The sequence below is a fragment of the Seongchinamella sediminis genome, assembly GCF_003457605.1.
GTDB classification, from domain to species: domain Bacteria; phylum Pseudomonadota; class Gammaproteobacteria; order Pseudomonadales; family Halieaceae; genus Halioglobus; species Halioglobus sediminis.
Genome location: NZ_QRAN01000002.1, coordinates 1 through 57,671, shown reverse-complemented (window position 1 = coordinate 57,671; position 57,671 = coordinate 1). Strand labels below are relative to the sequence as shown.

General features: G+C 64.4%; 48 protein-coding genes (1 of these 48 running past the window's edge). 28 read left to right on the top strand and 20 right to left on the bottom strand.

Translation table 11 applies throughout. From position 1 onward, the window contains the following. Nucleotides 1-342: the 5' portion of a porin family protein gene (locus DWB85_RS01845; RefSeq protein ID WP_162845971.1), read on the bottom strand. It extends 315 nt beyond the left edge of the window; the window shows 342 of its 657 coding nt (coding positions 1-342); its start codon is at nucleotides 340-342; its stop codon lies beyond the left edge, outside the window. 120 nt (nucleotides 343-462) lie between these two features. Between DWB85_RS01845 and DWB85_RS01840 the strand changes: the two genes are divergently transcribed. The 3 genes from DWB85_RS01840 (at nucleotide 463) to DWB85_RS01830 (ending at nucleotide 2,494) form a co-directional block, all read left to right on the top strand. Further along, nucleotides 463-1,593, top strand: a complete 1,131-nt coding sequence (locus DWB85_RS01840; RefSeq protein ID WP_162845970.1) for a D-2-hydroxyacid dehydrogenase — start codon at nucleotides 463-465, stop codon at nucleotides 1,591-1,593. 19 nt (nucleotides 1,594-1,612) lie between these two features. Then, complete coding sequence (locus tag DWB85_RS01835) at nucleotides 1,613-2,038, top strand: nuclear transport factor 2 family protein (RefSeq protein WP_205422642.1); 426 nt, start codon at nucleotides 1,613-1,615, stop codon at nucleotides 2,036-2,038. A gap of 93 nt (nucleotides 2,039-2,131) precedes the next feature. Beyond that, nucleotides 2,132-2,494 carry a rhodanese-like domain-containing protein gene (locus DWB85_RS01830; protein WP_117952496.1) on the top strand — a complete coding sequence of 121 codons (363 nt, stop codon included), beginning with the start codon at nucleotides 2,132-2,134 and terminating at the stop codon, nucleotides 2,492-2,494. Nucleotides 2,495-2,496: 2 nt separating this feature from the next. Here the strand turns inward: DWB85_RS01830 and DWB85_RS01825 are convergent, their stop codons facing one another. Then, a complete protein-coding gene (locus DWB85_RS01825; RefSeq protein ID WP_117952495.1) occupies nucleotides 2,497-4,113 on the bottom strand; it encodes a tRNA-dihydrouridine synthase in 1,617 nt (538 codons plus the stop codon). A 149-nt stretch (nucleotides 4,114-4,262) separates the two neighbouring features. Between DWB85_RS01825 and DWB85_RS01820 the strand changes: the two genes are divergently transcribed. Continuing rightward, nucleotides 4,263-6,422, top strand: coding sequence for a hypothetical protein (locus DWB85_RS01820; protein WP_133300543.1), 2,160 nt, complete (start codon nucleotides 4,263-4,265; stop codon nucleotides 6,420-6,422). A gap of 45 nt (nucleotides 6,423-6,467) precedes the next feature. Here the strand turns inward: DWB85_RS01820 and DWB85_RS01815 are convergent, their stop codons facing one another. Beyond that, nucleotides 6,468-7,937, bottom strand: coding sequence for a protein adenylyltransferase SelO (locus DWB85_RS01815; RefSeq protein ID WP_117952493.1), 1,470 nt, complete (start codon nucleotides 7,935-7,937; stop codon nucleotides 6,468-6,470). 93 nt (nucleotides 7,938-8,030) lie between these two features. Between DWB85_RS01815 and DWB85_RS01810 the strand changes: the two genes are divergently transcribed. The 4 genes from DWB85_RS01810 (at nucleotide 8,031) to DWB85_RS01795 (ending at nucleotide 13,052) form a co-directional block, all read left to right on the top strand. Continuing rightward, nucleotides 8,031-9,902 carry an N-acyl-D-amino-acid deacylase family protein gene (locus tag DWB85_RS01810; RefSeq protein ID WP_117952492.1) on the top strand — a complete coding sequence of 624 codons (1,872 nt, stop codon included), beginning with the start codon at nucleotides 8,031-8,033 and terminating at the stop codon, nucleotides 9,900-9,902. 119 nt (nucleotides 9,903-10,021) lie between these two features. Next, nucleotides 10,022-11,722, top strand: a complete 1,701-nt coding sequence (locus DWB85_RS01805; RefSeq protein ID WP_117952491.1) for a 2-oxoacid:acceptor oxidoreductase subunit alpha — start codon at nucleotides 10,022-10,024, stop codon at nucleotides 11,720-11,722. Beyond that, nucleotides 11,722-12,546 (top strand): thiamine pyrophosphate-dependent enzyme, encoded by an 825-nt coding sequence (locus DWB85_RS01800; RefSeq protein WP_117952490.1) that lies wholly within the window; start codon nucleotides 11,722-11,724, stop codon nucleotides 12,544-12,546. The genes DWB85_RS01805 and DWB85_RS01800 overlap by 1 nt, the downstream gene beginning before the upstream one ends. Beyond that, nucleotides 12,543-13,052 (top strand): ferritin-like domain-containing protein, encoded by a 510-nt coding sequence (locus DWB85_RS01795; RefSeq protein ID WP_117952489.1) that lies wholly within the window; start codon nucleotides 12,543-12,545, stop codon nucleotides 13,050-13,052. The genes DWB85_RS01800 and DWB85_RS01795 overlap by 4 nt, the downstream gene beginning before the upstream one ends. 5 nt (nucleotides 13,053-13,057) lie before the next feature. Here the strand turns inward: DWB85_RS01795 and DWB85_RS01790 are convergent, their stop codons facing one another. From DWB85_RS01790 to DWB85_RS01765, 6 genes are all read right to left on the bottom strand, one after another. After that, nucleotides 13,058-13,462, bottom strand: a complete 405-nt coding sequence (locus DWB85_RS01790; protein ID WP_117952488.1) for a CBS domain-containing protein — start codon at nucleotides 13,460-13,462, stop codon at nucleotides 13,058-13,060. Next, on the bottom strand, nucleotides 13,462-13,812 hold the full coding sequence (locus tag DWB85_RS01785) for a P-II family nitrogen regulator (protein ID WP_117952487.1): 351 nt from the start codon (nucleotides 13,810-13,812) through the stop codon (nucleotides 13,462-13,464). The genes DWB85_RS01790 and DWB85_RS01785 overlap by 1 nt, the downstream gene beginning before the upstream one ends. A gap of 9 nt (nucleotides 13,813-13,821) precedes the next feature. Then, complete coding sequence (locus DWB85_RS01780; RefSeq protein WP_117952486.1) at nucleotides 13,822-14,628, bottom strand: DUF1538 domain-containing protein; 807 nt, start codon at nucleotides 14,626-14,628, stop codon at nucleotides 13,822-13,824. After that, entirely contained in the window at nucleotides 14,628-15,362 is a 735-nt protein-coding gene (locus DWB85_RS01775) for a DUF1538 domain-containing protein (protein ID WP_239017194.1), read from the bottom strand. The genes DWB85_RS01780 and DWB85_RS01775 overlap by 1 nt, the downstream gene beginning before the upstream one ends. Nucleotides 15,363-15,464: 102 nt before the next feature. Next, nucleotides 15,465-17,345, bottom strand: a complete 1,881-nt coding sequence (locus DWB85_RS01770; RefSeq protein ID WP_117952484.1) for an AsmA family protein — start codon at nucleotides 17,343-17,345, stop codon at nucleotides 15,465-15,467. Between the two features lie 76 nt (nucleotides 17,346-17,421). Then, the gene (locus tag DWB85_RS01765; protein WP_117952740.1) at nucleotides 17,422-18,678 is read right to left on the bottom strand and encodes a valine--pyruvate transaminase; all 1,257 of its coding nucleotides are present in this window, start codon (nucleotides 18,676-18,678) and stop codon (nucleotides 17,422-17,424) included. Nucleotides 18,679-18,779: 101 nt separating this feature from the next. On the opposite strand from DWB85_RS01765, the gene DWB85_RS01760 reads away from it, so the two are divergent. The 8 genes from DWB85_RS01760 (at nucleotide 18,780) to DWB85_RS01725 (ending at nucleotide 29,148) form a co-directional block, all read left to right on the top strand. Then, nucleotides 18,780-19,664 (top strand): DUF3667 domain-containing protein, encoded by an 885-nt coding sequence (locus DWB85_RS01760; RefSeq protein WP_117952483.1) that lies wholly within the window; start codon nucleotides 18,780-18,782, stop codon nucleotides 19,662-19,664. A gap of 61 nt (nucleotides 19,665-19,725) precedes the next feature. Then, nucleotides 19,726-20,889 carry a DUF819 family protein gene (locus DWB85_RS01755; protein WP_162845969.1) on the top strand — a complete coding sequence of 388 codons (1,164 nt, stop codon included), beginning with the start codon at nucleotides 19,726-19,728 and terminating at the stop codon, nucleotides 20,887-20,889. A 2-nt stretch (nucleotides 20,890-20,891) separates the two neighbouring features. Further along, complete coding sequence (locus DWB85_RS01750; RefSeq protein ID WP_239017200.1) at nucleotides 20,892-22,274, top strand: SH3 domain-containing protein; 1,383 nt, start codon at nucleotides 20,892-20,894, stop codon at nucleotides 22,272-22,274. Further along, nucleotides 22,271-23,353 carry a dipeptide epimerase gene (locus DWB85_RS01745; RefSeq protein ID WP_117952480.1) on the top strand — a complete coding sequence of 361 codons (1,083 nt, stop codon included), beginning with the start codon at nucleotides 22,271-22,273 and terminating at the stop codon, nucleotides 23,351-23,353. The genes DWB85_RS01750 and DWB85_RS01745 overlap by 4 nt, the downstream gene beginning before the upstream one ends. Before the next feature lie 45 nt (nucleotides 23,354-23,398). Beyond that, nucleotides 23,399-24,442, top strand: coding sequence for a S66 peptidase family protein (locus DWB85_RS01740; protein WP_117952479.1), 1,044 nt, complete (start codon nucleotides 23,399-23,401; stop codon nucleotides 24,440-24,442). Continuing rightward, nucleotides 24,439-25,830 carry a Na+/H+ antiporter NhaC family protein gene (locus DWB85_RS01735; protein WP_117952478.1) on the top strand — a complete coding sequence of 464 codons (1,392 nt, stop codon included), beginning with the start codon at nucleotides 24,439-24,441 and terminating at the stop codon, nucleotides 25,828-25,830. The genes DWB85_RS01740 and DWB85_RS01735 overlap by 4 nt, the downstream gene beginning before the upstream one ends. Before the next feature lie 223 nt (nucleotides 25,831-26,053). Further along, entirely contained in the window at nucleotides 26,054-28,204 is a 2,151-nt protein-coding gene (locus tag DWB85_RS01730) for an adenosylcobalamin-dependent ribonucleoside-diphosphate reductase (protein WP_117952477.1), read from the top strand. Nucleotides 28,205-28,479: 275 nt separating this feature from the next. Further along, nucleotides 28,480-29,148 (top strand): TSCPD domain-containing protein, encoded by a 669-nt coding sequence (locus DWB85_RS01725; RefSeq protein WP_117952476.1) that lies wholly within the window; start codon nucleotides 28,480-28,482, stop codon nucleotides 29,146-29,148. A gap of 40 nt (nucleotides 29,149-29,188) precedes the next feature. On the opposite strand, the gene DWB85_RS01720 is transcribed toward DWB85_RS01725, so the two are convergent. Then, a complete protein-coding gene (locus DWB85_RS01720) occupies nucleotides 29,189-30,775 on the bottom strand; it encodes a phospholipase D family protein (protein ID WP_133300542.1) in 1,587 nt (528 codons plus the stop codon). A gap of 234 nt (nucleotides 30,776-31,009) precedes the next feature. Between DWB85_RS01720 and DWB85_RS01715 the strand changes: the two genes are divergently transcribed. From DWB85_RS01715 to DWB85_RS01705, 3 genes are read left to right on the top strand one after another with little or no spacing between them, the layout of a single operon-like run. Further along, nucleotides 31,010-32,152: an efflux RND transporter periplasmic adaptor subunit gene (locus DWB85_RS01715; RefSeq protein ID WP_239017193.1), complete on the top strand. Its 1,143-nt coding sequence runs from the start codon at nucleotides 31,010-31,012 to the stop codon at nucleotides 32,150-32,152. Between the two features lie 27 nt (nucleotides 32,153-32,179). Beyond that, nucleotides 32,180-35,233, top strand: coding sequence for an efflux RND transporter permease subunit (locus tag DWB85_RS01710; protein WP_117952473.1), 3,054 nt, complete (start codon nucleotides 32,180-32,182; stop codon nucleotides 35,231-35,233). A 10-nt stretch (nucleotides 35,234-35,243) separates the two neighbouring features. Continuing rightward, nucleotides 35,244-36,161: a D-2-hydroxyacid dehydrogenase gene (locus DWB85_RS01705; protein WP_117952472.1), complete on the top strand. Its 918-nt coding sequence runs from the start codon at nucleotides 35,244-35,246 to the stop codon at nucleotides 36,159-36,161. Nucleotides 36,162-36,173: 12 nt separating this feature from the next. Here DWB85_RS01705 and glsA read toward each other — a convergent pair whose 3' ends face one another. The 3 genes from glsA to DWB85_RS01690 form a co-directional block, all read right to left on the bottom strand. Next, on the bottom strand, nucleotides 36,174-37,190 hold the full coding sequence (gene glsA, locus DWB85_RS01700; protein ID WP_117952471.1) for a glutaminase A: 1,017 nt from the start codon (nucleotides 37,188-37,190) through the stop codon (nucleotides 36,174-36,176). A gap of 75 nt (nucleotides 37,191-37,265) precedes the next feature. After that, nucleotides 37,266-39,170, bottom strand: coding sequence for an autotransporter assembly complex protein TamA (locus DWB85_RS01695; protein ID WP_133300541.1), 1,905 nt, complete (start codon nucleotides 39,168-39,170; stop codon nucleotides 37,266-37,268). Then, a complete protein-coding gene (locus tag DWB85_RS01690) occupies nucleotides 39,160-42,717 on the bottom strand; it encodes a translocation/assembly module TamB domain-containing protein (protein ID WP_117952469.1) in 3,558 nt (1,185 codons plus the stop codon). The genes DWB85_RS01695 and DWB85_RS01690 overlap by 11 nt, the downstream gene beginning before the upstream one ends. A 106-nt stretch (nucleotides 42,718-42,823) precedes the next feature. On the opposite strand from DWB85_RS01690, the gene DWB85_RS01685 reads away from it, so the two are divergent. Both DWB85_RS01685 and DWB85_RS01680 read left to right on the top strand, forming a co-directional pair. Next, on the top strand, nucleotides 42,824-43,282 hold the full coding sequence (locus tag DWB85_RS01685) for an RICIN domain-containing protein (RefSeq protein ID WP_117952468.1): 459 nt from the start codon (nucleotides 42,824-42,826) through the stop codon (nucleotides 43,280-43,282). 4 nt (nucleotides 43,283-43,286) lie between these two features. After that, nucleotides 43,287-43,910, top strand: a complete 624-nt coding sequence (locus tag DWB85_RS01680) for a DUF502 domain-containing protein (RefSeq protein WP_117952467.1) — start codon at nucleotides 43,287-43,289, stop codon at nucleotides 43,908-43,910. Here the strand turns inward: DWB85_RS01680 and DWB85_RS01675 are convergent. Both DWB85_RS01675 and DWB85_RS01670 read right to left on the bottom strand, forming a co-directional pair. Further along, nucleotides 43,907-44,329: a nitroreductase/quinone reductase family protein gene (locus DWB85_RS01675; protein WP_117952466.1), complete on the bottom strand. Its 423-nt coding sequence runs from the start codon at nucleotides 44,327-44,329 to the stop codon at nucleotides 43,907-43,909. The two genes, DWB85_RS01680 and DWB85_RS01675, sit on opposite strands and share 4 nt — an antisense overlap. Before the next feature lie 83 nt (nucleotides 44,330-44,412). Further along, the gene (locus DWB85_RS01670; RefSeq protein WP_117952739.1) at nucleotides 44,413-45,006 is read right to left on the bottom strand and encodes a TetR/AcrR family transcriptional regulator; all 594 of its coding nucleotides are present in this window, start codon (nucleotides 45,004-45,006) and stop codon (nucleotides 44,413-44,415) included. Nucleotides 45,007-45,120: 114 nt separating this feature from the next. Here DWB85_RS01670 and DWB85_RS01665 point away from each other — a divergent pair, with 114 nt between their 5' ends. Together DWB85_RS01665 and DWB85_RS01660 are read left to right on the top strand one after the other, a co-directional pair. Further along, nucleotides 45,121-46,260, top strand: a complete 1,140-nt coding sequence (locus DWB85_RS01665) for an aromatic ring-hydroxylating oxygenase subunit alpha (protein ID WP_162845968.1) — start codon at nucleotides 45,121-45,123, stop codon at nucleotides 46,258-46,260. Between the two features lie 107 nt (nucleotides 46,261-46,367). Further along, nucleotides 46,368-47,606 carry a cytochrome P450 gene (locus tag DWB85_RS01660; RefSeq protein ID WP_117952464.1) on the top strand — a complete coding sequence of 413 codons (1,239 nt, stop codon included), beginning with the start codon at nucleotides 46,368-46,370 and terminating at the stop codon, nucleotides 47,604-47,606. Between the two features lie 29 nt (nucleotides 47,607-47,635). Here DWB85_RS01660 and DWB85_RS19930 read toward each other — a convergent pair whose 3' ends face one another. Together DWB85_RS19930 and DWB85_RS01650 are read right to left on the bottom strand one after the other, a co-directional pair. Further along, a complete protein-coding gene (locus DWB85_RS19930; protein ID WP_117952463.1) occupies nucleotides 47,636-47,923 on the bottom strand; it encodes a type II toxin-antitoxin system RelE/ParE family toxin in 288 nt (95 codons plus the stop codon). A 2-nt stretch (nucleotides 47,924-47,925) separates the two neighbouring features. Next, complete coding sequence (locus tag DWB85_RS01650) at nucleotides 47,926-48,165, bottom strand: CopG family ribbon-helix-helix protein (protein WP_117952462.1); 240 nt, start codon at nucleotides 48,163-48,165, stop codon at nucleotides 47,926-47,928. 317 nt (nucleotides 48,166-48,482) lie between these two features. On the opposite strand from DWB85_RS01650, the gene DWB85_RS01645 reads away from it, so the two are divergent. Further along, entirely contained in the window at nucleotides 48,483-49,484 is a 1,002-nt protein-coding gene (locus DWB85_RS01645; RefSeq protein ID WP_117952461.1) for an AraC family transcriptional regulator, read from the top strand. On the opposite strand, the gene DWB85_RS01640 is transcribed toward DWB85_RS01645, so the two are convergent. After that, the gene (locus tag DWB85_RS01640) at nucleotides 49,429-50,001 is read right to left on the bottom strand and encodes a 2,4'-dihydroxyacetophenone dioxygenase family protein (protein WP_205422641.1); all 573 of its coding nucleotides are present in this window, start codon (nucleotides 49,999-50,001) and stop codon (nucleotides 49,429-49,431) included. The genes DWB85_RS01645 and DWB85_RS01640 overlap by 56 nt on opposite strands. A gap of 186 nt (nucleotides 50,002-50,187) precedes the next feature. Here DWB85_RS01640 and DWB85_RS01635 point away from each other — a divergent pair, with 186 nt between their 5' ends. From DWB85_RS01635 to DWB85_RS19380, 4 genes are all read left to right on the top strand, one after another. Further along, on the top strand, nucleotides 50,188-50,304 hold the full coding sequence (locus DWB85_RS01635; protein ID WP_117952460.1) for a dihydrofolate reductase: 117 nt from the start codon (nucleotides 50,188-50,190) through the stop codon (nucleotides 50,302-50,304). Nucleotides 50,305-50,430: 126 nt separating this feature from the next. Continuing rightward, entirely contained in the window at nucleotides 50,431-51,777 is a 1,347-nt protein-coding gene (locus DWB85_RS01630) for a succinylglutamate desuccinylase/aspartoacylase family protein (RefSeq protein ID WP_117952459.1), read from the top strand. Between the two features lie 440 nt (nucleotides 51,778-52,217). After that, the gene (locus tag DWB85_RS01625) at nucleotides 52,218-54,158 is read left to right on the top strand and encodes a metallopeptidase domain-containing protein (protein WP_117952458.1); all 1,941 of its coding nucleotides are present in this window, start codon (nucleotides 52,218-52,220) and stop codon (nucleotides 54,156-54,158) included. A gap of 77 nt (nucleotides 54,159-54,235) precedes the next feature. Further along, nucleotides 54,236-54,694: a hypothetical protein gene (locus DWB85_RS19380; protein ID WP_133300540.1), complete on the top strand. Its 459-nt coding sequence runs from the start codon at nucleotides 54,236-54,238 to the stop codon at nucleotides 54,692-54,694. Between the two features lie 237 nt (nucleotides 54,695-54,931). Here the strand turns inward: DWB85_RS19380 and DWB85_RS19925 are convergent, their stop codons facing one another. Both DWB85_RS19925 and DWB85_RS01615 read right to left on the bottom strand, forming a co-directional pair. Beyond that, nucleotides 54,932-55,738 carry an endonuclease/exonuclease/phosphatase family protein gene (locus DWB85_RS19925; protein WP_117952457.1) on the bottom strand — a complete coding sequence of 269 codons (807 nt, stop codon included), beginning with the start codon at nucleotides 55,736-55,738 and terminating at the stop codon, nucleotides 54,932-54,934. Between the two features lie 327 nt (nucleotides 55,739-56,065). Continuing rightward, nucleotides 56,066-56,608 carry a hypothetical protein gene (locus tag DWB85_RS01615; protein ID WP_117952456.1) on the bottom strand — a complete coding sequence of 181 codons (543 nt, stop codon included), beginning with the start codon at nucleotides 56,606-56,608 and terminating at the stop codon, nucleotides 56,066-56,068. Nucleotides 56,609-57,671 lie beyond the last annotated feature (1,063 nt).

Genomic DNA, 57,671 nt, shown 5'->3' with positions numbered 1-57,671 from the left:
GGTGGCGCCGAACTGGCCGCTGAACACGTCCATTTCATGGTCCACGGACACCAGGCCGGACTCGTCCGTGTTGAACACGGCTTCGTAGTCCGGAGAGAGGTAGAGGAACTCGCCACCCACGCTGAGGTGCTGGCTGAAGTTGTAGGCCACGCCGAAGCCGAACCCGATATCGCTGTCGATGTCGACCTCGGACTGGCGGTCGCCACTGAAGTTTTCCGAGCTGCTGTACAGCAATTGTACCGATGTTTCCCAGCGCCCGTCCCGCCGGGATTGGGCGTCGGCGTGGGCAGCGCCGGCGAGGATCATGCCGCCGACGGCCAGGGTTAATGCCTTTTTATCCATCAGGTCCACCATTGGTAAGCGGGTTCGGAGGCGAGTATAGCAGCGGCCGGCCGCAGCCCCTAGCCCGGCAGCAGCTTCCTATTTACAATGCCAATTCACCCCGAGCCCGGAGGCCTGCCCGTGATCGCCAGAACAACGCTCGCAGTTTTCATGCTGCTGACCGGCCTGCTCGCCCATGCTGGCGGCCCCAGCCCGCAGGCGGCGCGCATCATCGATGAGCTGTCCCTGCGGGCGGCAGACAAGCCCGTGTCGGCCCTGCCGGGCTGGGCCCCGAAGAAGGTGCTGGTCACCCTGCCGCCCATGTTCCTGGCGGTGGCGCCGGACTACCCGCAATTGCTGCAGGCGGCCGCCGGCGATGTGGAACTGGTCATTGATGATTCCGGGGACTTTGTCCCGCGCGCTGAACTGTTGCAGGGGGTAGACGCGCTGATCGGCCTCTGTAGCCCCGCCACCGTGGCCGCCGCCAGCAAGCTGTTCTGGCTGCACAATTACTTCGTCGGTATGGATCGCTGTGCCACCCTGGGCGCGGAGCAGGTAAAGGGCCGCGTGTTCACCAACGGCAAGCGGCTTTCGGGGCCGGCCATCGCCGAACACAGCATCGCCATGGTGATGGCGCTGGCCCGGGGGCTGCCGGCCTACCAGCGGGCCCAGGTCGAATCGCGCTGGGATAACAGCCTGCGGGGCGAGGTGCGCTTTGGCGAGCTGAACGGCAGGACCATGCTGGTGGTCGGCCTGGGGGGGATTGGTACCGAGGTGGCCTGGCGCGCCCACGGCCTGGGCATGAACGTCATCGCCACGCGCAACTCGTCGCGATCCGGGCCAGATTATGTCAGCTACGTGGGTCTTGCCGATGAGCTGCATGAGCTGGCCGGCCGGGCCGACGTGGTGGTGAACGCCCTGCCGCTGACTCCCGCTACCAGCGGGCTGTTTGACCGCCAGTTTTTCGCCGCGGTGAAGCCAGGGGCCCTGTTCATCAGCGTCGGCCGCGGCAAGAGCACGGTCACCGCCGACCTGGTGGCGGCGCTGGAATCCGGCCAGCTTTACGGCGCCGGCCTGGATGTGACCGACCCTGAGCCGCTGCCTGCCGACAGCCCGCTGTGGCAGCTGCCCAACGTGATTATCACCCCCCACTCGTCCGCTGCCGGTGGCGACAGCCTCCGTCGCGGGGCCATTATCGCCGCCGAAAACCTGCGCCGCTACGTGGCCGGAGAGGCGCTACTCAATACCGTCAATATGGAGGCGGGATACTGAAATGTCGGAGGATTCAACCGTGTCAGCAGAAAGAGCCATCGAGAACCTGGTGTACCGCTATGCGGAGTTGATTGACCAGGGCGAACTCGCCGCCGTCGGCAGGCTACTCGGGCGCGCCAGGTATATCGGGCCGGAAGGCCAGGTGCACGCCGAGGGGGCCGAGGCCATCACCGCGATCTACCGCGCCTATACCCGCCTGTACGAGGATGGCACGCCCCGGTCCCACCATGTCACCAGCAACCTGATTATCGAGGTTGACGGCGACAGCGCCCGTTGCCGCTCCTACTTCACCGTGTTCCAGGCCACCGATTCCCTGCCCCTGCAGCCGCTGATGGCGGGGCGCTACGTCGATGAGTTCGCCCGCGACAGCGATGGCTGGTATTTCATCGCCAGGCAGATCATTCCGCGCCTGTCGGGCGACCTGTCCCAGCACCTCAAGGCCTGATACGAAGACAGCCGGTTGATCCAGGGCATGGTATGGCAACTGGCGCAGCGCTAGAATTCCAGTGTGTAAGCTACTTTATCCGGGAGAGTTCGCATGTTGAAAACCGTACCTGAACTGGTCGCCGAGGCCCGCACGGACCTGCGCTGTGTGGACGCCGCCACCGCGACCGCCGAGGTCAACGAAAACCAGGGCACTATCGTCGACGTGCGCGAGCTCATCGAGGTGGAAAACCTGAACGCGCCGCACTCGCTCAATATTCCCCGGGGCATCCTGGAAATGAAAATCACCGAGCTGGTCCCGGATGAGAACCACCCAATCTACCTGCATTGCGCCACCGGCGGCCGGGCAACCCTGGCGGCGGAACAGCTCAAGCGCATGGGCTACCGTAAGGTGACGGTGATTACCTGCCCTATCGACACCGTCATGGAGCAGCAGAAGCTGCTCTCACTCGGCTGACATCAGGCGCCGAGGAAGGGGCCGTCCACGCACAGCCGGCGGCCGTCCGGCGCCGCGCAGGCGCCACAAATACCGACGCCGCACTTGGTGAGGTAATCGATGGCGCTGAAGATCTGCTCGTCGCGGCAGAACTCCCGCTGTACCGCGATTGCCGCGTGCACCATGGGTTCCGGGCCGCAGTTGTAGAATACCAGTGCATCCCGCTCATCGGCGGACATTGCCTGCAGGCGCTGGCGCAGCAGTTCGGTCACCACGCCATGGTAGCCGGCGCTGCCATCGTCGGTGGCCACGTGGACCTCGGCGATTTGCCGGCACTCCTCGAGAAAGTACAGCCGTTCCGCGGTGCGGGCGCCGGCGAATACTTCCGCGTTGCCGAAGTCGCGGGCGGCCTGGTACACCGCGGCCAGGCCGGTACCGCCGGCCACCGCCATGATCCTCGCGCCCTCGGGCGGGTCGATGGGAATGCCGTGGGGGCCGCGCACATAGCACTCGCTGCCCTCGGGCAGTGACATCATGGCGTGGGTGAACTCACCGACGTCGATCACCACCAGCGAGAAGGGGTCGTCAGTCAGCGCCGAGAAGGGCTTTTCGCCGACACCCGGCACCCACAGGAAAACGAACTCCCCGGCCTGGATGTTGATCTTGCGATCGAAGCTGAGAATGGTGATGTCGTCGCAGACTTTCTCGTTCTTCACCAGGGTGACCGGGCGGAAGTTCATGTCCACGTCGTAGCGGATCCTGGATTCGGCGCGCTCCTGGTCCCGGGCCAGGTCGGATGCCAGGGTGGCGAAGTAATCGCCGATCTCATCGGTGGTCAGGCCCACCAGCGCCGAACCCACACCCACGATGCTGGCGCCGGCGTCAAAGTAGGCACGCACGTCAGCGGCGCTGGACACCCCGCCGCAGCCGATGATGGGCAGGTCGCTGGCTGCTGCCACCTCTTTCACGCACTTGAGGCCGATGGGCAGCACGCCCTTGCCGGACATACCGCCGGCACCGTTGCTGAGCACCGGGTGGCCGTGGGCGGAGGTGTATCCCGGACCCACCGTGTTGATGGCGCAGAAACCGTCGGCGCCGCCGGCCTCGGCCGCCCGGGCAATGATCGCGATATCGGGGGTATTCGGGGTCAGCTTGGGAATCACCGGAATATCCACTGCCGCCTTCACCGCCGCCACTACTTCCCGCACCATCTCCGGGTCCTGGCCCATGGCCATGCCGTAGCCCTTGGCGTGGGGACAGGACAGGTTGAGCTCCAGGCCGTCGGAGACCGGCGCCAGGATCTTCGCCACCTCGACAAACTCGGCCACGCTGCCGCCGAATATCGAGGTCAGCAGAAAGCGATCCTCGGGGACGCGCAGCTGCGCCATCAGTTCCGCCGAACGCTCGGGGCCGGGATTGGTCAGGCCCACGGCGTTGACGAAGCAGCCGGGGGCATACTGGCTCAGCACCGGTTCCCGGTAGCCCAGCCGCGGTTCCGGGCCAATGCTCTTGGTGGTGACCACACCCACTTCCGGCATATGGTCGAAAATGTACTGCATGATCGGCACGGCGGTGGTGACGATGCCGGAGGGAATGGTGAAGGGGCCGGAGAGGGTCTTGCCGAAAAATGTTGTGCTCAAGGTCGTGGACTCAGTCTGGGTGCGGGCGAGGAGGGCGCATTATAAAGCCTCCGGTCGCAGCGGGCGAATCCAGACTGGCGCCGTCACTGGCGTGTTGTACACTGATCAAGGGTAAATTAGCCCGGTCCAACAAGTGAGGGGGCGCCGCAGTGGCATCACTACTGAGGGAGTTGAAACGCCGCAACGTGTTCCGCGTGGCCGTCGGCTACCTGGTGCTGGCCTGGGTGGTGCTGCAGATCACCGACCTGGTGGCCCCGGCCCTGCTGCTTCCCGAGTGGACCCTGAGCCTGGTCACCTTCCTCGGTATTCTCGGCTTTCCCTTTGCCCTGTTCTTCGCCTGGGCCTTTGAGCTTACCCCCGAGGGACTCAAGCGCAGTGCCGACGTGGAACCGCACGAATCAATTACCGGTCAGACCGCAGGGGCGCTGAACAAGGTCATCATTGCGCTGCTGGGTATGGCGGTCGCCATTCTGCTGGCCGATAAATACCTGGATTTCGGTGCCTTGCTGGCGCCCCCGGCGGCGGAGCAACAAGCCGCCGCCGAGCCGGCGCCGGCGCCTGCGGAGAAAGGCAAGCCGCGCAGTATCGCCGTGCTGCCCTTCGTCAATATGAGCGATGACCCGGAGCAGGAGTATTTCTCCGACGGTATCTCCGAGGAGTTGCTCAACGCCCTGGCCAAGATTCGCGAGTTGCGGGTGGCGGCGCGCACCTCCTCCTTCGCTTTCAAGGGCGAAAACCAGTCGATTACCGACATCGGTGAGCAGCTCAAGGTGGAAACCGTGCTCGAGGGCTCGGTGCGTAAATCCGGCGCCCGGGTGCGCATTACCGCCCAGCTGATATCGGTAGACGATGGCTACCACATGTGGTCCGAGGCTTACGACCGCGACCTGGTGGATATTTTCGCGGTGCAGGACGAGATCTCGGCTGCCATCGTCGACGCCCTCAAGCTGCACCTCTCGGCGGGGGAGACGCCGACAGCGCAGCAGCCGGTGAATATCGATGCCTACAACCTCTACCTGCAGGGTCGCCACAACGTGCGGCAGCGCAACCCCAGCTCGCTGGAATTCGCCTTGAAGCAGTTTCAGCAGGCCATCGACATAGACCCGGACTATCCCCAGCCCTGGGCGGGGCTGTCGCTGGCCACCCAGCTGCTGCGGGAGGACAGCTACGGCACCATTCCCGGCCCGGAGTCGGACCGGCTGGCCCAGGAGTACCTGGACAGGGCCTTTGCCCTTAACCCCGAGCTCGGCGAGGCCCACGCCGCCCAGGCCCTGCTGCATAACGTGCGGGGTCGCTGTGAGCAATCCCTGCAAAGCCTGGACAAGGCCATCGCTCAGCTGCCCTCCGAGGGCATTCTTTACACTTGGCAGAGCTTTTGCCTCAGGTCGCTGGGTAAGTACGCCGCGGCGCGGGAAGCGGTCAACCGGGGTTTTGAAGTGGATCCGCTGCACCGCTCGGTGAGGATCAACTGGTTTCAGCAGCAGGCGGATGAGGGCAATTTCAGCCGGATACGCAAGACGGTGACCGAGGGAACCCTGGAGTATTACGTGGCGGAATACATTATTGCCGCTGCCCAGGGGCGCAGGGCCGACCAGTACCGGCTGATGGACGCGGCTGACAAAGTGCAGAAACGACAGCTGAATCAGTTTTACCGCAACCTGGTAAGCTTCCTCTGGCTGGGTGAGACCGACATGCCAAAGGGTACGTTTCCAGCTCACCTGGAGGACCTTTTCGCGGCACTGGAAAAGCCCACTGAGACGGCTGCGGCCTTGATGGCGCTTGATTCGCAAACCCTGTCCCGCGAGCAGCTGCACGTGCTGTCGGTTGCCCTGATTGCTGACAGGCGCTGCGGGGATATGCTGGCAGTATCGCAGCGCCTGAATGTCGAGGAAGTCACGCAGTTTGGTGACGTGGATGACGGCGACAGTGACTTCGGCCTGGCCTCGGACTATGCGTTCTGTTTGCGGCAAACCGGGCAGGCCGGGCGCGCGGATAAACTGGCGCAGAAATTATTGCAGTACCTTGACCAGGCAATCGCGAGTGGACTGCCAGTCAGGAGCTGGTCGGATGCGCGGGCGAAATTACTGCTTATTCTGGACCGTCAGGCCGAGGCCGTGGCCTCACTGCGTGAGGTCTACAGTAGGCACGAACTGGGTCCTCTTCGCATCGCCATATTCGCGCGCCTGTTCGCCGGTCCACTGAATGAAAATGCGGAGTTCCGGCAATTGCTGCAGGAGGTGGAGGCGACCATGAACGCGGAGCGGGCCAGGCTGGGCATGCCGGCGAAGACGCTGGCAGAGCTGCTCTGAAGCAGCCACGGCTTGCAGGGGGGTGGGCAGCCGGCGCTGGCCTGCTCAGGTCCCGCAGAAGGTCTGTGTCACCGCCTGTTCCGGCGCGGCGGGCAGGGCGTAGTCCCGGTCCCGGGGCGCATACTCACAGGGCCGGGTTACCCGCGCCAGCAGGGCCTCGAATACGCTGAAGTCGTCCTCGTCTTCCGCCGCCCGGATCGCCGCCTCCACCAGGTGATTGCGGGGGATAAATACCGGGTTGGCCGCGGCCATGCGCCGGGCCCGCGTCTCCGGGGTCAGCTGGTCGGCGTCAAGGCGCTGGCGCCAGCGGGACAGCCAGGGTACAAAGCTGTCGGGGAATTCGAATAGATCACCTACCTGCTGTGCCGGCGCTGTTGCGTGGTCGTACAGGCGGCGGAAGCAGAGCGTAAAGTCAGCCTGCTCACTGCTCATCAGCTCGAACAGCTCATCCACCAGCGGCCGGTCCGCCGGCTTGATTTCGTCCAGGCCGAGCTTGTCGGCCAGCCCGCGCAGGTGGGCCGCCTCAAACAGGGTGGGGAACTCATCGACGGCGGACTGGGCCAGCTCCACGGCCTGTTCCTGGTCCTCATGTAACAGCGGCAACAGCGCCTGCGCCAGCACCGCCAGGTTCCAGTGGGCAATGCCCGGCTGGTTGCGGTAGGCGTAGCGGCCGCCGTGGTCGATGGAGCTGAATACCTTGGCCGGGTCAAAGTGGTCCATGAACGCGCAGGGGCCATAGTCGATGGTCTCGCCGCTGATCAGCATATTGTCGGTATTCATTACGCCGTGGATAAAGCCCAGCAGCTGCCAGCGGGGAATCAGCGCCGCCTGGGCGGCGATTACCGCCTGCAGCAGGGCCAGGGCCGGGTTGCCGGCGCCGGAGCGCCCGGGATAGTGCCGTTGCAGGGCGTAGTCCACCAGGATGGCCAGGGTGTCGGGGTCCTGGCGGGCGGCGAAATACTGGAAAGTGCCGATGCGGATGTGGCTGGCCGCCACCCGGGCCAGGATCGCCCCGGGCAGGAAGCGGTCCCGCGCCACCTGCTCGCCGGTGGTCACCGCCGCCAGTGCGCGGGTGGTGGGCACGCCCAGGGCATGCATGGCCTCGCTGACCAGGTACTCCCGCAGCACCGGCCCCAGGGGGGAGCGGCCATCGCCGCCGCGGGAATAGGGGGTGGGGCCGGCACCTTTCAGCTGGATATCAAAGCGCTTGCCGTCCGCATCCAGCACCTCGCCCAGCAGTATCGCCCGGCCGTCCCCGAGCTGGGGGTTGTAGCTGCCGAACTGGTGTCCCGCGTACACCGCGGCCAGCGGCTCGGCACCTGCTGGCAGCTGGTTGCCGGCGATAGTGGCCACGCCCTCCGCTGAGGCCAGCCAGTCCGGGTCGATGCCCAGCGCCTGCGCCAGGTCCCGGTTGACGGCAATCGGCCCCGGTGTCGCCACCGCGGTGGGCGCCAGCCGGGTGTGAAATTCCGCCGGCAGGCGGGCATAGGTATTGTCAAAGGGTATCGGGCCCATGGGCTGGAACTATCCTGTGGCAGTCTGATCTGGTATATACGGGTGCAAGTGCATGATAACGCAACCAGACAAAAGAAGATTCTGGAGACCTGTATGTCGAGAAAAACCTGGGACACCCTCATCCAGAACGCCCTGGTCTTTGACGGTACAGGTGAAAAACCCCGGGAGATGGATATCGCCATCAAAAAAGGCAAGATTGCCGCCAAGGGCATGTTCCTGCCGCGCTCGATGGCGGCCGAGGTCATTGACGGCAGCGGCCAGTGGCTGATGCCGGGACTGCTGGACATTCACACCCACCTGGATCTCGAAGTGGACCTGGAGCCCGGCCTGCCCGAGGTGGTGCGCCACGGCACCACCACGGTGCTGGTGGGCAACTGCAGCCTGGGTACCTGTTTCGGCAGCCAGCTGGAGGAGGGGCAGGACCCCATCGTCGACTGCTTCACCCGGGTCGAGAACATCCCCAAGTCGGTGCTGCGCAAGTGCGTGGAGGCGGTGGATTGGCAGAACACCGGCGAGTACATGGATCATTTCGACAACATGCCGCTGGGCCCCAACGTGGGGGTATTTGTGCCCCACTCGATGTTGCGCATCGAGGCGATGGGGCTGGAGTCCAGTATCTCCCGCGAGCCCACCGAGGCGGAGCTGCAGCGCATGGAGTCACTGCTCGATACCGCCATGGACCAGGGCTACATCGGCATGAGCACCGACGGCCTGCCATTCCACTACCTGTCCAATGACCCCCACACCGACAAGCGCATCCCCACCCAGTTCGCCAGTTTTGGCGAGCTCAAGCGCCTGCTGCGGGTGGTGCGCAACCGCGCCCGGGTCTGGCAGACCACCCCGATCATCGAGAACCGGCTCAAGGCCTTCCTCTATTTCATGCTCACCAGCGGTCGCCTGTTCGGCAAGACCCTGAAAACCTCGGCCCTGTCGGCGGTGGAGTTCGTGCTGGCGCCAAAAGCCGCCCGGGGCTTTCTCGGCTTTGCCGCGCTGATGAACAGCCGATTGTTCCAGGGCAATATGCATTTCCAGGCCCTGGGCACCAATTTCCGTATCTGGTCGGACGGCATCGTCAGCCCCCTGTACGAGGAGCTCGATTCAACCGCACAGCTGATCGCGAAGGAATACGACGACGTGGAAGGCCGCCGGGCCCTGCTCAACGATCCTGCGTTCATTGAGCAATTTCGCGAGGACTGGCGCCACGGCCGCGGCGACCGGGATTTCGCCAGCATCAAGGCCAAACTCGGCTTGCCGGACATTCTGGTGCCGCGCCAGCTCGATATGATGCACTTCGACGGCGCCCCGGTGGCAGACTGGGAGGGCGAAACCCTGCAGCAGGTCTACCAGCGGCTGGAGCGCTTCCAGCGGGGCCAGGCCGATGCCGCCCGCTCCGCGGCCGAGGGCGAGGCCTTCGGCAAGTTTCCCCGGCCCATTGGCGACGACGCCGAATTCATGCTCCACATGATGCGCGAGTACGACAAGCAATTCCGCTACTGGGTGGATGTGGCCAACACCAATGAAGAGGCGACCCTGGAGCTGTTGCTGCACAAGCACACTCTGCCTGGCTTCAATGATTCCGGGGCGCACATTACCAACATGGCGTTTTTTGACGCCAACCTGCACTCGCTCAAGCTCGCCCAGCGCAAGTCACTGCGGACCGTGGCGACCATGGTCAAGCGCCTCACCAGCGAGCCGGCCGCCTTCTTTGGCCTGGACGTGGGCACACTGGAGCTGGGCGATCAGGCTGATATCACCATGATCGATCCCGAGGCGCTGAAGGCCTGGGACGACAAGAGCGGCCGGCAACTTGTGTACCGCGAGCTGTTCGAGCACAAGCAGATGGTCAGCCGCTCGGACGGGGTGGTCACTCACACCTTCATCAACGGGGAGCCGGTGTGGCGTGACGGTGAGTTTGGCCCGGCCCTGGGCAGCAAAACCCTGGGGCGCGCCCTGCGAGCGGCCTGAATCGCGCTGTCGGGCGGCCGGGGTAATTTATTGAGCCAGGACAAATTTGCGGGGGTTTGCGGTAGCCATTGCCGCGCCCGGCGCTATGCTGGGTGGCTCCCAATCGCGAGTAACAGGGCATGGCTCGGCAACAGCTTTCCATTGCAATAACCGGCGCCGGAGGCGCCGGTGTCATATCCGTTGGCGAACTGTTGCTGCAGGCCTGGGCCGCGGGCGGTGGCCGGGGCCTGCTGCGCAAGGCCTTCGGGCCACAGATACGCGGCGGCGAATCCGCCGCCCTGCTGAAACTCACTGAATCCGAACACTACACTCCCGCCGATAGCTACGACCTGCTGCTGGCCTTCGACTGGAAGAACTTCACCCGCTTCGGCGATGAGATAAGCCTGGCGCCGGGGGCGCTGGTGATCTGCGAGGAAAACGGCGAGCTGCCGGAGCCGGTGCAGGCGGCAGACCCCGTCGTGCACCGCCTGCCAATGGCCGCCCTGGCCGCCACGACCCACGCAGACGGCAGGGTAAACATGATTGCCCTGGGTCTGCTGGGGCGCATGCTGGGGCTGGCCAGCACCGAACTGCAGGCGCTGGCCGGCAACAAGCTGGCGGCAAAACCCCGGGCTTACCGGGATGCCGCCGCGGCCTGTATCGAGGCCGGCAGCCAGCTGTCGCCGCCCATGCAACTGGTGACACCGCCGCCGGGCGAGCCCGGAGGCTGGTACATCAGCGGCAACCAGGCGGCGGGACTGGGTGCGCTGGAGGCCGGTGTCCGCTTCGTCGCCGCCTACCCGATCACGCCCGCCTCCGATGTGCTGGAGTGGATGGCCGGTGGGCTGGAGCAGGTCGGTGGCCAGCTGGTGCAGGCGGAAGACGAGCTGGCGGCGATCAACATGACCCTGGGCGCGGCCTTTGGCGGCGTGCCGGCCTTCACCGCCACCTCCGGCCCCGGGCTGGCCTTGATGACCGAGAGCATCGGGCTGGCAGTGGCCAGTGAAACCGCGGTGACCATACTCGACGTCCAGCGCGCTGGACCCTCCACCGGTATTCCCACCAAGTCGGAGCAGAGCGACCTCAATATTGCCCTCAACGGGCTCCATGGCGATGCCCCGCACCTGGTGCTGGCGCCCCTGGACATTGCCGATTGTGTGTATACCAGCGCCTGGGCGGTGCATCTGGCGCAGGGGCTGCAGACGGCGGCAATCGTGCTTTCCGACCAGTTTATCGGCCAGTCCACCGCGGTGATCAGCGAGCCCGGGCGCTGTCCGCCGCCGGCATTTGCGGCTGCCGGGGCAGACAACGACTACCTGCGTTACCGGCTGACCGAGTCCGGCGTGTCGACCCTCGCCGTTCCCGGTGACGCCGGCCAGCGCTTTACCGCCGACGGCCTGGAGCACGACGAGCGCGGTACGCCCTCGGCCCGGGACGCGGACCACCAGCGGCAGCTGGCGAAGCGGGCCGACAAGCTGGCACGCTACTCCTTCGGTGACGCCTGGGCCCGTATCGAGGGCAACGGGGAGCTGGCCCTGCTGTGTTTCGGCTCCGCCTGGGCGGCGGTCAGCGAGGCCGCCTGCCTGCTGGCCGGCCAGGGCCTGGCCACCCGCACGGTGGCCCTGCGCCTGTTGGCGCCCCTGCAGCGGGAGCAACTGGCGGCGGCGCTGGCCGGCTGCCGCAAAGTCGTGGTGGTGGAGCAGAATCACGGCGCCCAGCTGTTCCACTACCTGCGTGGCCAGCTGGACTTGGCGATGCCGGTGGCCAGTTACAGCCGGGCGGGGCCGGTGCCCCTGAGCGGGCGGGCGATCGCCGCCTACATCAACGGGGAGGGGAACTGATGAAGCAGTCTGCTACCGCCAGGGCCAGGGACTACAAATCGGAGGTCAAGCCGATCTGGTGCCCGGGCTGCGGCCACTATTCGGTACTCAACGCCATCACCAAGGCCTTCGCCGGTCTCGGCATTGCCAGGGACGACACCGTGCTGGTTTCCGGCATTGGCTGTTCCTCGCGTTTGCCCGCCTATGTCGACAGCTACGGCTTCCACGGTGTTCACGGCCGGGGCCTGGCCATCGCCCAGGGCCTCAAGGTCGCCCGACCGGACCTGACGGTGATTGCCCTGGGCGGCGATGGTGACGGCTTTTCCATCGGCGGTAATCACTTCCTACACGCCTGCCGGCGCAACGTCAATATCACCTATATCGCCATGGACAATGAGGTCTACGGCATGACCAAGGGCCAGGCATCCCCCACCACCCCGGCGGACTGGGATAACAGCAAGCTCACGCCCCACGGGCCCGGTGTGCGCCCCTTCAAGCCGGCGGCACTGGCGCTGGCCGCGGGTGCCCCCTGGATCGCCCGCGGCTATTCCGGCAACCCCAACCAGATGGCCGGGCTGATTGCCGGGGCCATCGAACACCCGGGCTTCAGTTTTTTGCATGTATTGTCCCAGTGCATTACCTTTTGTCCGGAGCAGACGGACTGGAAGGCTATTGTCAGCGAGCGGGAAGAGCCGGCCTTGAGTGACGCCGACGTCGCCGCCAGCCTGTTTCATCATGAAGACGGCTTCCAGACCGGGCTGTTGTATGCCGCGCCGCGTGACAGCTGGCCGGCGCCGCGGGGCGAGGTCCAGGCAGTGGATATCAGCGAGGGATTCAGGTTATGAGCAAACAGCATCTGGGAGAGTTTCTGGCCCACTCGGTGGAACTGGAGTCAGAGGCGAGGGAGCGCTACATCGAGCTGTCCGAGGCCATGGCCGAGCACAAGAACGAACCGGTGGCGGCGTTCTTCGCCCGCATGGCGGACGAATCGCGATTGCACCTTGACGAGGTGGCGGAAATCGCCGCGCAATACGAACTGCCCGACCTCAAGGCCTGGGAGTATGTGTGGCCGGAAGAGGAATCACCGGAAGCGCTCAGCTACGAGGCCGCACACTACCGCATGACCCTGCGCCAGGCCATGTTGCTGGCGCTGGATAACGAGCGCGCCGCCGAGCGCTTTTACCGTTCCTTTGCCGAATCCAGTGAGGATGAGGAGACCCGCCGGCTGGCCAGCCAGTTCGCCGCGGAAGAGGCTTCCCATGCGGCCCACCTGGTCAAGCTGCTGGGCAAACTGCCGGCGGACCCCGCCCATCCGCTGGAGGAGGATGACGCTCCCCACATGCCGGAGTAGCGGCGTCAGTCGATCAGCTTGCACAGGCCCTCGAATACCAGCTCGCTGTAGCTGACGATCCCGATGACCCTGCCGTTCTCGATGACCGGGGCATTGGCCAGGCCGAAGCTCTGGAACATGCGCGCCACGTAGCGCACGTCCATGTCCGGTTCTACCGAAATCACCGGCTTGGACATGATCTCGTACACGTTGACCCGCTCCGCCGACCGGTCCCTGGCCAGCACCTCCCTGGCGATGTCGGCCAGCAGGACGATGCCGAAGGCGTCGTTCTCGTTGCGCTTTTTCACGATCAGCACCTCCGACTTTGCCTCCCGCATGGCGCTGAGCGCCTCGGCCACGGTCGCCATGCCGTCCAGTTCGAGGTGCCTGGCATGCATGACATCCCGGGCTTTAATGACAGTGCGATTCATCAGATCAAATCCTCCAGGTTCTGGGAAAGCTGCATGGCCTGGCGGGTGATGCCCACCGCGTCTTCCACATCCAGCTGGAAGGCGATGCCGCTGCCGGGCTGGTCGTCCAGTTCCCCGGCCCGGTTGATCTCTTCCAGGATGTGTCGCGCCAGGTGTTGCTCCACCAGCATCAGGATGACATCGCGCTGGGTTTCCAGGCTCAGCCCGAAAAAGGTCTTGCTGACCTTGAGCCCCTCGCCGCGGGCGTTGGCGATGACGGTGGCGCCGGTGGCCCCGGCCTCCCTGGCGGCATCCATGATGGCCTCGGTCTTGTCGTCCTCGGCGAATACGATAATCATCTTGAAGTGCATGACTTCTCCTTATGCGCGCTGTTGCGCGTCTCTCTTGCGTCTTCTGGCGAGGGCGCTGCGCAGTTCCGAGAGCTGAGCGTAGGCCATTACCGACAGTATGGGAAACAGGCTGGCAAAGGCGATCAGGCCAAAGCCGTCGATGAGCGGGTTGCGCCCGGGCACGGTCTCGGACAGGCCCAGACCCAGCGCGGCCACCAGCGGTACGGTGACGGTAGAGGTCGTGACCCCGCCGGAATCGTAGGCCAGGGGAATAATCATTTTTGGCGCCACCGCGGTCTGCAGCACAACCAGCACGTAGCCGGCGATGATGTACCAGTGAATCGGGTCGCCGACCACGATCCGGTAACAGCCCAGGGATATGCCCACCGCAACGCCCAGGGCGACCGCCACCCGCAGTCCGCGGATACCGATGGCGCCACCGGACACCTCGCTGGCCTTGATCGCCACCGCAATCAGCGAGGGTTCGGCGATGGTGGTGCTGAAACCGATCATGAAGGCGAAGATGTAAACCCAGTAATAGTCGGTCCAGGACACGGCGGCCGCGCTTTCACCCGCCTGCAGGGCGCCGCGGATGAAGCCGGGGTCGGTTAACTGCGCCGCCATCAGCCGGCCCAGGGGGAACAGGCACCACTCCAGCCCGAGCAGGAACAGCGACAGGCCCACCAGCACCCAGCAAAAGCCAAACAGGATCTGGCCCAGGTTGGCGGGCCGGCGCCGCAGGACCGCGAACTGGAAGCCGAAGATAATCACCGCGATGGGCATGACGTCCTTCACCGTGGTCAGGGTGGTGGTCCAGATCGCCGCCAGCATCTCCATCAGATCAGCATCCCGTAGGCCATGACGAAAATCATCGGGGTCAGGGAAGCGAAGGCGATCAGGCCAAAACCGTCGATCATCGGATTGCGGCCGCGAATGGAGGAGGCCAGACCGACCCCCAGGGCGGTCACCAGCGGTACGGTAATCGTCGACGTGGTCACGCCGCCCGAGTCGTAGGCGATGCCGATGATTTCCCGCGGCGCGAACATGGTCATGACCACCACCAGTACATAGCCAGCGATGATCAGCCACTGCACCGGCCAGCCCTTGAGGATTCGCACCACCCCGATGACAATCGCCAGGCCCACCGAGAACGCCACCGTGTAGCGCAGGCCGTTGGCGTACTCGTTGCGGGCATCGTCGGAGGGGGCGATCATGCCGCCCTCCGCCGCCACTGTAGCGGCCTCCGCGGCCACCGCGATCAGCGCCGGCTCGGCGACCGTGGTGCCGAAGCCGAGGGCGAAGGCAAAGGCAACCAACCAGAACAGGCTGCCCTTGCGGGCAAAGGCGCCGGCCATGGATTCACCAATGGGAAACAGGCCCTGCTCCAGACCGTGAATGAAAAAGGTCAGCCCCAGCATCACAAACAGCACTCCTACCAGGATCTGGCCGATATTGGGCAGGGGCTGTTGCAGCACCGCGAACTGGAAGAACAGGATCACCAGGATAATCGGCAACAGGTCGCGGAGGCTGCCCACCATGGCGGTGAGCAGTTTTTTCAGAGTAGCAGGCACTGGAATCCTTGCGCTTGATTCACCACCAGCCTAGCAGTCCTGACGCCGCTAAAAATTGATCCAGCTAAAGGTTAGGGCTTGTTCACACTAACTGGTCTGGCCCTAGTCTCCCAGCAGGCCCTTGAGTAGCGCCCCGGCTTCCTCGCCGTATTTTTCCTCGACCTCTTTTTGGGCCTTGCGCTTGAGCTCGTTGCCGGCCAGGTCCTCGAGGATTTCCTTGCTGTCTACCGCACACCAGTCAGCGGGGTCGCCGGTGGCGTTGCCGCGGCAGTTGACTGGCCAGGCGATGGCGGTGATGCGTTCATTGACCCGGCAGGCCGGGTCCAGCTGCTCGAGGCCGGGTGACAGCCGGGCACTGAAGGTGGTGTCAAAGTCGAGGCTGGCAATGTCTATCTCGCCCTCACCGCTGAGGCTGATGTCGGGGAGGCGGGCGGTCAGTGGCTGCAGGCGGGCCTTGCCCTTGCCCAGCTGCAGGGTGACCGCCAGCTCCTCAAACGCACTGTCCGCGGGGAAGTCGGCGGACAGCGCTTCCCGGTTGACCAGCGCCACCGATTCACACAGCATTTGCTCCACCCCCAGCCCCTGCAGCACCGCCTGTTCCGTGCGCAAATTCAGCGGCCCGCGCAGGGTCTGGCTGATGGCGCCGCTGGTATTGCCCTTACCGTGCAGCTTCCAGTCCAGGTTGGCCCTGCCGCTGAGCACCGGCTCTACCTCCGCGGCCGCCAGGACGCTGGCGATATCCAGCTGCAGCAGAGTTCCCTGGGTGTTGATCCTGGCGGTGCTCTGTTTGGCGTTGAGGCTGGCTTTCATGTCCAGGGAACCGCCGTGGATGGTCCCGGTAATGCTGGGAAAAATGGCCTCGCCGTTTAGCACCCGCAGTTTGGCCTTGAGCTGCTGCACCCGGTGGCTGCCCCAGATGACCTCCTCGATCACCAGGTCCGCCCGGGTATCCATCAGGCGCAGGGCATCCAGCGGCAACGGTACATCTGTCTCGTCACTGGCGGCCTCGCCCCCGGCGGGAGCAGACTCCGCCGCTGCGGCCTCCGGGCCCGCCAGGGCCAGCAGGGCGGGGGTGAAGCGGTTGAGGCGCAGCTGGGCGTCAACCTGCGGGCTCTCGAAGCTGGCATAGCGCAGCTGGCCCTCGGCCCGGGTGTCGCTGATGTTCGCCACCAGGTTCAGGTCCGCCACCTGGCGATTGATATCCACCTCCCCGGAGGTGGTCATGGTCACTGGCGCCTGCAGTGCCCCGCCAAGCTCGATGTCCAGGGTCTCCAGGCCGATCACCTGGGTGTCCTGGTTAATCATGACCTTGCCCCGGAGGCTCAGCTCCATTGCTTGCTCGCCAGCCACGGTGATGCTGGCCTCGACCGGAATGGAGCGACCCTCCAGGTTGAGCTCCCTGACCGTGAGACTGGCGATGTCTATCACCTGGGTATCGCTGCCGGCTTCCCGCACTTCCAGGCGCGAGTCGGTAATCTGCAGCCGCGCTACCTCCAGCGCCAGTGGGATCGCCAGCACGTTTTCCGCGCCGGTGGCCTTCCCCGCGGCCTCTCGCGCGGCTTCCCGCTGCTGGTAGAAGCGGGCCAGCTGTTCGTCGTTGAGGGCGCTGGTGTCAACCGGGGCCGGAGCGGGTTCAGTGGTCATCGAGACCAGCACGCCGTCCAGCAGGATGCTGTCGATGGCGACCTGTTTCGACAGCAGCGGCATCAGCTGCACGCCGATCTCGAGGGAGCGGGCCTGCAGGCTGGTTTGCTGTTCACCGGGCATGTCGAGCGCCACCTGCTCCAGGCTGAGGCCGAGGCGGGGAAAGAAGCTCAGTTCAGCGGCGCCGCCGACTGCCAGCGTCGCCCCGGTCTTGGCCTTGAGTTCCTCGGCCGCCAGGTCGAGGATTTTTTCCTTGTCCAGCAACAGCGATACCAGGATAAAGCCGACCAGTACCAGTACCAGCGGGATGGCGAAAAGGTAAACGAGAAAACGGGGCATGAAAATTCCTTGTCTCAGGGCCTGCAGTTCTTGCTCTGACCATCAATTGCGGATCCGGTTCGATTCGGCGCGCAACTCAGTCTTCCCGGTAAGCCCGGTGAACTTCCTCGGCAATAATGCCGATACCCTCGCGCACCCTGGCGGCGTCCTGGGCGTAGGACACCCGGATGCACTCGTGCTTGTGCTGCCAGTCATCATCCATACCGACAAAGAAGTTGTGCCCGGGCACCACCAGCACGCCGCGCTGTTTCAGGCGCTGGTAAAGAGCCTGGCTGCTGATCGGCAGGCCTTCAAACCACAGCCAGAGGAAGATCGCGCCCTCGGGCTTGTGCACGTGCCAGGGCAGGTCGCCCAGGAACTCCTCGCACCAGGCGACCGCCTGCCGCGAGCGCTCGCGGTAAAAGGGGGTGACATAGTCGCGGCTGAGGCTGAGGATCTCGCCACTGTCGAACAGTGCCCGCGCCAGGGCCGGACCCAGGGTGCCGCAGGCCAGGCTGACGATGGTGTTGGCGTTGGTATAGGCCTTGATCAGCTCCTCGCTGGCCACCAGGATGCCGGTGCGCACGCCCGGCAGCCCCAGCTTGGACAGGCTCAGGGCGAGCACGGTGTTGTCGTTCCAGTGGGGTGTGGCCTGCTCGAACAGGATATTGGGGAAGGGCAGGCCGTAGGCGCCGTCGATGATCAGGGGAATGTCGCTGGCCCGGGCAATGCTGTCCAGGTGCGCGACCTCATCGTCGGTCAGCACGTTGCCGGTGGGGTTGGTGGGCCGGGACACGCACAGCGCCGCCACCGACTCATCGATCTCCAGCTGGGAGAAATCCACGTGGTACTTGAACAGGTGCGTGTCGATGCGCTCAATGCTGGGCCGGGTGGCGGAGAAAAAGTTGTCGCTGAGGCCGGCGTCGGCATAGCCAATATATTCCGGCGCCAGGGGCAGGTGAATACGCCGCCGGTGGCCGTCGGGCATCTCCCCGGCGAGCATGTTGAACAGCACGAAGAAAGCGGACTGGCTGCCATTGCTGACGGCGATGTTTTCTTCTCCCACCGGCCAGCCGTAGTGCTTGCTGAGGAAGGCCGCCAGGCGCTGGCGGAATTCCCGGTCGCCCTGGGGCGACTGGTAAATGCCGAACAGGCTGTGGCGCTGGGCCGGGTCCGACATGATGGTTTCCAGCCGCTGCTGGAAAATCCGTTCCATTTCCGGCAGGCGGCCGGGGTTGCCGCCGCCCATGAAGATCATGTCCGGATTTTCGTTGAGGGCGGTCCCGAGGTCGTCCATCAGTTCGACGATGCCCGACTGGCCGGAAAATTTTTCCCCGAAGGCTGAAAGTTTCAAGTGCATGGCTCCGCGGTTGCCGTCGCAGCGAGGGTTAGCTCTATGGTAGCCTCTGCAGCTACGGGCGTACACCGGAACAATAAAACCAGAGCGGGCTCAGCATGGGAAAAGAAGGGCAATACTGCCGCAATTGCCGGGCGCGAATCATCGGCGAGTACTGTTCCGAGTGCGGCCAGCGCGAGGGCCGGGCGGACAAGCGCTTTCTGGACCTGGCGGGGGACTTGCTGGGCGATGTGCTGGATATGGATTCGCGCTTCTGGCGCACCCTGGGTTACCTCGTGTTCCGCCCCGGCTTTCTCAGCGCCGAGTTCATGGCCGGTCGCCGGGCACGCTACCTGCCGCCCCTCAGGCTGTACCTGGTGATCAGCTTTATTGTCTTCCTGGTGGTGTCCCTCAACTCCGCGCAGTTGCAGGGCGGCGAGAGCCAGGCGGGCGATGGCATGATTGTGATCGGCGTGGATGACGATGTAGCCCGCATTCCGGACGAGGTCGACGATCCCAGTGACTTCACCCTGGATCTCGGCATCGCCGACGAGGGCAGCCCCCGCTGGCTGCAGGACGCAGAGCAGCGCATTGAGGGCAATGCCGGCAAGTTGCGCGATGACCCGAACCGCTTTATGGAGGTCATGCTCGACTACCTGCCGCAGATGATGTTCCTGCTGCTGCCGGTATTCGCGCTGCTGGTCCAGCTGCTTTACCTGGGCTCAGCGTTCCACTACCTGCAGCACCTGGTGTTTGCCCTGCACTATCACTCCTTCGTTTACCTGCTGTACCTGCTGGCATCGCTGGTCGACCTGCTAACGCTGCCGCTGGATGGCTGGCTGCTGCTGGGCCTGCTGATCTACCTGCCCCTGGCCCTGCGCCGGACCTATGATTCAGGGTGGCCGGGAGCCCTGTTCAAGTCACTGCTGGTCTATGTCAGCTATGCCGTGATCCTGGTGGTCGGCTTCGCCGCGGTTGCGGTACTGGCCCTGTTCCTGATCTGAATTGAGAATTGGCAAGTGATGATGCATGCTCAGGGCCGAACGAGCAGGGGGAGAGGGCAATTTGATCAGTAGCGTGGCCGGATACCTGGCGTCACTGGCCCTGCTCGCCGGGGTGCTGGTGTGGCTGGCGCGGCAGTACCCGCGCTGGCGGCTGTTTCGCTGGTTGCCGCCGATTGTGCTGACCTACCTCGGCGCCATGCTGCTGGCGGGCGCCGGGGCCTGGGCCATTAACGATGCCCAGACCCGGGCCTACGCCGAGATCAAGCGCCTGCTGGTGCCGGCAATGATCCTGCTGTTGTTGTTACGCTGTCGCCTGGACGCGCTGCTGCGTCTCGGGCCGCGGCTGCTGGCCGCGTTCACCCTCGCCGCCGCGGGCATCATGCTGGGCTGCGTGGTGGCGTTTGTGCTGTTCCGCTCCGTCCTCGGTGAGGGCGCCTGGGGCGTCTTTGCCGCCCTCGCCGGCAGCTGGCTGGGCGGTACCGCCAACATGGTGGCGGTGCAGGCGGCGCTGGAGGTGCCGGAGGCAGACCTGGGCTATGCCCTGCTGGTGGATTCCATCGATTATTCCCTGTGGCTGATGCTGTTGCTGGCGCTGGTGCCGTTCGCCGCGCGCTTCAACCGCTGGTCCGGGGCGCGCGGGGTGCTGCCGGTGGCCGCGGCGGAGGATACCGCCCGGCACGATGCCCCCGGTGAGTACCAGCTGTTGCTGTTGACCGGTGTCGGCCTGCTCGGGGCGGTGGCGGCGGACCAGGTCGGCCAGTGGCTGGGCGGTGACGGCTTTTTCACCGTCAGCGTGGTGCGGATTCTGGCGGTGACCCTTATCGGCCTGGCCCTGGCCTACACGCCGCTGGCCCGGCTCAGCGGCAGCGATGCGCTGGCCAGCGCCCTGCTATACCTGATGGTTGCCGCCATCGCCTCGCGCACCAGCTTCGCCGACCTGGCCAGCGCGCCACTGTACCTGCTGGCGGGCCTGGTCATCCTGCTGGTGCACGCCGCGATCATGTTGCTGGCGGCGCGGCTGTTGCGGCTGGACCTGTTTACCTGCGGGGTGGCGTCGCTGGCCAATATTGGCGGGGTGGCATCGGCGCCGATTCTCGCCGCCGCCTACTCCCGGCAGCTGGTGCCGGTGGGGGTGTTGATGGCCCTGCTCGGCTACGTGGTGGGGACCGCAGGGGGGCTGCTGGTGGGCCGGGTGTTGATGTGGCTGGGAGGCGCGAACCCGTGAGAATGTTACTGGCAGTGGTGTTCAGTGTTGGCCTGGGCGTGGCACAGGCCAAGGATCACTATCCCTTTGTCACCGATGTGCCCGGCGTGCAGGAGGCCATGCTGTCGCCCGACTACTGGGTCGCGCGGCTTGCGGACAGCGACACCCGGATGAGCCCGGCGCAGGTGCGCCAGTTCAACCAGCGGGCCTTCGCCGTCGACGCCAATATGCATGACCTGGACCAGCTCCCCGCCGCGCTGTCCCGCAAGCAGCTTGAGTCCTTTATTGCCCGGGTCAGTCGACCCGCCTCGTCACCGCGCTACCACGCCGCAAGCGGGCAGCCGGTCAGTGCCGCCGATTACCGCCGCTGGTTGGCATTGGCCAGCCTGGATACCCTGGGAGAGCAGAACCCGGTGCGCTGGGGGCTGGCGGTAAAGCGGGCCTCGATGCGCAGTTTTCCCACCGCCGAGCGGGTATTGAAGACGCCGGACGATGTACACCTGGACCGCTTCCAGGAGACCGCGGTGTTTCCCGGCGAGCGGCTGGCCGTCCTCCACAGCAGTGCCGACGGCCAATGGTTCTTCGCCCTCAACTATCACTACGCTGCCTGGCTACCGCGCGACGCCGTGGCCCTGGGGTCGCGGACCGACATCGCGGCATGGCAGGCCGCCGGGCCGCGGCTGGTGGTCACCGGCGACCGGGTGCACACCAATTTCAACCCGCTGGATGCGCGCAGTTCCGAGCTGCCGCTGGAAATGGGCGTGTCCCTGCCGCTGGTCGACCCGGAGGCCACCGGCTTTGCGGTCAATGGCCAGAACCCCTATGCCAGTTACATTGTCAGCCTGCCGCTGCGCACGGCCGCCGGTGAACTGGAGTTCGGTCATGCGCTGGTGGCCCGGTCGCGCGATGTCAGCGTTGGCCATCTTCCCTACCGTGCCGACCTGGTTGTGCAGCAGGCCTTCAAGTTCCTCGGCGAGCGTTACGGCTGGGGCCACGACTACAATGCCCGCGACTGCACCGGCTTTATCGGTGAGGTCTACAAGTCCTTCGGCCTGCTGATGCCGCGTAACACCGGCCAGCAGGCGGCCGGTGAGTACGCTCCCACCCTGCGCTTTGATGCCCCGGACGTGGCAGGGGTGCGCAGCGCCCTGCACACGCTGCAGGCCGGTGACCTTATCTACCTGCCGGGTCATGTGGTGATGTATCTCGGCACCGTTGCCGGTGAGCCCTACGTGATCCACGACCGCACCGCCCTGGCCTACCTCACCGCAGCCGGCGAGACCTACCAGGGCATTCTGGCGGGGGTGTCGGTCACGCCGCTGAGCCCGCTGCTGACGGAGGCGGGGCAGGGCTTTGTCGCCAGTATTTACGCGATCAAGCGGATCGCCCTGGAGGCCGACTGGTGAGGGTGACCGGCTATCGCCTGGCCATGCTGCGGGTGCCCCTGCGCGAGGTATTCACCACTGCCCTGCGGCGGGTCGACCAGGTGGAAGACCTGGTGCTGGTGCTGGAAACCGACTGTGGCAGGACCGGCTATGGCAGCGCCCCGGCAACCCGGGCCATTACCGGCGAGGACCATGCCTCCATTATCGCCGCGCTGGAACATGACCTGCTGCCGCCGGTAGTGGGTGCCGGGGTCGACGCCCTGCCAGCGCTGCTGGCCTCATTGCCCGGCGGCAACAGTAACGCCCGGGCCGCGCTGGAGGTGGCCCTGTTCGACCTGGCCGCCCAGGACCGGGGGCTGCCCCTGTGCCAGCTGCTGGGCGGGGCGCCCGGGACCCTGCACACCAGCCTGACCATCAGCGTGAATGCCCCCGCCGCCATGGCGGCGAGCGCCAGGGCCGCCCTGGAGCGCGGGTTTACCTGCCTGAAACTCAAGCTCGGCGGCGAGCCCGCCGAGGATTTGCAGCGGGTGCGGCATGTGGCCGTCGCGGTGGCGGGTGCTGCCAGCCTGTACCTGGATGCCAACCAGGCCTGCAATCTGGAACAGGCCTGCTGGTTGCTGGCGCAGCTCGCCGGCGAGGGCATTGCGGTGGAACTGCTGGAGCAGCCCCTGCCCGCCGGCGACCTGGACGGCATGGCCCGGCTGCGCCAGCGGGTGAAAACCCCGGTGATGGCGGATGAAAGTGTTTTCGACCCGGAGGACGCCGCGCGGGTGATCGCCGCCGGGGCGGCCGATATCCTCAATATCAAGCTGGTCAAGAGCGGCGGTGTCAGCGGCGCCCTGGCGATTGCCGACCAGGCGGCAGCGGCGGGGCTCAGCTGCATGATGGGCTGCATGCTGGAGAGCGCCATCGGGGTGGCGGCGGCGGCCCATGTGGCGGCGGCCCGGCCGGAGGTCATCACCCGGGTGGATCTCGATGCGCCATTGCTGGCCCGCGGCGACCCGGTGCGCGGCGGTACCCGCTTCAGCGCTGCCGCAATAAGCCTCAACCGGACGCCGGGCCTGGGCATTGCCGCCATCGACGGGCTGGATTACCTGTGAGCCGTCGGTGGCTGTTACAGTGGGCGTTTTCCAGGAGAGTAGAACATGGATCGGCGTAGCCTGATCAGGAGCCTGGCGGCATTGCCGCTGGCGGGCGTGGCCGCAGCAGCGGCCGCCGGCAGTGACCCGGCCCGGCCCACAATCCGGCCCCGGCGCCTGCGCCAGGGCATGACCGTGGGGCTGGTGAGCCCGGCCAGCAACGCACCCGAGGACGAGGACATCGCCTTCGCCATGGACGTGGTGCGCTCGCTGGGCTTCAAGGTCAAGCCGGCACAGCATCTCTACCAGCGCACCCAGTACCTGGCCGGTACCGACCAGCAGCGCGCCGCTGACCTCAACGCCATGTTTGCCGACCGCGAGGTCGATGCCATTTTCTGCCTGCGGGGCGGCTATGGCTCCTCCCGCCTGTTGCCCCTGCTGGACTACGGGCTGATCGCCGCCAATCCCAAGGTGTTGATGGGCTACAGCGATATTACCGCCCTGCACTGCGCCATCTTCGGGCGCACCGGGCTGGTGACCTTTCACGGCCCCATCGCCGGCGCCAATTTTACCGAATACAGCTACACCCAGTTCCGCGAGACCCTCATCGAGGGCAGGGGGCGGCAGCCGCTGGCGGCGCCACCGCCCTTCGAGGACCCGGGCCCGGGACGGGTGGAGCGGGAGAACCGGCTGACCGTGCTGCATCCGGGCACCGCCGAGGGGCCGCTGCTGGGCGGCAACCTGACCCTGGTCAGCCACCTGATGGGCACCCCCTGGGAGCCGGATTTCAGCGGCCGGCTGCTGTTCCTCGAGGATGTGCACGAGGCACCCTACCGGGTTGACCGCATGCTGACCCAGCTGCGCCTGGCCGGGGCCCTGGAGCGGGTGGCGGGCATTGCCTTTGGCAAGTTCACCGAGGCCGATACCAGCAACAACAGCTTCTCCATGGAGCAGGTGCTGCGGGAGCGCACTGCCGGCCTCGGTGTGCCGGTACTCCGCGGGCTGATGATAGGCCACGTGGAGGACCAGGCGGTGATCCCGGTAGGCGCCCGCGCCCGCCTCGATACCGCCACCGCCACCCTGACCCTGCTGGAACCGGCCGTTGCATGACTGACCCCAACTGGACGGTGCTGCTGCCGCCGTTGCTCGCCATCGGCCTGGCGCTGGTCACCCGCCAGGTATACCTGGCGCTGTTCACCGGCATCTGGCTGGGCTGCTTCCTGCTGCAGGGCGAGGGCCTGCTGGCGGCGCTGGCCGGCGCCATCGACGCCGCCATCGCGGTGCTCGCCAGCGCCGGAGACGCGCGGGTGATCGTGTTTACCCTGGTGATCGGCGCTTTTATTCTTACCCTGGAGCGCTCCGGCGGCGTCACCGGTTTTATCCGCTTTCTCGAACAGCGCAAGTGGGTGGACGGCGGCCGCCGCGCCCAGTGGCTGGCCTGGCTGGTCGGCATTGTCATTTTTATCGAGTCGAACATCACCGTGCTGGTGGCCGGCACCGTGGCGCGCCCCCTGTTCGACCGCTTCCGGGTATCGCGGGAGAAGCTCGCCTACCTCATCGACTCCACCTCGGCGCCCATCTGCATGCTGATTCCCCTCAATGCCTGGGGCGCTTTCAACCTGGGGCTGCTGGATGGCCTCGGGGTGGAGGAGCCCCTGCGGGTACTGCTGGCGTCCATCCCCCTGAACCTCTATGCCATCACCGCCGTGCTGCTGGCGGCCTATACCGTGGCCCGCGACTTCAACCCGGGGCCCATGGCGGCGGCGGAGCAGCGCGCCGCCGCCGGCGAATCCCCGGCGGTGCAGCAGGATGCGCAGATCCTGCGGGAGTCGGCGCCGCCCAATGCCTGGAACATGCTGTTACCGGTTGCCAGCCTGGTGATAGCGATGCCGGTTTTCCTGCTGATCACCGGCAACGGCGACCTGTTTGCCGGCTCCGGTTCCACCAGCGTGCTGTGGGCCAGCCTGCTGGCCCTGGCGGTGGTCTCGCTGCTGGTGCTGTGCCAGCGCAGCATGAACCTGGAGCGGCTTACCAGTACCTGGATGGAAGGGGCCGGCGGTATGCTGCCCATCGCCACCGTGTTGCTGCTGGCCCTGGCCCTGGGGGGCGTCTCCCGGGCCCTGGGCACCGGTGAGTACGTCGCCGGCCTGGTCGGCGACACCCTGCCCGCCTGGCTGCTGCCGGCCTGCCTGTTCCTGGCGTCCGGGTTTATCGCCTTCGCCGTGGGTTCCAGCTGGGGCACGTTTTCGATCATGCTGCCCATCGCGGTGCCGGTGGCGGCGGCGCTGGGGGTGGACCCGGTGCTGCTGGTGGCGGCGGTATTGTCCGGGGGCATATTCGGCGATCACAGTTCGCCCATTTCCGACACCACCATCGTGTCCTCACTGGCATCCGGCACCGAGCACATAGAGCACGTGCGCACCCAGCTGCCCTACGCCCTGCTGGCCGGCGGCATCAGTATCCTCGGGTTTATTGCCCTGGGTTTACTGCTGCTCTGAGCCGGGCTGATGTGGTTTGCCGCAACCCTGTGCCCTGGCAGGTAAGTGAATGCTTGCCCATGGCCCCAGGGTAGCAGGCGGTCCAGGGCTCGCGGCAAGAAATTTACAATATATTGTGTCTTTTCGTTGCCTGGGCGCCGATATATGGGTATAAATACAGGCTCCTATAACAAGCTTCGCGACCGTGTCTCGGCCGCATTTTCTGACTGACAAGGGGCAGACATTGGAATCAGCAGCCAGGCAGGGCGCCGCGGTCCGCGGCAATAGCAGCACGATCGAGTTCCAGGGCGCATCGCTGGATATCTGGGACAAAAAATACCGACTCAAGGACAGCCAGGGGAATCCCGTCGACCGGGATATCGACGGCACCTATGCCCGGGTGGCGAAGGCGCTGGCCGAGGTGGAGGACGAATCCGTGCGCCAGGAGTGGGAGCAGCGTTTTGTCTGGGCCCTGAAGCGGGGTGCGATCCCCGCCGGCCGCATCGTCTCCAATGCCGGCGCCCAGGAGTACAAGCCCTCCACCTCCACCATCAACTGCACCGTGTCCGGCATCATTGGCGATTCCATGGAAGGCATCCTGCAGAAAAACCTGGAGGCGGGCCTGACCCTGAAGGCCGGTTGCGGTATCGGTTACGAGTTTTCCACCCTGCGCCCCCGGGGAGCCTTTGTCTCCGGGGCCGGTGCCTATACCTCGGGGCCGATGTCGTTCATGGATATCTTCGACAAGATGTGCTTCACCGTGTCGTCTGCCGGTGGCCGTCGCGGCGCCCAGATGGCGACCTTCGATGTCAACCACCCGGACGTGTTCGACTTTGTGAAGGCCAAGCGCGAGGATGGCCGCCTGCGTCAGTTCAACCTGTCGCTGCTGATCACCGAGGGCTTCATCAAGGCGGTGAAGGAAGACGCCGAGTGGCCGCTGTCCTTCCCGGTCACCCCGAAAGAATTTGCCCACCTGGAACAGGATCCGGCGGAAGAAATCATCTGGCGGCCGTTCCCGGTGACCGAGGGCTACGTCAGCGACGATCAGGGGCAGGTCGCCTGCCGGGTTTACCAGCGCATCCGCGCGCTGAAGCTGTGGAACGCCATCATGAGTTCCACCTACGATTACGCCGAGCCCGGCTTTATCCTCATCGATGAGGTCAACGAGAAGAACAACAACTGGTTCTGCGAGAACGTGCGCGCCACCAACCCCTGCGGCGAGCAGCCCCTGCCGCCCTACGGCTCCTGCCTGCTGGGCAGCGTCAACCTGACCCGGTTTGTGCGCGAGCCATTCACCGCCAACGCCCACTTCGACTGGGAGGAGTACCGGGAAGTGGTGGCGGTGTTCACCCGCATGCTGGATAACGTGGTTGAGATCAACGGCCTGCCGCTGGCCGAGCAGCGCCGGGAAATTACCAGCAAGCGCCGCCACGGCATGGGCTTCCTCGGCCTGGGTTCCACCCTGGCCATGTTGCGCATGAAGTACGGCGAGGAAGACTCCCTGGAGTTCACCGAGGAAGTGAGCAAGCAGATGGCCGTCTCCGGCTGGAAAGTCGGCCTGGACCTGGCGCGGGAAAAAGGCGCGGCGCCGATCATGGCGCAGGAATTCGAGGTCACCGGCGACATGCTGCGCCGCCGCCCGGAAATGGCCGCCGACGGCATCAAGTTGGGTGACAGGCTGCCGGGCAGGGTGTTGCACGGCAAGTACAGCCGCTACATGCAGGCGCTGGCCCAGGAAGAGCCGGAACTGGTCAACTCCATCATCAAGGAGGGCGCGCGTTTTACCCACCACTCGTCCATCGCCCCCACCGGCACCATCTCCCTGTCGCTGGCCAACAACGCCAGCAACGGCATCGAGCCCAGCTTCGCCCATCACTACAGCCGCAACGTGATCCGCGAGGGCAAGAAGAGCAAGGAGAAGGTGGATGTGTTCTCCTACGAGCTGCTGTCCTACCGCGAACTGGTCAACCCGCAGGCCATGCCGTTTACCGACGATGACAGCAGGAAGCTGCCCGACTATTTCATCGCCGCCGACAATGTGACCCCGAAACAGCACGTGGACGTGCAGGCCGCCGCCCAGAAATGGGTGGACTCGTCCATTTCCAAGACCATCAACGTGCCCACGGACTTTGATTACCGGGACTTCAAGGACACCTACCTCTACGCCGCTGGCCAGGGCCTGAAGGGCTGTACCACCTTCCGCTTCAATCCGGAGGCCTTCCAGGGCGTACTGGTGAAAGAGCAGGACCTGGAAAACACCAGCTACCGCTTCACCCTGGAGGATGGCTCCACCGTGGAGTTCAAGGGCAACGAGGAAATTGAATACGACGGCGAGACCCACACCGCCGCCAATTTGTTTGACGCATTGAAGGAGGGGTATTACGGGAAGTTCTGATTCTGGCATCCGGTCCCGGTCACTGTCTCCGGCCTGCGATCAACCGTCATCGCGGCCTGCGACCAACTGTCATCGCGGCCTGCGACCAACTGTCATCCCGGCCTGCGACCAACTGTCATCCCGGCGAAAGCCGGGATCCATGTGGTTTGGTTAACGGCGTCGGAGATGTGGATTCCGGCGTGCGCCGGAATGACAATGACCGGTGCGCCGAAATGACAATGACCGCTGCGCCAGAATGACAAAGCTCCGTAGCTAGCCCGCACAAAGGTAAAACCATGACTAAGAAAATCGACCAGAAAATCGTTGGCTTCCAGGTAAAAACCGAGGAAGAAAAGCAGCAGGAAATCGAGAGCAATATCGTGCAGATGCACGAGAAGGTCTCGCGTCCGGAGCAGCTGGAGGGGGCGACTTACAAGATCAAGACGCCGCTCTCAGATCATGCCCTGTACCTGACCATCAACGACATCATTCTCAACCCGGGTACCGACCACGAGCTGCGCCGGCCCTTCGAGATTTTCATCAACTCCAAGAACATGGACCACTTCCAGTGGATCGTGGCCCTGACCCGGGTTATCTCCGCGGTGTTCCGCAAGGGCGGTGACTGCACCTTCCTGGTTGAGGAGCTCAAGGCGGTATTCGATCCCCAGGGCGGCTACTTCAAGTCCGGTGGGCGCTTTATGCCCTCACTGGTTGCGGAAATCGGCTGGGCCATCGAGGACCACCTGCAGAATATCGGCCTGCTGGAAGCGCCGGGCCTGACCGAGCACCAGAAGAAAATTCTCGATGAGAAAAAAGCAGAGTATGCCGCCAAGACCGGCGACGACGGCGCCGGCGGTGAATTCCCCGCCAGTGCCGAGCTGTGCAGGAAGTGTTCGGTCAAGGCCTCCATTCTCATGGACGGCTGCATGACCTGCCTCAACTGCGGCGACTCCAAGTGCGGCTAAACCGCGATTGACCGCGCCGGGGTGAGCCCCCGGTGCGTTCCTAAAGCTGCGACTCCGGCACGATATAGCGCAACAGGCCGGTGCTGAAGCGCTTCCACCAGCTGGTGTCCGGCTCCCTGTCCAGGTGAATCTCCCGGCCGTCCCTCATGGTTACCCATTCCAGCTTGTCGTCCCCGTCGAGGTGCACCCGGTAGGCGATGTCGTAGGCGGCCTGGTCAAAAAATTCCGACAGGGCGAGAGCCTCCTCGGGGCTGGCGTAATAGGCGCCCAGTTCCGAGTTCAGGGCCACCGAGCGGCCGTCGAGGTTGAAGGAGCCGATAAACAGGTAGGTTTCGTCAAAGCCGAAAAACTTGGCATGGAGGCTGGCCCTGGAGGCGCCAATGCGGTTTTTGTCACGCTGGTCCTCCCGCTGTTTGCGCACCGTCTTGTTGGCATCGGCCTTGTATTCGTAGAGTTCCACCCCGCCCCTGACCAGCGGCTTGCGGTAACGCATATAGCCCGCGTGTACCAGCGACACATCGTTGGCCTGCAGTGAATTGGTCAGGATGCGCACCCGCACCCCGCGATCCACCAGGCTCACCAGGTAATCGGTGAATTCCTCACCGGGGACAAAATACGGCGATACGATAATCAGATCGCGCTGGGTCCTGTCCATGCCCATCTTGATCTTGGGCGCCAGGTGGGTATCTGCCGCTACTTTTCTGGCGGTTACCTTGCTCGGCTGGTCGTAGGCCAGCAGCCACTCGGACCAGACCCAGTCGATCTCGTCGATTGTGGCCAGGGTGGCCTCATCGAACTGGCGTATCACCTCGGCGTAATCCGATACCCTGACCTCCTCGAGAAACTGGTCTGAATTGGCGCGGAAGGCGGCAAAGTCGGCCGCGGTGACCGGTTCTTCCCAGTCGAAGGCGGTGATCGGGTATGCCCACGCCGAATTCCAGTAAAGATCAAACTGGGCCGAGACCTCGTCGGCAATGGGGCCGATTGCCAGGGCGTCCATGTCGCCAAAACCCACATCGGTGGCGGCGGCGAAATACTCGTCGCCGATATTCCTGCCGCCAAAGATAGTCACGATATTGTCAGCGGTCAGGGTCTTGTTGTGCATGCGGCGATTGATGCGGCGGGTATCCCCGGCGAAGTCCCTGACCCGGTTGTCGCGATTAGCGAAGGGGTTGTACACGCGGATCTCGACCTTTGGGTGAGCGTCGATGGTGCGCAGGATCTCGTCCTTGCCGGCGGTGTCCAGGTCATCCAGCAGGATGCGCACCCTGACCCCGCGGTCCGCCGCCGCCAGCAACTGGTTGAACAGGGTGCGGCCGGTGAGGTCGTCGTGCCATATGTAATACTGGATATCCAGTGATTGCTCGGCGCTCTGGATCAGCCGCAGGCGGGCGATAAAAGCCGCTTCGCCGGTCCCCAGTGTGCGAAATCCCGATTTGCCCGGGTTGCGCTCCAGCAGTGGCTGCACTGTCTGGCTCAGCTCGCTCTGGCTGGTGTCTTCCAGGACGTGGCTGACGGGCTTGTCGAAATCCGTGGGCAGGGAACTGCAGGCCCCGAGCAGCGCCAGCAGCGCGACGAGTGCCAGGGTCTGGATGGGGCGTACGCTGTTGTGCGCTATATTACTCACAATCGGGGTTCCTGTTGCTGTAGGCGGCAGTGGCACTGGCGCCGGCGGGCTGGGACGGGTGCCGGAGTCAGGGTGGCAATGTGCCAATATTTGCCGCGGGTGTACAGTCTACCCCTCAGCGGGTCGCGTTCGCAGCCAAATTAAGCCTGCGTTCAGCGCCCTGATTGTGGCAAGATTTGAACAGTTCGGGCCCGTTGTTGCACGGCCCTCTGGTAACAACAGGTTGGATTTCCTATGTCGCGCGCTTTGCTTCCAATGGGCCTGGTTTTGATCGTCACCACTACCGCGCTGGCCGCGGGCTGCAGTCGCGAAGAGCCGGAACCGCCACCACCCGTCTCCCGGCCGGTGAAGCTTTACACGGTCGGCGGTGGCAGTAACGCCGCTATCCGCACCTTCCCCGGGCGGGTAGACGCCACCCAGCGCGCCGAGCTTGCCTTCCGGGTCTCTGGCCAGCTGCAGGAACTGCTGGTGAAGGAAGGCGACCTGGTGGAAAAGCGCCAGGTGCTGGCCAGGCTGGACCCGACCGACTATGAAATCGTGCTGGAGGACCGCCAGGCCAATTACGACAACGCCAAACGCAACTTTGAACGCGGCAAGGAACTGATTGTCGACGGCAATATTTCCCGGCTCGACTACGATCGTATGGAGGCCAACTACCGCACCGCCTCGGCGGCGCTGACCGCGGCCCAGCAGGACCTGGAGTACACCGTACTGACCGCGCCCTTTCGCGGCCGGATTGCCCGCCGCGCGGTGGAAAACTTCGAGGAGGTGATGGCGCGGCAGACGGTGATCTGGTTGCAGAATATTACCGAGCTGGACGTCATTATCGACCTGCCTGAATCGGTGGTGCGCAGCGTGCGCGGACAGGCCCGCCAGGAAGGCAACCTGCGCAGTGGCGAAACCGCCGGCACGGTGGTCGCCTACGCCAGCTTCGAGGGCCGCAGTGAGCGCCGGTTTGCGCTCAAGCCCAAGGAACTGGCCACCAAGGCCGACGAGCAGACCCAGACTTTCCGCACCACCTTTACCATGGAGGCGCCCACCGATTTCAACGTGCTGCCGGGCATGACCGCCAATGTCACCATCGACCTGACCCGGGTGGTCGACAAGGAATCGGTGAAGTGGGTTCCGGTGCGGGCGGTGCAGGCCGACAGCGGGCTGCAGCCCAGGGTCTGGGTGCTCGACCCCGAAAGCATGACGGTCTCCTCGCAGCCGGTGGGGATCGGCCGCATGTCCGGGCGCTCGATCCAGGTCCTCAGCGGGCTCGACGGCGGTGAAGAGATCGTGTCGGTGGGCGCGCCCTACCTGGCCGAGGGCATGCGGGTTACCCGCATGCCGCTGACTGAGCAGGCCGTCCCCCGCGATGGCGAGCCGCTGTAAGCATCGACTGACACAGGGACAGCGCCAATGAATATCGGTGAATACTCAGTTCGCAACCCGGTCGTTTCCTGGCTGCTGGTGGTGATCATGGTCGGCGGCGGTCTGCTGGCCTACGACTCCATCGGCAAGCTCGAGGACCCGCCCTTCACCATCAAGATGGCGAAAATCATCACCCCCTATCCGGGCGCCACCGCCCAGGAAGTGCAGGACGAGTTGACCTACCACCTGGAGGACGCGATCCAGCTGATGCCGCAAATCAAGCGCATCAAGATGTCGGTGTCCCGCCCGGGGCTGTCCGACATCCTCATCGAATTCAAGGACGAGTACCAGGCCGAGGACCTGCCGGATATTTTCGACGAGCTGCGGCGCAAGATTGCCGACGTCAAATCCAGCCTGCCGCCCGGCGCGAAGGACCCCATCGTGCTGGATGACTTCGGCGATGTGTACGGTATTTACCTGGTGTTGTACGGCGACGGCTATACCTGGCGCGACCTCTATGACACCGCCGACGCCATCAAGAAGCAGCTGGTGCTGGTGGACGGGGTGCGCAAGGTGGTCATCGATGGTGAGCAGCGGGAGGTGGTTTACCTGGATATCTCCCGCAGCCAGCTGGCCGAGCTGGGTATTTCCCTGCAGCAGATCGCCGATGTGCTGGGCTCGCAGAATGTGGTGGTCGATGCCGGCAGCGTGCGGGTGGGCGACGACTACCTGCGCTTCAGTCCCACGGGCGACTTCCAGTCGGTTCAGGCCATGGGCGACCTGCTGATCAGTTCCAGCCAGCGCCGGCTGATTCGCCTGTCGGATATCGCCACCATAACCCGCGCCTACGAAACCGTGCCGCAGAAGATCTACTACGTCAACGGCAAGCCCGGGCTCAGCATTGGTGTCTCCATGGCCGCCGGGCAGAATGTGGTGGCGGTCGGCCAGCGGGTTGACCGGCGCCTCAACGGCCTGCTCAGCAGCATTCCCATCGGCATGGAGCTGTCCCCGGTCTACGACCAGCCCAGTGAAGTGCAGGCATCGGTGGGCGGCTTCCTGGTCAGTGTCGCCCAGGCGGTGGCCATCGTCATCATCGTACTGCTGGTTTTCATGGGCCTGCGCACCGGCCTGGTGATTGGCGCGGTGCTGCTGATCACCGTGGCCGGCACCCTGCTTATCATGAAGCTGTACGGCATCGAGCTGCAGCGGATTTCCCTCGGCGCGCTGGTGATTGCCCTCGGTATGCTGGTGGACAATGCCATTGTGGTGGCCGAGGGCATGCTGGTGCGCATGAACCAGGGCATGGACGCCTTCCAGGCCGCTCGCGAGGCGGTGGGCAAGACCATCTGGGCCCTGCTTGGGGGGACGGCAATCGGCATCCTGGCCTTCTCCGCGATTGGCCTGTCGCCGGATAACACCGGCGAGTTCGCCAGCTCGCTGTTTTACGTGATCCTGATTTCCCTGGCCCTCAGCTGGATCACCGCCATCAGCACCACCCCGCTGTTGTGCGCACTGCTGCTGCGGCCGGACCCCCAGGCGGCGGACAGTGACCCCTACGGCGGCAGGCTGTTCCAGGTGTACCGGGGCCTGGTGGCGCGCGCCGTGGACCACCGCTGGCTCACGGTGGCGGGTGTCGTCGGCCTGTTCGTTATTGCGGTGATCGGCTTCGGCAGGGTCAACAGCGGCTTTTTCCCCGACTCCAACACGCCGCTGTTTTTTGTCGATGTGTGGGAACCGGAGGGCGTGGATATCCGCACTACCCGCGACCATACCCTCCAGGTCAGCGAATTTATCCGCCAGCAGCCCGGCGTGGTTAGCACCACCTCGGCCATCGGCGGGCCCCACCAGCGCTTCACCCTGGTGTATGACTCCAGGGAGCCGGCACCGGTGTACGCGCAGATCATCGTCCGTACCGAGAGCCGTGAGCAGATCCCGGCCATCTGGGAAGCCACCGCCGAATTCATGCGTGACCAGCTGCCCTCCACCGACCCCATCATCAAGGCCATGCGCATCGGCCCCGGCCGGGACGCAAAGATAGAAGCGCGGTTTTCCGGGCCCGATGCCACGGTGCTCAGGGAACTGTCGCAGCAGGCCCAGCGCATCATGCGCGAGGACGGCTACGCCGTTGATGTGCGCGATGACTGGCGGGCCCCGGTCAAGGTCTCGGTGCCGGTATTCAACGAGCAGGTGGGGCGCCAGCTGGGCGTTGACCGCGAGCGCCTGGGGGCCGCCCTGCAATACGCGTTTGAGGGCACCCCGGTTGGCGTATACCGGGATGGTATCCGCCTGCTGCCCATAGAACTGCGGGCGCCGGAAGAGGAGCGCGGCGATATCAACAATGTGCGCGATATCCAGGTATGGAGCCCGGTACTGGGACGCTCGGTGCCGGTGTCGCAGGTGGTGTCGGATTACCAGACGCGGATGGAAAACGCGGTGATCCGCGGGCGCAACCGCATGCAGACCATCATCGCTTCCTGCAACCCGGCCGACGGGCTGGCGACCGAGCTGTTTGAGCGCCTGCGGCCGCAGATCGAGGCCATCGAACTACCGGTGGGCTATACCCTGGAGTGGGGCGGCGAGTACGAGGACTCGGCGAACGCCCAGGCCGGGCTGGCTGCCTCCCTGCCGGTTGGCTTCCTGCTGATGATCCTGACCAGCATCCTGCTGTTCGGCAAGCTGCGGCAACCGGCAATCATCTGGCTGACGGTACCGCTGGCCATTGTCGGCATTACCGCCGGCCTGCTGACTACGGGCGGTGCCTTTGATTTCATGTCGCTGCTGGGGGCGCTGTCCCTGGTGGGGCTGCTGATCAAGAACGCGATCGTCCTGATCGAGGAGATCGACCAGCAGATAGGGGAGGGCAAGGAGTCCTACACGGCTATCCTTGATTCTTCAGTCAGTCGCATGCGCCCGGTGCTGCTGGCGGCGGCCACCACCATCCTCGGCCTGATCCCGCTGCTGTCCGACGTGTTCTTCGTCAATATGTCGGTGACCATCATGGCCGGCCTCGGTTTTGCCTCTCTGCTCACCCTCTTTATCGTGCCGACCCTGTACGCTATTTTCTTCGACATCAAAAAGCCGGAGGACGCGTCCGCGGCATGAGGATTACCCGATGAGAGTGCTGGTCCTGGACAAGGACTTTGACCAGTATCGGCAACTGCTGGCCGCGGCCGGAGTGGCCGCCGATGCCGGTGCCGACCCCGGCGCCCACGCCGGCGATTACGACGTGCTGCTGGCGCAACCGGACCTGGCGGCGCGCTATCTGGAACAGGGCGGCGAGGTAGCCTGGATCCAGTCCACCTGGGCCGGCATCGACCGGCTGCTGCCCGCGGCCCTGGGTCGGGACCTGGTGGTGACCGCGGTGAAAGGGATTTTCGGCCCGCAAATGGCGGAGTACGTGTTCGCGTTCCTGTTAGGGCAATCGCGGTCGCTGGCGTTTTACCGGGCGGAACAGGACGCACTGCGCTGGACCCCGCAAGTGCCACGCTCACTTGCCGGGCAATCCATGGTCATCCTCGGCACCGGTACCATTGGCAACCACATTGCCGGGGTGGCGCGCGCCTTCGGCATGCGCAGCTGCGGTATTTCCCGCAGCGCCCGCCCGGCGGCAAATTTCGATCGCGTCTGTGCGCTGGACGAGGCCCCGGACGCTGCCCGCGGCGCCCGGGTGCTGGTCAACACCCTGCCGGCCACGGCGCACACCCGGGGTGCCCTCAACGCGGCGCTGCTGCACGCCCTGGACCCTGCCGCCACGCTGTTCAATGTCGGCCGCGGTGAGGCCGTGGATGAAGCCAGCCTGCGGGGCTGGCTGGAGGCGCGGCCACAGTCAATGGCGGTGCTGGATGTGTTTGCCCGCGAGCCCCTGCCGGCCGACCACTGGTTGTGGCGGCATCCGCAGGTGCGGATCACGCCCCACGTGGCGGCCCTCAGCGTGCCCGCCGACGTGGTGGCAATATTTCTCGATAACCTGCAGCGCCGCCAGCGGGGTCAGCCGCTGCGTTATGTCATCGACCTGGCGCGCGGCTACTGAGGCGCCAGTTGACTATTCGCCGGCGTTGGGGCCGTACAGGCCCACGCCCAGTTCGGCGGCAATATAGCTGATGGCCTTGAGGCCGCGGACACTGTTACCGGCGGGGTTGAGCGGCGGCGAGAAGGTGGCGATGGCGAACTTGCCCGGCACCACGGCGACGATGCCGCCACCGACGCCGGTCTTGGCTGGCAGGCCGGCCCGGTACATCCATTCCCCGGACTCATCGTAGAAACCGGCCGTGGCCATAATCGCCAGCAGTTCCGGCACGTGTGCCTTGTCCAGCACCCGCTTGCCGGTTTTCGGGTTGACCCCCTCGTTGGCCAGGGTGGCGCCCATCATCGCCAGGTCCAGGGTGTTGATGCCGATGGAGCACTGGCGGGTATATACCCGCAGGGCCTGCTCCGGTTCGCTGTAGAGCCGGCCGTAGTTGAACAGCAGGTTGGCGATGGCGCGGTTACCCCAGGCGGTCTCGTACTCGGAGTCGTACACCTCTTCCAGGACCTCGAGGTCGCGGCCGGCGTAGGCCTCGATATTGCCCAGCACCTGCTGCCAGCGCGCCTTCTCGGAATCGGCCTCCACCAGGCTCACTGCGGCGATCGCCCCTGCGTTCACCAGCGGGTTGACCGAGCGCTCCTCGTAGATTTCCAGCGCGATCTTGGAGTTGAAGGGCAGGCCGGTGGGCTCGACGCCAATTTTTTCCCGCAGGGTTTTCGGGCCCTGCTGCTGCATGATCAGCGAGGCGGTAAAGGGCTTGGACACCGACTGGATGGAGAACTCATAGTCGAGTTCACCGGCGGAGTAGACCTCACCGTCGCGGGTGATGATGGCGACCCCGAACATCTCGCTGGGCACGGTGGCGAGAATGGGAATGTAATCCGCATTGGCCCCCTCCCTGACGTCCTTGAACTTGGCATAGGCCTCCTTTACTACCCGTTGGTAATCCTGGGCGGTGATCGTTGCCGCCAGGCTGCTGGCGGAGACGGCCAGCAGGGCCAGCGCCAGGGTGTATTTCAGTGGGCGAAGCAGCATGCGTGTTTCCTTTGTGGTTATGGGTGCCTGCCAGATAGCATAGTGCCGGCCCTGTGGGGCGGCAAGCGGCGGCCGCTAGAATTCCGGCCCCACGGTAATGTAAATCTGGAAGGCGTCGTCGGCCTCATCCAGGGGAAAGCCCAGGTCGATGCGCGCCAGTCCCACTGGCGAGCGCCAGCGCAGGCCGATGCCGACCCCCAGTTTTTCCTCGAAGTCGTCGGCGTCGTTGAAGGCATTGCCGGCGTCTACAAAGGTTGCCACGCTCCAGTCGGGAATGACTTCGTGCTCGTACTCGACACTGGCGACAGCGATATGCTTGCCGCCGGTCAGGGCGTCCTCCGGGAACAGGGTCTCGAAGCCGTAACCGCGGATGCTGCGGGCGCCGCCGGCACGAAATTCGTAGTACTCGGGCATCTGGTTGAAGTTGACCCCCAGCACCTGGCGGCTCTCGGCATCGGTATAGCCCAGGCTGGAGCGCAGCAGCAGGCGGCCGTGCTCCCCCACCGGCCAGATGTTCCAGGAGGAGAAGCGCAGCTGCCAGAAATCGATATTGGCGCCAAGGCTCTGGTCCGTGCCCAGCAATTCCAGACTCAGGTAGTCGCCGCGGCGAATGTACAGCGGGTCGTCACTGCGCCGCAGCTTGAAGCTCAGGCCGGGCACCACCGCCTCGAACTCGGGGGCCAGGGTCTCGTAGGCCAGCGGCCCGATGGTGTCGATGATCACCTCCTGGGCCGACCCCGGCAGGTTGCCGAACAGGACTTCGAAAATATCGTAGGTCTCGCCCACCAGGCTGAGCCCGGCGGTTGTGCGCAGGCTGAAGTCCCCCACCGCCCGCACCGGCAGGTGCCAGAACAGGGAGGCCAGGTTGGTGGCGATGCGGGTGTCGCCGCCCTGGTCCAGTTCCACGTCCTCGAAGTTCAGGTCCTTGCTCTCGTGACGGCCGTTGATTTCCAGCGCGCTGCCGCTGAGCGGGTCCAGGGGGATGGTATAGCTGAGATCCAGCGCCAGCCGCTCCCGTTCCTGGGCGACCGCAAAGCCGGCGTTGAACTGGTGGCCATGCCGCCCCAGGTAGCGCCGGGTCCAGTCCATGCCCAGGCCAAAGCCGGTATCGGTACCCCAGCCGACGCGTCCGCGGTAGCGGTTGGCCGGGAAGGGCTCCAGGGCGATGGTCAGCGGTACCTGCGGACTGGCGCCGGGCAGCGCTTCCCCGGGGGTGACCAGCACCTCGCTGAAGTGGCCGCTGGCGCTGAACAGGCGGCGCTGGCGGGACAGCTCCGAGGGCCTGAAGGTGTCGCCGGGCTGCAGCACCAGGTAGCCTTCCAGGTACTCGCGGGCGAACTGCGCCTGCTGGAAGGCGATAGGGCCGATCACATAGCGGGGGCCGGTTGCCAGGGTGAGTACAACCCTGGCCTGGTAGGCCTCCAGGTCGACCTCGACCCGGTGCTCGCTGAGCCTGGCCTGGCGATAGCCCTGTTCGCGGGCCCTGCTGAGCAGGTCCCGCTTGGCCTGCTCGTAGACGCGATGGTCCAGGGGATCGCCGCTGTTGAGGGCCAGGGCCTCACGCAGCGACTGCAGATCCCCCGGTTCCGCCCCCGGCCCCTCGAAACTCAGCTCCACGGCGCTGATTCGCAGCACCTCGCCGGCATCCACCTGGTAGCGGGCTTGCCAGGGCGCTCCCGCGGCGGCCGGGGCTTCCAGGCTGCCGCTAATGACGGGCCGGTAGTAAGCAAAGGGCTGCAGGGCCCGGCGAATCTGTCGCTCGGCGCGCTGGTGCATGGCCTTGATATCCTCGGCCGTGAGTGCCTCGCCCGCGCCCCGGGTGACCGCGTCCAGCGAGGCGCGCACATTGTCCAGCGGCTCGCCCTCGATACCGCGGATCACCACCGCCAGGGTCTCGCCGGCCAGGGCCGGCCCCTGGCCGCATAACAGCCAGCACAACGCCAGCGCCGTTGACAGCCTGCCCGCTCGCCTAGTGTTCATAGCTGAAGGTCATGTTCAGGTTGCTGTCCGCTTCGCCCGCGTTCAGGCCAACGCCGTAGCGCGGGGTAATGGTGAACAGGGAGTTGAACTCGCTGGTTTTTTCCAGGGTGTTGTAGCCGTAGCCGACATAGATGCGCGGGCTGACGTAGGTGCCGATGCTCAGTACGCTGCTGCGGTCCCGGGTGGAACGGCCGGTAATGAGGTAGGACTGGACCTCGCTGGTTTCCAGCTGGGGCCGCGAGAACAGCTCCATGGTCGGCGTGGTAATCGGCCCGGTGAGCAGAATCCCGGCGGAGGTGACCTGGGGGTCGTTGTCGATCCAGCGGACGGCCCGCAGGTTGATCTCCGGTTCGGTGGCGGGCCGGTTGTTGAACAGCAGCTCCCCGGTCCGGATGTCGAGGTCCTGGCCAAAGGAGCGGAAAGTGCCGTCCTCCACCGACAGCTTGCCGTTGGCGATGGGCACCAGTTCGGTTTGCTCCGGGGTGTTGGTAAACAGCACGTCGCCGCTGAGGCGGCCGATGAAACCCAGCGCATTGACGTTTACCGCATCGCCCAGGCGCAGCCGGAGCTGGTTGTCGATGCGGAAGGGCGCGGTGGCGGCGCTGTCTTCCATGCCCGCCAGCTGTCCGCTGACGATCACCACATCCTGTGACGGCGCGATAGCCTGGCCGCTGGTGTCGGCCTGCTCGCCGTCCGCCATGACCATGGCCGGGCTCAGTTCCAGTTGCGGGGTGATCTCGGCGCGGGGCACGAAGACCTCACCGCGCAGGGTGAGGGTGTCCTGCAGCCAGCTGACCTGCATGTCCGGGGACAGCCAGAGCCGGGCGTCGCCGGTGTTGTAGGCCAGGACGTTGTCGCCCTCCAGCGCCAGCTGCAGGCTGCCCTGGCTCAGGTCCACGCGACCGCCGAGTGTGACCAGGCCCTTGCCCGACCGCAGCGAGCCGTTCAATGCCAGCGTATCCGGGGCGGTCGCCGCGCTGGCCAGCTCGAGGGCGATGTCCCTGAGCTGCAAGCCGGCCAGCGGAATATCGGCCCGGCCATTGTCGAGCTTCACATAGCCCTGCAGGCGCGGGTCCGCCAGGCTGCCCGCCAGCTGCAGGTCCGCCGCTATCGCGCCGCCGCTGGCCGCCAGTTCCGGCACCCAGGCGGCCGCGCCGCTGAGGTCCGGCAGGCTGGCGCGAATATGTCCCGCCAGCGGCTGCTCCTCTGCCAGGGGGATGGCGCTGAGGGCCGGCAGGCGCAGGTCGGCGTCCAGGCGGCCGTTTTCCGGGGCGGCAAACGCCAGCGTGGCGGCCAGGCCCTCTCCGTCAATCCGCAGCTCCATCTCGCCACCGCCGTGGGCCAGCGCCCGCTTGCTCTCGGCGAGGGTAATGAGCCCGGGGCTCAGCGTTAGCTTGCCCTCGGCCCTGAGGCCGCCATCGGTGGCAAGGCGGCCCTGGAGCTTGGCATTGATATCAGCCGTGACCGCCGGCTGGATAAGCCCCAGCGGCAGGGCGCTGAGGCTGACTGCAAGGTCGCTGCCCGCGGCGGGGGACCAGTTGCCGCCCACGCAGGCCCGGCCCGGGCCGTCGATCCGGGCCAGGCAGCTTGTTGCCAGGCGGGCCGCGGTGGCCGACAGCGCCAGCTCGCTGCGCTCCGCCAGCTGCCAGCTGCCATAGTCCGCGCTGTCCGCGCGCAGGGACTGGAGCGCACCCTGCCAGCTGTCCATGGCCTCGCCGAGGCCGCCCTGCAGGGTCGCCCGCAGCTGTCCCGAGGGGGTCGCGAGGGCCAGCGCCAGCCGGTGCTCGCGGTTGCTGCCATCGGCCTCAAGCGACAGCGACTGCAGCAGCGCGCTGCCGGCATCCCGCACCGGGCCCACCGCCAGCCGCAGCCGCAGCCGGTCCCCGGGCTGCAGGCCTGCCTTGATATCCAGGTCCAGGGTTTCGGCGGCCAGGGTATCCAGTTGCAGCTGGCTGCCGCTGAACCGGCCGCTGACCAGCGGCGCCTCGGCGCTGCCGCTCAGCGTGCCCTCGCCGCTGAGCTGTCCGCCGGCGCCCGCCAGCAGTTCTCCCGGCGCCAGGGCCCGCAGTTGCCAGTCGAGATCGAGGCTTTCCGCTGACAGCCGGCCCCGGGCAGTGAGCCCGTTCCTGCCGCTGTCCAGTTGCAGCGTGTGCAGCTGCAGGGCCTCGCCGAGCACACTGCCGGTGCCGCTGAGCGCCAGCGGATAGCCGGCCAGCTCACCGCGAACATGCTCGATCGCGAATTCCGCCTGCAGCGGGCTGCCCTCACTCATTACCCCCTGGGTGCTCAGCAGCGCCGCCAGCCTGCCCGGCAGCTCCGGCGCCATGCCCGCGGGGTTGATGTCAGCGGCCGCCAGCTGCAACTGCCAGCGAATGGCGTCGGCCCAGCCCAGCTGCCCGGAGAGCAGCACCTCCCCCGCCAGCAGCTGGCCCTGCAGTGATGCCAGCTGCAGCTGCGACAGGTCGCCGCTGGCGCTGGCCTCCCAGCTGCCGGCGGGGATGGCGGCGCCGGCGAGGTCCAGCGCCAGTTGCAGGCGGTAGTCATCGAGCGCGCCAGCCAGCTGCAGGCGTCCCGCCGGGCTTGCCAGTGCCGCGCTGTCGCCCTGCAGGGGCCAGCGCAGCCCGGTCCATTGCAGGGTGGCGTCGATACCGGGGGCGGCGCTGGCCAGCTTGTCCACGGTGGCGCTGATGGCCAGGGCCAGGCCGCTCTCGCGCTGATCCAGCGTCAGGCTATCCAGCTCCAGCCGGTCACCGGCGTAACGGCCAGCGATGCCGCCCGCCACCTGCGCGCTGGCGGGCAGCTCCGGCTGCAGCGCCTGCAGGCCATCGGCGAGCAGGGAATAGTTGAGTGCGAAACCAATGCGGTCAGCCCAGCTGATGGTGCCCTCGAGGCCGGCTTCTCCTGACAGCGGGGCACTTTCCCCGGCGGTGAAGGTCCAAGTGCTGTGCAGGTCCAGCGGCATGCGGGTGTGCAGGCGGGTGCTGGCGCGCAGGTCGAGCTGGCCCTGCGGCGCCCGCAGCTGGAAACGCTCCACAACCAGCGCCGGGCCGATCAGGCTGGCCGCCAGCTGCAGGCTGTCGATGGCCTGGGATGTTCCGTCCCGGGTGACGCTGAGGCGATTGACCTTCAGTTCGCGCAGGAATATGTCCACCGGGGCGGCGATGGTGGACGGGTCAAAGGCGGCGCCGGGTTCCTCGCTGGCGCTAGCGCTGAGCACGAGGTCGACGCCCTCAGCCCGCAGGCTGGCGATGTCAAGGCGGCCGCGCAGCAAGGCGCCGGGGCGCCAGTCCAGTTGCAGCTGGGCCGCGCGCAGCTCGGTGCCGGGCTGGCGGAAGTGCAGGCCGCTGATGCGCAGCGGGCCGGTAAGGGTTCCATCCACGCGCTGCCAGCTGACGGTCTCGCCCAGGTAGTGCCCGGCCTGCCTGGCGAGCAGGGCGGTGCCGGGTTCGGTGGCCAGCAGGCCGAACACCGCCAGTGCGCCTGCCAATACCAGCAGCAGGAGCAGGGCAAGGGTGGCCAGCGCCAGTTTCAGGGCTTTGGGCAGCATGGCTCTCGCTGGATTGTGCAGGGGGCGGGCAGTGGTGGTTGCCTCGGCCACCTGCAGCGTCTAATGTTTTGGTAGAATCGACAATACTAGTGAAAGGGAGAATATGATGAAACGGATATTTTTTGTTTCGGCACTGGCACTGGGCTTGATCGGCCCCGCCCAGGCGGTGGAGTTCAATACCGACGCCCTCAAGTCGATGCAGGAAGAGGGGCACAAGATCGTGGCCGAAGCCCAGGGTGCGCGCAGCTACAAGGCAAGTAACGGCGAGTGCCTGGATTTCGAGGGCAATGGCCTGGTGCTGGCCAAGTGCAACGCCAAGAAAAATTCCCAGCAGTGGACCATGGACGACAAGCAGCGCCTGGTCGCCCATAACGGGCGCTGCGTGGGCGGCTCGAACCTGCAGGACTGCAACAACGCCAAGGCCCAGAAATGGACCCACGATGACAAACAGCGCCTGATCAGCAATGCCAGGAAATGCCTGCAGCCGCAGGGCAATCCGCCCAAACCGGGGGCGAAAGTGGTAGCCGGTAACTGCAGCAACTCGGAACAGCTGGTCTGGAAGTAGCCCCTTGGCCACAATCGCGAGGAAGGCCCTGACCTTCTTTGTTTCCACGGCGCTGGCGGGCCTGTTGCTGCTGGTGCCGCTGGCGCTGCTGGGGGTGGCGTTCTACTTCGCCTACGACCTGGCGGTGGAACTGGCCCGGGTCACCGGGCTGGATCTTCCCTTCAGCGAATTCGTCGATGGCATTATTATCGGCCTCGGCGCGCTGCTGGGCCTGGTGCTGGCCTGCTTCTTCATCGGCCTGGCCCTGCGCACCGGTATCGGCGCCGCCCTGGAATCCCGTTACGACAGCCTGCTGGAAAAGTACCTGCCGGTGCTGGGCATGCTGCGCAACCTGGTGATGCAGATAGTCGGCAGCCGCGACGAGGTGCTCAAGCTCAAGCCCGCGGAGGTGTCGCTGTATGGCAGCAGCGGCCGCCAGTACGCGCTGATTGTCGAGGAATTGCCCGACGGCCGGGTGGTGGTGTTCGTGCCCACCGTGCCGGCAGCGACCCTGGGGCAGCTGCACGTGCTGCCCATCAGTGAGGTCACCCTGCTGGACACGCCGGTGCAGGAGTTCCTCAACGCGGTGACCCAGTGGGGCGCCGGGGCCTCGCTGATGTACCGCCGGGAAGAGACCGGCGACAGTTAATCCGCCTCGTCGAGGCGGCGGAACCAGACCAGCGGAATCCGTCGCGTGGTCTGTTGCAGGTACTCACCCTGGTGGTGATTGATCTCGACGATTTTTTCCCAGAGCGCCTCCCGCTCTTCCTCCGGCACCTCTTCCGCCATCGCCCGGAACTGCTCCCGGCCCAGCTGCACCGACACCTCGGGGTTGGCCTGCATGTTCAGGTACCAGGCCGGATCGCTCTCCAGCCCGCTGTTGGAGGCCGACACCGCGATGGAGTCCCGGTAGGGGTAGCAGGCAATGGGCACGGTGCGCTGCTTGCCGGTTTTGCGCCCGACAACGCTGACCAGGGCGACGTCAATCCAGCCCATGCGCGCGCCCAGCCGGCCGCCGGTGAGGCGGTAGAGGGTCTTGTGTACCTTGCCGAAGTATTTCCAGTTCATCGCTGCCTGCCGTTGCTGTGGATAGGGTCCTACTTTACCCGGCCACCGCCGCCAATGCACCGCCGGGTGATGTTGCCCTGCGGCTAACGCTCGCCAGCCAGCCGGGCCCGGATCAGCTGGCGCAATTCCTGTTCACAGCGGGCGGCCGCCTCGGCGTAGGTGTCGGGGCCGAACATGCGCGACAGGGTCGGACCCGAGATGGCGAAATAATGGGCGGCGCCGAGTAACTGGTAAATCATCGCCAGCGCCTGGCCGCGATCCTCGACCCGGGCCGGGTCGAGCATCAGCGCGGTGTCCACCAGGGTCTCCAGGTAGGGCTGCAGGTACCAGCTGGCGGCGCTGCCGGCCCGCTGCTCGTTGTCCAGCAGCTCGCGCATGATCAGGCGCGCGGCATCCGGGTTCTGCAGCAGCTTGTGCAAGTGCGCCACCACCAGCTCGGTCAACCGGCTTGCGGGGTCCGCTTCCCGTTCTATTATTTCCCGGGTGACGGCCAGTAGTTCGCCGGATATGGCCTGCAGCACCTCGCCGTAGAGCTTCTCCTTGCTGCTGAAGTAATGCAGCAGGGCCTGCTTGGTCAGGCCCATCTGCTCGGCGATGGCGGCAATGCTCACGCCATAAAAGCCCCGGGCGGCAAAGAGGTGCTCGGCGGTGGCGATGAACTGGTCACGGGTAGACATGGTTGGGGCACTGCTTGCTTGAAAACCGCGAGTGTACCCCAGGGCTTGACCTCCTACCAGTTGGTAGGTAAGGTTGTTACCTACCAACTGGTAGGAAATGCTGGAGGCAGCACAGTGGACAAACAAACGCAGGTCGAATTGCTGGACGAACTGGTCGCGCTCCACGCGAGCAAATCCCCCTTCCTGGACGAGCACTGGGTCAAGGTAGACACCGAGCGCTACACCTCGGCCCCGGTATTCGCCCGCGAGCGCGAGCGCATCCACCGCGGCCTGCCGCAGATCGCCGCCCACGTCTCCGCGCTGCCGGAGCCGGGTGCCTTCGTCACTGTCGAGGTGGTGGGCTCCCCCCTGCTGCTGACCCGCGACGAGCAGGGTGCGGTGCGCGCCTTCTACAACGTGTGCCGGCACCGCGGCGCGCAGCTGGTGCCCGAGGCAGCGGGCTGCAAGCAGCGCTTCAGCTGCCCCTATCATGCCTGGACCTGGAACAACACGGGCGAGCTGATCGCCGTGCCCCACGAAAAGTCCGGCTTCCCCGGCCTGGACCGCGCCGAGCACGGCCTGCATGCCCTACCCTGCGAGGTACATGCCGGCTGGATCTGGGTCAACCTGGCAGAGGGCGCCCGGGACATCGATGTGGCGCAACACCTGGGGGCGATGGCGGCCGACATGGAGGCCCTGCAGGCCCAGGCGCATAGCGTGTTCGCCAGCGCCACCCTGGATATTCCGGCCAACTGGAAGCTGCTGGTGGAGGGGGGGCTGGAGGCCTATCACTTCCGCGTTGCCCACCGGGATACCATCGCGCCGCTGTTCCTGGACAACCTGTCCTCCTACCGCAGCTTCGGCCCCCATATACGCTCCATCCTGCCGCGCAGTACGCTCCCGGAACTCAGTGACCTGGAGACCAGTGAGTGGTCCCTGGGCGAGCACGCCAACGTGCTCTATACCCTGTTCGGCACCGCCCAGTTCCTGGTGCAGGAGGATCACTTCATCTGGATCCAGAGCAGGCCGCAGGACGCCGGCAATACCCAGCTGGTGCTGAACACCATGGTTCCGGTGGCGGACAACACTCCCGAGCGCCAGGACTACTGGCAAAAGAACCACGAACTGACGGTAGCGACCCTGATCGAGGACTTCGACCTCGCCGAGGGTATCCAGCGCGGCCTGGCCAGCGGCGCCCGGCAGCCGCTCAATTTCGGCCGCTTCGAGGGCGCGCTGGAGGTGTTTAACCGCACGGTGGATGCCTATATCGACTGATAGCCCAGCGCCACGCCAGTGGCCAGGTCAGGCCCGGGCTGCCGCGCTGGCATTTCAGCGTTCAGCGGCTAGTATCAAGTGACTACGCGTTTGCCAGAGCCGTCGCCATGAATACAGCCCTTGACCTGCCATCCGATCCCTACCAGCTGGCGCTGTCCGAGCTGGACCCGGCGATACCCCTGCTGTTCCAGAAGCAGTATCACCTGGATTATTTCAAGCGCCTGCGCGATGAGGACCCGGTGCACTTTGTCGAGGGCGGTGACTTCGGCCCCTACTGGTCGGTCACCCGCTACCAGGACATTGTGTTCGTGGATTCACACCACGAGCTGTTTTCTTCCTACCCCTCCATTGGTATTGGCGAGCCGGAAACCGACTTTGAGCCGCCGATGTTCATCGCCATGGATCCGCCGAAGCATGACCAGCAGCGAAAGGTAGTGCAGCCGGCGGTGGCGCCCCAGCGCCTGCAGGAGATGGAGGCCCTGATTCGCCGCCGGGTGGTGGAAGTGCTCGATGAGCTGCCGCTGGGAGAGCGCTTCAACTGGGTCGACCGGGTGTCCATCGAACTGACCACCCGGATGCTGGCGACCCTGTTCGATTTTCCCTTCGAGGAGCGCCGCAAGCTGACCTACTGGTCGGACGTGGCCACCTCCGGCCCCAACGTCGGTGGCGACCGGTCCGAGGAGGAGCGCACCGCCATCATGATGGAGTGCCTGGCCTACTTCAATGAGCTGTGGCAGCAGCGCGCTGACCAGCCCGGCGGCACCGATTTTATCTCCCTGCTGGCCCACGACCCGGCGACCAGAAACATGGAGCCCATGGAGTACCTGGGCAACCTGATGCTGTTAATCGTTGGCGGCAACGACACCACCCGCAATACCATGAGCGGCTCGGTGCTGGCCCTGGACCGGTACCCGGACGAGTTCGCCAAGCTCAAGGCCAACCATGACCTCATCCCCTCCATGGTCTCGGAAGTTATCCGCTGGCAGACGCCGCTGGCGCATATGCGCCGGGTCGCCACCGAAGACGTCGAACTGGGCGGCAAGCTGATCAGCAAGGGCCAGCGGGTGGTGATGTGGTACGTGTCCGGTAACCGGGATGAGACCGCCATAGAGCGCCCCGACGAGTTTATTATCGATCGCGCCAACCCGCGCAAGCACCTGTCCTTCGGCTTTGGTATTCACCGCTGCATGGGCAACCGCCTGGCGGAACTGCAGCTGCGGATATTGTGGGAGGAGATCCTCCGGCGCTTCGCGCGGATCGAGGTGGTGGGCGAGCCGGAGCGGGTGCACTCCAATTTTGTGATGGGCTACTCGGGCCTGCCGGTGGTGCTGCACCCGGTCAGTTAGCGACCGCTTGTGGGGAGCAGTCTGCTTTCCTATTCAAACTGCTCTGGCCACTTCCGGGCCTCATGGAAAACACTGAGAATCTGGATATCGCCGTCTTTTAACCGGTACGGCACGACATAGGGCAGACCTGGAATGACGAGCTCCATTGTTCCCCGCACACGTCCCGATCTGCCCATTCTGGGGTGTTCCTGAAGCTGATTGACTGCCTTGCGCACCCTCTGTGCGACTTCCCAGGCCGCACGGCGGTTGTCTCTGGCGATGTGGTCCTGAATGCTCTCCAGTGCCCACGCCGCCGGCTCAGTCCATACGATTCGCACAATCAGCGGTCTGCGTATTTGTCAAAAATTCGCTCCATTTCGGTGTCACTGGCAAAGTGATCCTCATCCGCCGCTTTTATGCCTTCTTTCGTGCGCTCGATTTGCCAGGCATGTAATTCCAGTAGTTGATCAATCGCCTGGTTGACCAGGTAATTGCGAGACCTGTCCAGTTGGCTTGCCAACCTGTCCAGTTGCCGTACTTTTTTGGTTTCAGACCGGATTGTGAATGCCTCGGTACCCATCGCTCACCTGCCTTTATGGTTCAATATGGTTCACAGAAGTTCGCTTGTGATCATAGCATGGTTCTTGAATACTGGTTCATGGCAAGAAACCGACTATCACGCGCCTGGATAAATCAATTTCGTGGTGCCGCGCACCGGGTCAATATCCACCGCCGCCTTGCTGACGCTGTAAATGAGAGGCATGTCCGCCGCCTGGGGCAGGAGCCAGCTCTCTATCCAGTCGTGCCAAGTCAGCCGCGCAGGTTGTTATACTCTTGATCAATCGCGAAGCGGTGTTGATTTTTCACGAAAGCGGGCGAGCTCCCGGGTGGGCTGTTATGTTCCTGGTACGCAGCGGTGCAATTGATGGCTATGAGAAGCTGGTCAAGCGACTGGGGGCGAACCCCAATGCCCTGCTGGCCGAAGCGGGCCTGAGCCCGGCCCAGCTGCGCAACCCCAACCACTATATTGCCTACAGCAAAATGGCTGAGCTGCTGGAGCTCAGCGCGCACCGGCTGGACGAGCCCTGTTTCGGCCTGTTGATGTCCCAGCACCAGAGCTCCTCGGTGCTGGGAGACCTGAACATGGCCGTGTTCCGCCAGCCCTCCGTGCGCGAGGCGATCGAGGAGGCCAACCGCAACCTTTACCTGCACGCCCGGGGCGTGAGCCTGGACATAAAAACCCGGGGCGAGAACTGCGAGCTGGCGCTGGCCTTCACCGTGTTCAGCTCCCTGGGGCTGGACCAGACCCTGCAGTTGAGCGTCGGCCAGCTGGCCAGTTTCCTCGCCGACCTGTTGCAGCTGGACCAGCCGGGCTTTCCCATTGTGTTGCGGCAGCCGGCGCCGGATATGGATGACTCCCGGGTGGACAGCGCGCTGTTGTCGCGGGTGCGCTTCAGCAGTCCTTTTGACGGGGTGCGCTTTCCCGGCAGCTGGTTGCAGCGCCAGCCCAACTTCGATGAGGGCAGCGTGCGGGAGCACCTGCAGGCCTACCTGGCGACGCTGCAGGAGCGCTACCCGGATAATCTGAGGAACCAGGCCCGGGCAATCATTGGCCAGTTGCTTGCAAGCGGCGAGTGCAGCCTGGAGGTGATTGCCGCCACCCTGGATATGCACCCGCGGGTGCTGCAGCTGCGTCTGCAGGAGGAGGGCAGCAGCTACGGCGAACTGCTGCGGGAGACGCGGCTGGCGCTGGCCGAGCAGCACCTGCGCCACAAGAGCCTGTCGGTGACGGACCTGGCGCTGAAGCTGGGCTATGCCGAGACCTCGATATTCAGCCGCAGCTTCAAGCAGTGGACCGGGCTCTCGCCCCGGCAGTGGCAGCAGCGCCACCTGGAGTGACGCGGGGCAGGGCCTGGCTTGAGTAGCCGGCATTCGCGCCGGGCTTGATGTATTTCGGCACGCCCAGGCCCTGGGCTTTGGCCGCTTCCAGCACCATCATCTCGATCCAGCCGGCATCCATGATATTGATGAAGTTGCCGTCCTCATCGAAATTCACGTTGCAGCCGTGGATGACCATAAAGCCGTCTGCGCCCTCGCCGTCGGCATCGGTGGCGAAGGTGTGTATCGAGCCGCCCGGCTCGTACAGGTAGCAGCCCGCGGTTTGCGGCTGGTCGGGATACTCCAGGTAGTGCCAGCTGCCGGCGGTGGTGTAGAAGTGCACCGTGCCGGTGTGAAAGTGCCTGGGCAGGACGACACCCGGGTCGAACCTGGCGCGGATCACCCAGACCCCGTTCTCGGCGTCCAGGAACAGGGGCCAGATGTGCACGCCAGGCAGGGCGTTCTCGACCAGCGGCAGTTTGCTGGTGTCCAGGGTCAGCAGGAAGTCCTGGTGATTGATCGGTTCGGGCAGTGCCATGACAGTATCCTCGTGTTGTTATCGGCTTACGGTGACAGGATCAGCTGTAACTGTAGTAAAGCGCCGGGGGGCGGAACTTGGCCTTTCCCGAAGCAAAGTTGATAAATCACGAATGGCTCCTGCCCTCCGCTGGTGACTGGTCAGGCGCTGCCTTACACTGCCTGGCCACTGCCAGGAGCCCGCAAGATGAGAATCGCCCTGATTTATGCACGATCGCAGAATTACTGCATCGGCCGTGACGGCCAGTTGCCCTGGAATCTGCCCGACGAGTATGCCCACTTCGTAAAGGCTACCCGCGGCTGAGGCAGTAACGCCGGTGATTGTGTCCCCCGGCAATGCCTGTAGGATGGGCACTGGCAGCGTCGCCACAGCGCCTGCCACCAGTGCTCACGGAATAGCCGCGCCGTCCCCGGGCGCGCAAGGGATACGATGTCGATAATCGCCAGAACCGACGCCTCGATACTTTTGCTCACTGTGCTGCTCGCCCGGGCGCCGGCAATACCGGCGACGGAGGAGGAGTCTGCACCGGCTCCCGCGGCCAGCGTGGAACAGCTGCCCCAGGCGGAAAGCGTCGACCTGGAGGACCCGGTGCCCGTGGCAGAGCCGGAGCCGGCGGTGGAAGCAGCGCCTCCCGCAGTGGAACCGGCACCACCGGCAGCGGAAACCGCGGCCGCACCGCCGCTGGTATTACTCGGCCGGGAGGTGCGCCCCGGCACCGCCACCCGCCTGTCCTGGTCGCCGGCCCAGTCTTTCGAGGGGCTGGCCAGCCCGACCCCGGTGCTGGTGGTGCACGGCGCCAAACCCGGGCCGGTGCTGTGCCTGACCGCGGCGCTGCACGGCGACGAGATCAACGGCATCGAGATTGTCCGCCGGGTGTTGTACGCGATAGAGCCACAGGACCTCAGCGGTTCGGTGATCGGCGTGCCCATCGTCAACATGCAGGGCTTCCAGCGCGGCTCCCGTTACCTGCCGGACCGCCGCGACCTCAACCGCTATTTCCCCGGCTATGAAAAGGGCAGCGCCGCGGCGCGTATCGCCCATTCCTTCTTCAACGAGGTCATCCAGTACTGCAGCGCGCTGATCGACCTGCACACCGGCTCCTTCGACCGCACCAACCTGCCCCAGCTGCGCGCCGACCTGTCCAACCAGGCGGTACTGGACCTCACCCAGGGCTTTGGCGCCACCACCATTCTCCACAGCGCCGGCGCCGAGGGTACCCTGCGCCGCTCGGCAACGGAGCGCGGCATTCCCGCCGTCACCGTGGAGGCCGGTGGGCCGGTGCGCCTGCAGGAAGACGCCATTCGCCACAGCGTGAAGAGCGTCAAAACCCTGATGAACCATCTGGGCATGGTCGACACCCGGCGCAACTGGGGCGCCCGGGAGCCGGTGTACTACGAATCCCGCTGGGTGCGCGCCGATTCCGGCGGCATTCTGCAGAGCGCGGTGAAACTGGGCGAACGGGTTGACCAGGACGAACGGCTGGGCACGGTAATCAACCCCATTACCAATGTCAGCACCGACATACTCTCGCCCTTCCCGGGGCGGGTGCTGGGCATGGCCTACGACCAGGTGGTAATGCCCGGCTACGCCGCCTACCACATCGGCATCAACGCGCCGCTGGAAGAGCTGCCCATCGAGGAGCCGGACGCGCCGGTCGACACTCCGCCGGAGCAAACCGAGGCTGAGCCGGCCACGGAGTCCCCCGCCGACGACGACGTCGAGGAGGACCTGCAGGCACCGCAGGAGGCGCCGGTGGATGAGCCCGAGTTTGATTAGGACAACTCTGGTCAATGTCATTCGGCGATTAATGTCATTCGGCGATTAATGTCATTCGGCGGTTAATATCATTTGGCAGTTAATGTCATTCTGGCGCACGCCAGAATCCACAACTCATTGACTTGTCTGGGTCCCGCCGGGCCGGCACTGCGAACGCCAAACAGGTAATTGATCAGACATGCCCCCCGGTGGCTTTTTAGACGCCTTGGCCCGAAAACCTCGAGAAATCACCAGAAAAGGCTGGTCAACCCTGCTTAGCAGCGATAACTATTGAATCCTGCTGACGGGCAGGCCGGCGCCAGCGCCGGGTCAAAATTTGCACGCCGTCACAGATTTGTACCCCGCGGTTTATTCCCCGGCGCGGGCCGCCAGGGTCATGACAGGGGCCGCTATTTCCGCAGGCCAGGGGCAACCGCAAAACACAAGCGAGTGGTGCAGACATGAAAGCAACAATACTCTCCACGTTACTGGGCCTTGCTGCCATTCAGTTCACCGTATCGGCGCAGGCCGCGCCGCCCAATGGGCTGCCGGAAAACGCCAGGGTTGAGCTGAGCGGCACCCTGCAGGTGTTTATCCGCGAGGACCTGCCGGCGCAAACCGCCGCCTACGAGTACTACCTCGAACGGGGCCAGGGCAAGGCGCCGGTGAGGCTGATCTTCAATGGCAGCCATCCAGCCACCTTGCGCTCCGGCGTTGGCATTGCGGTCCGCGGCATGGTGCGCGAGGGCAATGTCGAGGTCACGGCGGCCAACATCGAGGAAGGCGGCGACGCCAGCGGGGTGATGGCCGAATCCACCCAGGCCTTCACCCTGGATGCTCGCAGCGCCCTGGTGGTGATTGTCAACGCGTCGGACGAAAGCCATACCAGCGAAGACCTCGGCAACATGGACAGCTACTACTTTGGCAGCGCCAACAGCATGGCAGACATGTACGACAGGATTAGCTTCGGCCAGCTGGCGATTAACGGCATTGTGGTGGGCCCGATTACCGTCAGCGAGACGGCGCAGGAGGTTTGTGCCGACCCCTTCGCCTATGCCAGCTCCTGGCTGGACCAGGCCGAGGGCGCATTCGGCATTGACCGCAATAACTACCGCCACCGCATCTTTGCCGTGCCCCGGGGCCTCTCTGGCGGTAGCTGTGGCTGGACGGGCTACGCCAACGTGGGTTGCGGCACGGCCTGCTCGGCGTTCAACCGCTGGAGCCACGACATCAACACTACCAGCCATGAGTTCGGCCACAACCTGGGCCTGGCCCATGCCGGTGTGGGCAGCAACCAGTACGCCGACATGTCCAGTTTTATGGGCTACTCCACCACCAGTGGCGTGCGCGCGCTGGACAGCGCCCACCACTGGCAGCTGGGCTGGTTCGCAGATATCGATGCCGCCACTACCCAGCGCATCCAGGGCTCGGGGAGTTACGACATTGCGCCCCTGCGGGAGATAAGCCCCGCGGGCAACGCCCCGTCGATTTACCGGATTGATGTAGCCAGCGGCGACCCCTACTTCCTGTCGGCCCGGGTGCCGGAGGGCTACGACACAGGGCTGGCCACCCTCAACAGCGCGGCACTGAATGGCGTCAATATCCATCGCTATGCCGGCTCCGGCTATGACCTGACCGACCGCGTGGCGCAGCTCGATAACGGCCAGTCCTATACCGACAGCGTCAACAACCTGACCATTACTCAGCTGGCGCGGGCGGCGGATGGCACCGTGACCGTAACAGTGGACATGGGCGAGGGCGAATGTGTGCCGTCGGCGCCCGGCCTCTCGGCGAACCCGACGTTCGGTACCGTCGGCCCCGGCGACAGCTATGACTTCCCGGTCACCCTGGTCAACAACGACAGCGGTTTCTGCGACCCCAGGACTTTCACCCTGGCCACCGACCAGGGTGGGCTGTCAGCCACCAGTGTGAACCTCGCTCCGGGTGCCCAGGGCGGCAGCCTGCTGACCCTGGTGGGCGGCGCAAGCTCCGGTGACACCGTGGCCTCGGTGTCGGTGGCCGGCGAATCAACGCCGCCGGTGGCGGTAATGCTCACCGTTGACGCCACCGCGCCGACCATCAGTGGCCTGATCGGCAGCTACGAGCGCAAGGGCAAGAACCATCGCATCCAGCTCAGCTGGAGCGGCAGTGATGATTCAGGCAGCGTGTCCTACGCGGTATTACGCAACGGGGCACAGATAGCGACCACCGGCCAGGGCAGCTATACCGACAGCCTGCCAAAGTCGCCGGATGCCTCCTACGCCTACCAGGTGCGCGCGGTGGATCCCTTCGGTAACGAGGCCCTCAGTGCAACCATCGACGTGGCCACCAGCGGCGGCGACGATGGGGATGGCGGCGGTGGTGGTGACAAGCCGTGCCGGGGGAAGAAGTGTGGTAGTTGAGGAGTGGCTGCTCGCCAGGGGACGTGAGCTACTGAGTGTTACTTATTTCTGCGCATTTTCGCTAAAGGTAGTTTGTCGTGTGGTTTGACAAAGGAAAACTCTGGTTAGGAAGGCACAAGGTATTAGATGTCTTTGTAGTTATCGAGAAAAGCGAGGTTGAACGAAAGGCCGACTATAATATAGATGCTTTTTACTTAGATGATTTAGAGTTTCAAAAATGCAAAAGAGATTTTCTCAGGGATAGAATTGTTAGCGTGGCGCGGAGTGAAATTCCTGAAAACCTCGATACGTTTACTAAAGAATACTGGCGCAAGAAACACCAAGCCATTGAGGCTAACCACAGTGCGCATCTAAAAAAACTTGGCTTAGCTTCTACGGGAACGAGGCCACGATCTAAACAGCATCCGATTCGCGTCACACATTGCTGGTCATGTACTAGAGATTTAGATTCAACGATAGATTTGGAGTGTTGTAGTTGTGGATGGATTTTATGCCGTTGCGGTGCCTGCGGTTGTGGTTACAAGAAAATACTGTAGTTAAGTTAGCCTGCTTTATTCTTATCAGTCTGTAGGCAGAAGCAAAAATCTATATACTCAATTACGCATCTTGCACACTAATACCTGGCTCCAACAATGAAGTTCCTGAATCACTCCACCGACGCTGCTATTCTTGAACTCACCCGCCATGAGTTGCACCAGGTCAATACCTCGCCCTGAGATTGAACAGGTAAGTGGCTTTCAATGGTAGAGCGCGATTTCTAGAGAGATTTTGCCTTAGTCGTTCACTTTTATCTCAATTCGACAATGATCACTCGGTCCCCAGTCATCAATCTGGTTTTTGGCTTCAGTCGACAATTTGGACTTCAAGCTGGGCGAGCAGAAAACGAAATCAATCTGTCGCGTTGCGCCCCCCAGATCTCTCTGACGTGGATAATAGGTTGGTACATCTTTGCTTCCCTCAGGCAACTCGTCAGGCCAGGGTGATGCTTGGCGACCCTGCGGATACTGCGGCCCAGCAAATTCCAACCCGATAGTTTTAGCCCGATCAAAAACTGAGGTGTAACGCCTTCCCCAATATTGGCTTCTGTTCTCGCCGTATCGATTCAGGATATTGAAATCACCGGCGACAATTACCCTCTTTTCGCTCCAGGTAGCCCATGATAGATCGCTGAGTAGTCTATGTGCTGATCCGTCCGAGAATATTTCGGATGTTCCCTGCATACGCTCCCAAACGGAATAGCAGGAACACAGTAGAATTGGATCCAGTCCCGGTTTCGATACTCTGGCCGCTGCGATAGTCCCTCTACGGGAGACTGGGAAGTCGTCGCTATTGGCCAACTCTAGAGGCCGACACTGCACCCATTCAACGTCAACTTCCTTGGATAGTCGCACGATTGCAGTTCTCCAAGGTCTACGAATCGCACCTGCGGTCGACCATTCCCCTGGGCTGATATCTGAGTCGTCAAGCAAGCCCGCTGGCGGTGGACCAGCTTCTTGGACAAGTGCGATATCATATTCACTGTCTCGGAGAACTCTCCAAGCCTGAGTCTGCCGATTGATGTTCCAGCTGACTATTTTCATCGGATAACCCACCCTGTGCTTTGATCGGAATTGAATACCATTATTGTAGAGTGGGCTCTAGGTCATACACGGGGTACACCGGCATTCACTAAACTGATTTTGCGAAGATCGCTTAATGGAGAGAACCCCCATGTCCCAAGCAGGAATGATTATAGGCATACCTGGCCTGGCGGTCATACAGGATCGCATGATCAAGCGGCTATAAATGCCTGTCTCGGAAGAGCGAGCCGTGCTGCGCAAACCGAGAATTTCCGCGGAGTTGACAAATTGCGCAATAGCAATGCGCCTCCCAGCCCTCAAGTTGCCAGCGTGTCGGCCTGAGAAAACCTACGCCGCCTTCTCCTCCGGCTGCAAATCCGCCTTCAGCCCCTCAAGCTCCTGCTCCAGTTCCTGCACCTTCCGCTCGGCTTTCAGCTTCTCCCCCTTAATCTGCTTCAGTGAAGTCTGCAGCAGCTCATTGGCCCGGGTCTTCTCCGCCAGTTTCTTCTTGTTCGCATCCAGGTTCTTCTTCATGCGCCTGGGGTCGTACTGGCTCAGTTCCTTGAGTTGCTCGCGTTCATTCGCCAGATCCTTCTGCAGGGCCTTTACCCGCTGCTTCAGGGTAGCGATCTGCTCCTGCTGATTCTCGCTGCGATTGGTCAGCTCACGGTTTTGGTGCTCCACCTTCTGGTTGTCGGTGGCCTTGGTAGTGAGTTCCTGGATGGTTTCCAGTTGCTGGTCGATAGTCGCCTGCAGTTGTTCCTGCTGCTCCGCCTGTGCCTGCTTGACCTGCTCCAGCTCGGCCTGGGCAGCTTCGAGCTTGCCCTCGTACTCGGCGCGCAGGGTCTCTTCCAGTTCGATCACTTTTTCAAGTTTGTTGATGCTCAGCATTCAGTGTGTCCTGTCTTGGTGCTTGCTGCGGTGAGCCTCCGACTTATGGCTGTCCGCTGTTACCTGTCCCTGGGGCATGGTCGGGTGATGTAAGGGTCTATAACTCGTTGAAAATTTGTGGTTCTTGATAACGAGGTACCAGTGTAAGATGGCCCGCCCGAGAGGATTAACCTACAACACCCTAAGGGGTGTTGCGGCCCTGCGGGCTCGCCTGCGGCTCGGTTCAAATCGCTGGCGCGATTTGTCGAACCTGGGAGAACCGAATCTGGCCCTCAGTCAGGCGATCTTACAAAAAACCCGGCGCGAGGCCGGGTTTTGTGCAAGATGGCCCGCCCGAGAGGATTAACCCACACCACCCTTTGGGGTGTTGTGGCCCCGCGGGCTCGCCTGCGGCTCGGTTCAAATCGCTGGCGCGATTTGTCGAACCTGGGAGAACCGAATCTGGCCCTCAGTCAGGCGATCTTACAAAAAACCCGGCGCGAGGCCGGGTTTTGTGCAAGATGGCCCGCCCGAGAGGATTAACCCACACCACCCTTTGGGGTGTTGTGGCCCCGCGGGCTCGCCTGCGGCTCGGTTCAAATCGCTGGCGCGATTTGTCGAACCTGGGAGAACCGAATCTGGCCCTTGAGCAGGCAGTTAAATAAAAATGCCGGCACGAGGCCGGCATTTTTATTTANTCGCTGGCGCGATTTGTCGAACCTGGGAGAACCGAATCTGGCCCTCAGTCAGGCGATCTTACAAAAAACCCGGCGCGAGGCCGGGTTTTGTGCAAGATGGCCCGCCCGAGAGGATTAACCCACACCACCCTTTGGGGTGTTGTGGCCCCGCGGGCTCGCCTGCGGCTCGGTTCAAATCGCTGGCGCGATTTGTCGAACCTGGGAGAACCGAATCTGGCCCTCAGTCAGGCGATCTTACAAAAAACCCGGCGCGAGGCCGGGTTTTGGGCTCTTCATCATTAACGGGGGACACCGATGTTCATTAAACTGAATTTGCGAAGTTCGTTTAATGGAGAGTACACCGATGTCCCACGCAGGATTAATATTAGGCCTTCCGGAGTTGGAGG

Coding starts and splice junctions, on each gene's coding strand:
- DWB85_RS01785 (WP_117952487.1), bottom strand. CDS start 13,812: ATGCACTTCAAGATGATTATCGTATTCGCCGAGGACGACAAGACCGAG.
- DWB85_RS01670 (WP_117952739.1), bottom strand. CDS start 45,006: ATGTCTACCCGTGACCAGTTCATCGCCACCGCCGAGCACCTCTTTGCC.
- glsA (WP_117952471.1), bottom strand. CDS start 37,190: ATGCTGCTTCGCCCACTGAAATACACCCTGGCGCTGGCCCTGCTGGCC.
- DWB85_RS01795 (WP_117952489.1), top strand. CDS start 12,543: ATGAGCAAACAGCATCTGGGAGAGTTTCTGGCCCACTCGGTGGAACTG.
- DWB85_RS01675 (WP_117952466.1), bottom strand. CDS start 44,329: ATGAACTGGAAATACTTCGGCAAGGTACACAAGACCCTCTACCGCCTC.
- DWB85_RS01715 (WP_239017193.1), top strand. CDS start 31,010: ATGTCGCGCGCTTTGCTTCCAATGGGCCTGGTTTTGATCGTCACCACT.
- DWB85_RS01625 (WP_117952458.1), top strand. CDS start 52,218: ATGAAAGCAACAATACTCTCCACGTTACTGGGCCTTGCTGCCATTCAG.
- DWB85_RS01630 (WP_117952459.1), top strand. CDS start 50,431: ATGTCGATAATCGCCAGAACCGACGCCTCGATACTTTTGCTCACTGTG.
- DWB85_RS01790 (WP_117952488.1), bottom strand. CDS start 13,462: ATGAATCGCACTGTCATTAAAGCCCGGGATGTCATGCATGCCAGGCAC.
- DWB85_RS01710 (WP_117952473.1), top strand. CDS start 32,180: ATGAATATCGGTGAATACTCAGTTCGCAACCCGGTCGTTTCCTGGCTG.
- DWB85_RS01690 (WP_117952469.1), bottom strand. CDS start 42,717: ATGCTGCCCAAAGCCCTGAAACTGGCGCTGGCCACCCTTGCCCTGCTC.
- DWB85_RS01660 (WP_117952464.1), top strand. CDS start 46,368: ATGAATACAGCCCTTGACCTGCCATCCGATCCCTACCAGCTGGCGCTG.
- DWB85_RS01650 (WP_117952462.1), bottom strand. CDS start 48,165: ATGGGTACCGAGGCATTCACAATCCGGTCTGAAACCAAAAAAGTACGG.
- DWB85_RS01770 (WP_117952484.1), bottom strand. CDS start 17,345: ATGCCCCGTTTTCTCGTTTACCTTTTCGCCATCCCGCTGGTACTGGTA.
- DWB85_RS01735 (WP_117952478.1), top strand. CDS start 24,439: ATGACTGACCCCAACTGGACGGTGCTGCTGCCGCCGTTGCTCGCCATC.
- DWB85_RS01705 (WP_117952472.1), top strand. CDS start 35,244: ATGAGAGTGCTGGTCCTGGACAAGGACTTTGACCAGTATCGGCAACTG.
- DWB85_RS01815 (WP_117952493.1), bottom strand. CDS start 7,937: ATGGGCCCGATACCCTTTGACAATACCTATGCCCGCCTGCCGGCGGAA.
- DWB85_RS01685 (WP_117952468.1), top strand. CDS start 42,824: ATGAAACGGATATTTTTTGTTTCGGCACTGGCACTGGGCTTGATCGGC.
- DWB85_RS01805 (WP_117952491.1), top strand. CDS start 10,022: ATGGCTCGGCAACAGCTTTCCATTGCAATAACCGGCGCCGGAGGCGCC.
- DWB85_RS01725 (WP_117952476.1), top strand. CDS start 28,480: ATGACTAAGAAAATCGACCAGAAAATCGTTGGCTTCCAGGTAAAAACC.
- DWB85_RS01615 (WP_117952456.1), bottom strand. CDS start 56,608: ATGCTGAGCATCAACAAACTTGAAAAAGTGATCGAACTGGAAGAGACC.
- DWB85_RS01645 (WP_117952461.1), top strand. CDS start 48,483: ATGTTCCTGGTACGCAGCGGTGCAATTGATGGCTATGAGAAGCTGGTC.
- DWB85_RS01740 (WP_117952479.1), top strand. CDS start 23,399: ATGGATCGGCGTAGCCTGATCAGGAGCCTGGCGGCATTGCCGCTGGCG.
- DWB85_RS19925 (WP_117952457.1), bottom strand. CDS start 55,738: ATGAAAATAGTCAGCTGGAACATCAATCGGCAGACTCAGGCTTGGAGA.
- DWB85_RS01695 (WP_133300541.1), bottom strand. CDS start 39,170: ATGAACACTAGGCGAGCGGGCAGGCTGTCAACGGCGCTGGCGTTGTGC.
- DWB85_RS01750 (WP_239017200.1), top strand. CDS start 20,892: ATGTTACTGGCAGTGGTGTTCAGTGTTGGCCTGGGCGTGGCACAGGCC.
- DWB85_RS01640 (WP_205422641.1), bottom strand. CDS start 50,001: ATGGCACTGCCCGAACCGATCAATCACCAGGACTTCCTGCTGACCCTG.
- DWB85_RS01780 (WP_117952486.1), bottom strand. CDS start 14,628: ATGGAGATGCTGGCGGCGATCTGGACCACCACCCTGACCACGGTGAAG.
- DWB85_RS01810 (WP_117952492.1), top strand. CDS start 8,031: ATGTCGAGAAAAACCTGGGACACCCTCATCCAGAACGCCCTGGTCTTT.
- DWB85_RS01760 (WP_117952483.1), top strand. CDS start 18,780: ATGGGAAAAGAAGGGCAATACTGCCGCAATTGCCGGGCGCGAATCATC.
- DWB85_RS01830 (WP_117952496.1), top strand. CDS start 2,132: ATGTTGAAAACCGTACCTGAACTGGTCGCCGAGGCCCGCACGGACCTG.
- DWB85_RS01635 (WP_117952460.1), top strand. CDS start 50,188: ATGAGAATCGCCCTGATTTATGCACGATCGCAGAATTACTGCATCGGC.
- DWB85_RS01800 (WP_117952490.1), top strand. CDS start 11,722: ATGAAGCAGTCTGCTACCGCCAGGGCCAGGGACTACAAATCGGAGGTC.